Origin of the sequence: Acerihabitans sp., assembly GCF_036398755.1 — a bacterium.
GTDB lineage: Bacteria > Pseudomonadota > Gammaproteobacteria > Enterobacterales > Enterobacteriaceae > Acerihabitans.
Genome location: NZ_DASWOM010000045.1, coordinates 1 through 56,987, shown reverse-complemented (window position 1 = coordinate 56,987; position 56,987 = coordinate 1). Strand labels below are relative to the sequence as shown.

Annotated in this window: 54 protein-coding genes (1 of these 54 running past the window's edge); 33 read left to right on the top strand and 21 right to left on the bottom strand. The window is 61.8% G+C overall.

Features of this window, described 5'->3' with window-relative positions; translation table 11 throughout:
- From VGC33_RS07720 to VGC33_RS07695, 6 genes are all read right to left on the bottom strand, one after another.
- On the bottom strand, positions 1–664 hold the 5' portion of the coding sequence (locus VGC33_RS07720) for an ABC transporter ATP-binding protein (RefSeq protein WP_331120171.1). Its footprint begins 1,157 nt before the window's first position; the window shows 664 of its 1,821 coding nt (coding positions 1–664); the start codon lies at positions 662–664; its stop codon lies beyond the left edge, outside the window.
- Positions 665–671: 7 nt separating this feature from the next.
- A complete protein-coding gene (locus VGC33_RS07715; RefSeq protein WP_331120170.1) occupies positions 672–1,565 on the bottom strand; it encodes an ABC transporter permease in 894 nt (297 codons plus the stop codon).
- Between the two features lie 10 nt (positions 1,566–1,575).
- Positions 1,576–2,499, bottom strand: coding sequence for an ABC transporter permease (locus VGC33_RS07710; protein WP_331120169.1), 924 nt, complete (start codon positions 2,497–2,499; stop codon positions 1,576–1,578).
- A 77-nt stretch (positions 2,500–2,576) separates the two neighbouring features.
- Positions 2,577–4,145 (bottom strand): ABC transporter substrate-binding protein, encoded by a 1,569-nt coding sequence (locus VGC33_RS07705; protein ID WP_331120168.1) that lies wholly within the window; start codon positions 4,143–4,145, stop codon positions 2,577–2,579.
- A gap of 17 nt (positions 4,146–4,162) precedes the next feature.
- Positions 4,163–5,752, bottom strand: a complete 1,590-nt coding sequence (locus tag VGC33_RS07700; RefSeq protein ID WP_331120167.1) for a serine hydrolase domain-containing protein — start codon at positions 5,750–5,752, stop codon at positions 4,163–4,165.
- Entirely contained in the window at positions 5,749–7,215 is a 1,467-nt protein-coding gene (locus VGC33_RS07695; protein ID WP_331120166.1) for a M81 family metallopeptidase, read from the bottom strand. The genes VGC33_RS07700 and VGC33_RS07695 overlap by 4 nt, the downstream gene beginning before the upstream one ends.
- A 154-nt stretch (positions 7,216–7,369) precedes the next feature.
- On the opposite strand from VGC33_RS07695, the gene VGC33_RS07690 reads away from it, so the two are divergent.
- From VGC33_RS07690 to VGC33_RS07655, 8 genes are all read left to right on the top strand, one after another.
- Positions 7,370–8,041 (top strand): helix-turn-helix domain-containing protein, encoded by a 672-nt coding sequence (locus VGC33_RS07690; protein ID WP_331120165.1) that lies wholly within the window; start codon positions 7,370–7,372, stop codon positions 8,039–8,041.
- Between the two features lie 195 nt (positions 8,042–8,236).
- A complete protein-coding gene (locus VGC33_RS07685) occupies positions 8,237–8,986 on the top strand; it encodes a FadR/GntR family transcriptional regulator (protein ID WP_331120164.1) in 750 nt (249 codons plus the stop codon).
- 25 nt (positions 8,987–9,011) lie between these two features.
- Positions 9,012–9,485 (top strand): RpiB/LacA/LacB family sugar-phosphate isomerase, encoded by a 474-nt coding sequence (locus VGC33_RS07680; RefSeq protein WP_331120163.1) that lies wholly within the window; start codon positions 9,012–9,014, stop codon positions 9,483–9,485.
- A complete protein-coding gene (locus VGC33_RS07675; RefSeq protein WP_331120162.1) occupies positions 9,478–10,392 on the top strand; it encodes an NAD(P)-dependent oxidoreductase in 915 nt (304 codons plus the stop codon). The genes VGC33_RS07680 and VGC33_RS07675 overlap by 8 nt, the downstream gene beginning before the upstream one ends.
- 10 nt (positions 10,393–10,402) lie before the next feature.
- Positions 10,403–11,080, top strand: a complete 678-nt coding sequence (locus VGC33_RS07670; protein ID WP_331120161.1) for an amino acid ABC transporter permease — start codon at positions 10,403–10,405, stop codon at positions 11,078–11,080.
- Positions 11,081–11,090: 10 nt separating this feature from the next.
- Complete coding sequence (locus VGC33_RS07665) at positions 11,091–11,777, top strand: amino acid ABC transporter permease (protein ID WP_331120160.1); 687 nt, start codon at positions 11,091–11,093, stop codon at positions 11,775–11,777.
- An 18-nt stretch (positions 11,778–11,795) separates the two neighbouring features.
- A complete protein-coding gene (locus VGC33_RS07660; protein ID WP_331120159.1) occupies positions 11,796–12,521 on the top strand; it encodes an amino acid ABC transporter ATP-binding protein in 726 nt (241 codons plus the stop codon).
- Between the two features lie 40 nt (positions 12,522–12,561).
- The gene (locus VGC33_RS07655) at positions 12,562–13,362 is read left to right on the top strand and encodes a transporter substrate-binding domain-containing protein (RefSeq protein ID WP_331120158.1); all 801 of its coding nucleotides are present in this window, start codon (positions 12,562–12,564) and stop codon (positions 13,360–13,362) included.
- 87 nt (positions 13,363–13,449) lie between these two features.
- Here the strand turns inward: VGC33_RS07655 and lldD are convergent, their stop codons facing one another.
- The 10 genes from lldD to VGC33_RS07605 form a co-directional block, all read right to left on the bottom strand.
- Positions 13,450–14,598 carry an FMN-dependent L-lactate dehydrogenase LldD gene (gene lldD / locus VGC33_RS07650; RefSeq protein WP_331120157.1) on the bottom strand — a complete coding sequence of 383 codons (1,149 nt, stop codon included), beginning with the start codon at positions 14,596–14,598 and terminating at the stop codon, positions 13,450–13,452.
- 128 nt (positions 14,599–14,726) lie between these two features.
- The gene (locus VGC33_RS07645; RefSeq protein ID WP_331120156.1) at positions 14,727–15,677 is read right to left on the bottom strand and encodes an ABC transporter substrate-binding protein; all 951 of its coding nucleotides are present in this window, start codon (positions 15,675–15,677) and stop codon (positions 14,727–14,729) included.
- Positions 15,678–15,729: 52 nt separating this feature from the next.
- A complete protein-coding gene (locus VGC33_RS07640; protein WP_331120155.1) occupies positions 15,730–16,779 on the bottom strand; it encodes an ABC transporter permease in 1,050 nt (349 codons plus the stop codon).
- A complete protein-coding gene (locus tag VGC33_RS07635) occupies positions 16,776–17,546 on the bottom strand; it encodes an ATP-binding cassette domain-containing protein (protein ID WP_331120154.1) in 771 nt (256 codons plus the stop codon). The genes VGC33_RS07640 and VGC33_RS07635 overlap by 4 nt, the downstream gene beginning before the upstream one ends.
- Complete coding sequence (locus VGC33_RS07630) at positions 17,527–17,850, bottom strand: GYD domain-containing protein (RefSeq protein WP_331120153.1); 324 nt, start codon at positions 17,848–17,850, stop codon at positions 17,527–17,529. The genes VGC33_RS07635 and VGC33_RS07630 overlap by 20 nt, the downstream gene beginning before the upstream one ends.
- Positions 17,851–17,860: 10 nt before the next feature.
- Positions 17,861–18,598 carry a hypothetical protein gene (locus tag VGC33_RS07625; protein ID WP_331120152.1) on the bottom strand — a complete coding sequence of 246 codons (738 nt, stop codon included), beginning with the start codon at positions 18,596–18,598 and terminating at the stop codon, positions 17,861–17,863.
- Positions 18,595–19,446, bottom strand: coding sequence for a BtpA/SgcQ family protein (locus VGC33_RS07620; RefSeq protein ID WP_331120151.1), 852 nt, complete (start codon positions 19,444–19,446; stop codon positions 18,595–18,597). Before VGC33_RS07620 ends, VGC33_RS07625 begins: the two co-directional genes overlap by 4 nt.
- 22 nt (positions 19,447–19,468) lie before the next feature.
- Positions 19,469–20,380, bottom strand: coding sequence for a carbohydrate kinase family protein (locus tag VGC33_RS07615; RefSeq protein ID WP_331120150.1), 912 nt, complete (start codon positions 20,378–20,380; stop codon positions 19,469–19,471).
- Positions 20,377–21,132 carry a GntR family transcriptional regulator gene (locus VGC33_RS07610; protein ID WP_331120149.1) on the bottom strand — a complete coding sequence of 252 codons (756 nt, stop codon included), beginning with the start codon at positions 21,130–21,132 and terminating at the stop codon, positions 20,377–20,379. The genes VGC33_RS07615 and VGC33_RS07610 overlap by 4 nt, the downstream gene beginning before the upstream one ends.
- A gap of 246 nt (positions 21,133–21,378) precedes the next feature.
- Positions 21,379–22,341 (bottom strand): LysR family transcriptional regulator, encoded by a 963-nt coding sequence (locus VGC33_RS07605; protein ID WP_331120148.1) that lies wholly within the window; start codon positions 22,339–22,341, stop codon positions 21,379–21,381.
- A gap of 356 nt (positions 22,342–22,697) precedes the next feature.
- Between VGC33_RS07605 and VGC33_RS07600 the strand changes: the two genes are divergently transcribed.
- Genes VGC33_RS07600 through VGC33_RS07570 form a run of 7 tightly spaced genes read left to right on the top strand, consistent with a single transcriptional unit; the run spans position 22,698 to position 28,967 of the window.
- Entirely contained in the window at positions 22,698–23,663 is a 966-nt protein-coding gene (locus VGC33_RS07600) for an agmatinase (protein WP_331120147.1), read from the top strand.
- A gap of 31 nt (positions 23,664–23,694) precedes the next feature.
- Complete coding sequence (locus VGC33_RS07595; RefSeq protein WP_331120146.1) at positions 23,695–24,549, top strand: transporter substrate-binding domain-containing protein; 855 nt, start codon at positions 23,695–23,697, stop codon at positions 24,547–24,549.
- Between the two features lie 30 nt (positions 24,550–24,579).
- A complete protein-coding gene (locus VGC33_RS07590) occupies positions 24,580–25,239 on the top strand; it encodes an amino acid ABC transporter permease (RefSeq protein WP_331120145.1) in 660 nt (219 codons plus the stop codon).
- A gap of 3 nt (positions 25,240–25,242) precedes the next feature.
- On the top strand, positions 25,243–25,965 hold the full coding sequence (locus VGC33_RS07585) for an amino acid ABC transporter permease (protein WP_331120144.1): 723 nt from the start codon (positions 25,243–25,245) through the stop codon (positions 25,963–25,965).
- Entirely contained in the window at positions 25,962–26,762 is an 801-nt protein-coding gene (locus tag VGC33_RS07580) for an amino acid ABC transporter ATP-binding protein (protein ID WP_331120143.1), read from the top strand. Before VGC33_RS07585 ends, VGC33_RS07580 begins: the two co-directional genes overlap by 4 nt.
- 1 nt (position 26,763) lies before the next feature.
- Entirely contained in the window at positions 26,764–27,735 is a 972-nt protein-coding gene (locus tag VGC33_RS07575) for an arginase family protein (protein WP_331120142.1), read from the top strand.
- On the top strand, positions 27,723–28,967 hold the full coding sequence (locus VGC33_RS07570) for a pyridoxal phosphate-dependent aminotransferase (RefSeq protein WP_331120141.1): 1,245 nt from the start codon (positions 27,723–27,725) through the stop codon (positions 28,965–28,967). The genes VGC33_RS07575 and VGC33_RS07570 overlap by 13 nt, the downstream gene beginning before the upstream one ends.
- A gap of 6 nt (positions 28,968–28,973) precedes the next feature.
- Here the strand turns inward: VGC33_RS07570 and cadR are convergent, their stop codons facing one another.
- Entirely contained in the window at positions 28,974–29,405 is a 432-nt protein-coding gene (cadR, locus tag VGC33_RS07565; RefSeq protein WP_331120140.1) for a Cd(II)/Pb(II)-responsive transcriptional regulator, read from the bottom strand.
- An 80-nt stretch (positions 29,406–29,485) separates the two neighbouring features.
- On the opposite strand from cadR, the gene VGC33_RS07560 reads away from it, so the two are divergent.
- Complete coding sequence (locus tag VGC33_RS07560; protein WP_331120139.1) at positions 29,486–31,765, top strand: heavy metal translocating P-type ATPase; 2,280 nt, start codon at positions 29,486–29,488, stop codon at positions 31,763–31,765.
- Positions 31,766–31,777: 12 nt separating this feature from the next.
- Here the strand turns inward: VGC33_RS07560 and VGC33_RS07555 are convergent, their stop codons facing one another.
- Positions 31,778–33,010, bottom strand: a complete 1,233-nt coding sequence (locus tag VGC33_RS07555; protein ID WP_331120138.1) for an ROK family transcriptional regulator — start codon at positions 33,008–33,010, stop codon at positions 31,778–31,780.
- 112 nt (positions 33,011–33,122) lie between these two features.
- On the opposite strand from VGC33_RS07555, the gene VGC33_RS07550 reads away from it, so the two are divergent.
- The 3 genes from VGC33_RS07550 to VGC33_RS07540 are packed head-to-tail and all read left to right on the top strand — an operon-like array spanning position 33,123 to position 38,737.
- Positions 33,123–36,452, top strand: coding sequence for a DUF5107 domain-containing protein (locus VGC33_RS07550; protein ID WP_331120137.1), 3,330 nt, complete (start codon positions 33,123–33,125; stop codon positions 36,450–36,452).
- A 10-nt stretch (positions 36,453–36,462) separates the two neighbouring features.
- Positions 36,463–37,893, top strand: a complete 1,431-nt coding sequence (locus tag VGC33_RS07545; RefSeq protein WP_331120136.1) for a sugar porter family MFS transporter — start codon at positions 36,463–36,465, stop codon at positions 37,891–37,893.
- Positions 37,871–38,737, top strand: a complete 867-nt coding sequence (locus tag VGC33_RS07540) for an aldose 1-epimerase (protein WP_331120135.1) — start codon at positions 37,871–37,873, stop codon at positions 38,735–38,737. Before VGC33_RS07545 ends, VGC33_RS07540 begins: the two co-directional genes overlap by 23 nt.
- Before the next feature lie 14 nt (positions 38,738–38,751).
- Here the strand turns inward: VGC33_RS07540 and VGC33_RS07535 are convergent, their stop codons facing one another.
- Positions 38,752–39,000: a helix-turn-helix domain-containing protein gene (locus tag VGC33_RS07535; RefSeq protein WP_331120134.1), complete on the bottom strand. Its 249-nt coding sequence runs from the start codon at positions 38,998–39,000 to the stop codon at positions 38,752–38,754.
- On the opposite strand from VGC33_RS07535, the gene VGC33_RS07530 reads away from it, so the two are divergent.
- From VGC33_RS07530 to VGC33_RS07515, 4 genes are all read left to right on the top strand, one after another.
- The gene (locus VGC33_RS07530) at positions 38,896–39,612 is read left to right on the top strand and encodes a CaiB/BaiF CoA transferase family protein (RefSeq protein WP_331120244.1); all 717 of its coding nucleotides are present in this window, start codon (positions 38,896–38,898) and stop codon (positions 39,610–39,612) included. The genes VGC33_RS07535 and VGC33_RS07530 overlap by 105 nt on opposite strands.
- Positions 39,609–40,565, top strand: coding sequence for a hydroxymethylglutaryl-CoA lyase (locus tag VGC33_RS07525; RefSeq protein WP_331120133.1), 957 nt, complete (start codon positions 39,609–39,611; stop codon positions 40,563–40,565). The genes VGC33_RS07530 and VGC33_RS07525 overlap by 4 nt, the downstream gene beginning before the upstream one ends.
- A 24-nt stretch (positions 40,566–40,589) precedes the next feature.
- Entirely contained in the window at positions 40,590–41,948 is a 1,359-nt protein-coding gene (locus VGC33_RS07520; protein ID WP_331120132.1) for an MFS transporter, read from the top strand.
- Between the two features lie 113 nt (positions 41,949–42,061).
- Positions 42,062–43,474 carry an MFS transporter gene (locus VGC33_RS07515; protein ID WP_331120131.1) on the top strand — a complete coding sequence of 471 codons (1,413 nt, stop codon included), beginning with the start codon at positions 42,062–42,064 and terminating at the stop codon, positions 43,472–43,474.
- 17 nt (positions 43,475–43,491) lie between these two features.
- On the opposite strand, the gene VGC33_RS07510 is transcribed toward VGC33_RS07515, so the two are convergent.
- Positions 43,492–44,379, bottom strand: coding sequence for a YhfZ family protein (locus VGC33_RS07510; RefSeq protein WP_331120130.1), 888 nt, complete (start codon positions 44,377–44,379; stop codon positions 43,492–43,494).
- A 61-nt stretch (positions 44,380–44,440) separates the two neighbouring features.
- Positions 44,441–45,775 (bottom strand): MFS transporter, encoded by a 1,335-nt coding sequence (locus VGC33_RS07505; protein WP_331120129.1) that lies wholly within the window; start codon positions 45,773–45,775, stop codon positions 44,441–44,443.
- Between the two features lie 131 nt (positions 45,776–45,906).
- Here VGC33_RS07505 and VGC33_RS07500 point away from each other — a divergent pair, with 131 nt between their 5' ends.
- The 10 genes from VGC33_RS07500 to VGC33_RS07455 form a co-directional block, all read left to right on the top strand.
- Positions 45,907–47,358 carry an FAD-binding oxidoreductase gene (locus VGC33_RS07500; RefSeq protein WP_331120128.1) on the top strand — a complete coding sequence of 484 codons (1,452 nt, stop codon included), beginning with the start codon at positions 45,907–45,909 and terminating at the stop codon, positions 47,356–47,358.
- The gene (gene pdxA / locus VGC33_RS07495; protein WP_331120127.1) at positions 47,355–48,359 is read left to right on the top strand and encodes a 4-hydroxythreonine-4-phosphate dehydrogenase PdxA; all 1,005 of its coding nucleotides are present in this window, start codon (positions 47,355–47,357) and stop codon (positions 48,357–48,359) included. The genes VGC33_RS07500 and pdxA overlap by 4 nt, the downstream gene beginning before the upstream one ends.
- Positions 48,360–48,376: 17 nt before the next feature.
- A complete protein-coding gene (locus VGC33_RS07490) occupies positions 48,377–49,582 on the top strand; it encodes a four-carbon acid sugar kinase family protein (RefSeq protein ID WP_331120126.1) in 1,206 nt (401 codons plus the stop codon).
- A gap of 8 nt (positions 49,583–49,590) precedes the next feature.
- Positions 49,591–50,364: an SDR family NAD(P)-dependent oxidoreductase gene (locus VGC33_RS07485; RefSeq protein WP_331120125.1), complete on the top strand. Its 774-nt coding sequence runs from the start codon at positions 49,591–49,593 to the stop codon at positions 50,362–50,364.
- Between the two features lie 24 nt (positions 50,365–50,388).
- The gene (locus VGC33_RS07480; protein WP_331120124.1) at positions 50,389–51,282 is read left to right on the top strand and encodes an NAD(P)-dependent oxidoreductase; all 894 of its coding nucleotides are present in this window, start codon (positions 50,389–50,391) and stop codon (positions 51,280–51,282) included.
- Between the two features lie 222 nt (positions 51,283–51,504).
- Positions 51,505–51,933 (top strand): VOC family protein, encoded by a 429-nt coding sequence (locus VGC33_RS07475; RefSeq protein ID WP_331120123.1) that lies wholly within the window; start codon positions 51,505–51,507, stop codon positions 51,931–51,933.
- Positions 51,920–53,044: an ABC transporter substrate-binding protein gene (locus tag VGC33_RS07470; RefSeq protein ID WP_331120122.1), complete on the top strand. Its 1,125-nt coding sequence runs from the start codon at positions 51,920–51,922 to the stop codon at positions 53,042–53,044. Before VGC33_RS07475 ends, VGC33_RS07470 begins: the two co-directional genes overlap by 14 nt.
- A 2-nt stretch (positions 53,045–53,046) precedes the next feature.
- Positions 53,047–54,150 carry an ABC transporter ATP-binding protein gene (locus tag VGC33_RS07465; protein WP_331120121.1) on the top strand — a complete coding sequence of 368 codons (1,104 nt, stop codon included), beginning with the start codon at positions 53,047–53,049 and terminating at the stop codon, positions 54,148–54,150.
- Positions 54,147–55,907, top strand: coding sequence for an ABC transporter permease (locus VGC33_RS07460; protein ID WP_331120120.1), 1,761 nt, complete (start codon positions 54,147–54,149; stop codon positions 55,905–55,907). The genes VGC33_RS07465 and VGC33_RS07460 overlap by 4 nt, the downstream gene beginning before the upstream one ends.
- 21 nt (positions 55,908–55,928) lie before the next feature.
- A partial coding sequence (locus VGC33_RS07455) for an aconitase family protein (RefSeq protein ID WP_331120119.1) occupies positions 55,929–56,987 on the top strand: 1,059 nt, incomplete at its 3' end.

The window sequence follows — 56,987 nt, the reverse complement described above, 5'->3', positions numbered from 1 at the left end:
CCATATCATGGGTTATCAGCAGGATTGACGTCTGGAATTCGCGCTTGAGTTCGCGCAGCAGTTCCAGCACTTCGGCCTGGATCGTGACATCCAGCGCGGTGGTGGGTTCATCGGCGATCAGTATCTTGGGGCGGCAGGCCAGCGCAATGGCAATCATTACCCGCTGGCGCATGCCGCCGGAAAGCTCATGGGGATATTGCTGAAAACGCCGCGCGGGATCGTTGATGCGTACGCGCGCCAGCATGGCGATCGCCTGGTTCTTCGCCTCGGCTTGCGACATGTTTTGATGCACCACCAGCACTTCCGTCAGCTGCAGGCCAATGGTAAGCACCGGATTAAGCGACGTCATCGGCTCCTGGAAAATCATCGAGATCTGCGCGCCGCGCACCTTATTGATCTGCTCTTCATTCATGGTCAGCAGGTCATCACCGTTAAAGCGCGCCGCGCCCGCGCGGATAAAGGTGGACCGGCGGGGCAGCAACTGCATCAGCGACATCATCGAGACGCTTTTGCCCGACCCCGATTCGCCGACGATCGCCAGGGTTTCGCCGGCGCGGAGTTCAAAGCTCAGGCCATTAACCGCCGCGGCCTGGGCGGGATCGGCGCTAAACGCAATGGTCAGGTTTTCTACGCTGAGCAACGGTTGGGACAGGGTGGTCATCATGGTTTCCTTAGTAACGCCGCTGGCCGGGATCGAGCGCTTCGCGTATGCCGTCCCCCAGCAAATTGAATCCCAGCACGGTAATGACGATGGACAGGCCCGGGATAATACAGATCCAGGGCGCCCGGGTAATGAAATCGCGTCCCTGGGCCAGCATCAAACCCCATTCCGGCAGCGGCGGCTGCGCGCCGAGGCCGAGAAACGAAAGGCCCGCCGCCGCCAGCATCGCCGTCGACATGCCGAGCGTGGCCACCACGATAAGCGGCGGCAGCACGTTCGGCAGCAGATGGCGGAATATCAAGCGCCGATGGCCGGCGCCCGCGGACATCGCCGCCTCGAAATAGGGCCGGTTTTTTTCCACCAGCACCTGCGAATAGGTAATGCGGATATAGAAGGGAATGGCGGCGATGCCCACCGCGATCATGGCGTTTTGCAAGGTGGGACCGAGCACCGCGACCGCGGCCAGGGCGATAAGGATCTCGGTGAAGGAAAACAGCACATCGGTTCCGCGCATGATGATGCGCTCGATCCAGCCGCCGGCGTACCCCGCCGCCAGGCCGAGCAGCAGGCCGGATACCGCCGAGATGCCCACGGAGATTGCGCCTATCATCAGCGTCAGGCGCGAGCCGTAGATAATGCGGCTGAAAATATCCCGCCCGAATTCATCGGTGCCGAAGGGATAGGCGGCGGAAGGGGGCGTCAGGCGGCGGCCCGCGCCCATCCGGTCCGGCGCGTAAGGCGCCAGCACCGGCGCGAGCAGCGCCAGCGCCAGCAGCAGCACGATAATCACCAAACCCACCATCGCCGCACGGTTGTGTCGCACGCCGTGCGCAATGCGCCGCCAGGCGCCGCCCCGGTTGGCGAACGGCGCCCGGATGGGTACGCTGCTGATTTGAGCACTCATATCATCTCCCTTACTGCACTTTGATGCGCGGGTCGAGCCACGCGTAAAGAATATCGAGCAACAACGAGACCAGGGCCACGATGATCGCAAATACCAGGATAAAGCCCTGGATCAGCGGATAATCGCGCTGGAAGATGGCCTGCACCGCCAGGCGGCCGATGCCGTTCCAGCTAAAGACGTTTTCGATGATCACCGCGCCGCCCATCAGATAGGTAAACTGCATGCCCATCATGGTGACGACCGGGATAAGCCCGGCGCGCAGCGCATGCCGGTAGAGCACCAGCGTGCGCGGCAGCCCTTTCGCCCGGGCGGTGCGGATAAAATCCTGGTTGAATATCTCGATCATCGAGGAGCGCGTCAGGCGCGCGATAATGGCCGCGTTGGTGATGCCCAGCGTCAAGGCGGGCAGGATCAGTCCCTGGAAGCCGGTGCCGGCGACCGGCAATAGCCCCCATTTGACGGAAAACAGCAGGATAAGCATCAGGCCCAGCCAGAAATGCGGCAGGGAAACCCCCAGGATCGCGCTCACCATCAGCCCGGAATCCAGCCAGCTGCCGCGCTTATACGCGGCGATAAAACCGCAGCTCATGCCGAATACCAGCGCCACCAGCATGGCGGCGCTGGTCAGCGCCAGCGTTAAGGGCAGGCAAATCAGGATAAGCTTTAATACCGGCTGCTGCCCGCGAATGGTCAGGCCCATATCGCCGTGGAACAGTTTGACCAGATAATTGAAATATTGGTGGTAAATGGGCAGGTCGAGGCCGAAATTATGGCGGATCTCCTCGATTTGCGCGGGTGTCACCCCCTGGGACTGGGCAAACATGGTGCGTATGGGATCGCCCGGCACCAGATGGATCAGCAATACCGCGGCAATGGAGGCTATCCATACGGTCAACAGCGCGGCGAGACAACGACGGAGAATAAACGAAAGCATATCTTTTTCCTGCGGTGGCGCGAAAAGTGCGTCCCGGCCACGGCCCGCGCCCCGATACGGGCGCGGGCCCGGCTGAACTACTGCACGGTCACATCGTTGAAGATCGGGCGGTTAAACGCGCTGACCTTGAAGCCTTTCACTTCATTGCGCACCCCGTAGATCCAGTTCCAGCCCGGCGTATACAGCGGCACCTGCACGGCGTGGGTCAGCAGGTAGGTTTGCGCGTCGCGCACGTGTTTCATCCGTTCGACCGGATCGAGCGTGGTGCGGGTTTTATCGAGAATGGCGTCCAGCTCGGGGGTTTGATAACCGGCATAGGCGCCGGGAGAGTGCCACAGGTTGTAGAGGATATCCGGGTCATACCAGCCCCAGCCCATCATATTGAATGAGCCTTTGCCGGTTTTGGTCTCGTTCTCCTGCTTGACGCGCGCGTTCAGCGTGCCGATATCCATCAGTTCGATGGTGGCCTTGATGCCGACCTGCTGCAGCTGGTTTTGGAAAACCTGCAAAATTTTCTCGCGGTTGTCGTCCGGCCAGGTCATTACCGTCACGTCAAGCGGTTTGTCCGGACCAAAACCCGCTTCCTTCAGCAGCGCTTTGGCTTTTTCCGGATCGTACTGATAGCCCTGGGTGGCGCACCAGGATTCATCGTTGCCGAACACGCCCGGCCCCACGGCGCAGTGTTCACGTTTGGCCACGTCGCCGAAGACGATATCGATGGCGGCGTCCGGATCGACGGCGTAGGCCACCGCCTTTCGCACGCGTTCGTCATTGAACGGCGGCCGCGTGGTGGTGAACTCGAAAAAAATGGTGGAGCCGGTTTTATCCGCCGTCTGCAGGGTCATTTTCGATGAGTTGCGCACGGTCTCGACATCATCGAGCGGCGGCGTGGCGATCTGTACCTCGCCGGTTTCCAGCGCCGCCAGGCGCGCCTGCGCTTCCGGCATGCGGCGTATGATCAGTTCGTCAATCGCCGGCGGCCCGGGGTTGGCCACCGGGCGGCCGTAATTTTTAAACCGCGGGTTGGGCACCAGCACCATGCGATCGCCTTTCACCCAGGACTTCACCATAAACGGCCCGGAGCCGATGGCCTTGCTCGAGCCGTATTCCTTGCCCAGCGCCTGGTTGCTGTCGCAGATAATCGAGGCGAAAGGTTCGCCCATAAACGCCAGGAAGGCGCCAAACGGACTGGAAAGGGTAAATTTTACCGTCAGCGGATCCTCTACCGTCACCGCCGTCACCGGGCCGAAACCCGCTTTCATCACGCTCGGATTCTTGCTGTCGAACGCGCGATCGAGGGTATATTTAACGTCGTTGGCATCCAGCGGCGTGCCGTCGCTGCACTGCATGCCGGGGTTGAGATGAAATGTATAGGCTTTTCCGTCCGGGGCGACATCCCAGCTTTTGGCCAGGTTGGGCACCACTTTGCCCTCGGCGTCGAACTGCAGCAGCGAATCATACAGCAGATCAAAGGTTGCCCAGGATTCCCAGGTGGTGGTGCGATGGGGATCGAGGGAATCCGCATCCACGCCGACCGCCCAAACCAGTTTTCCCGCAGCAAAGGCCTGCGCGCCGGTTAGGGTGGACAGCAGCGCCGCCGCCAGCAGCGCACGCCGCAGTGATAGGGTAGAAGACCTCAAGCGCATAACGAACTCCCAAAAGGTTAACGGTCAGTAGAAGGAAGCATTTCACCGGCAACCAGCCGGGAAGTGCGGTCGGTGGTAATCATCAGCCGTCGCTGTCCGTGCGCGCCTGTTATCCGCAGCGTAGGACGGTAATGGCCGTCGGGCGCCTGCGCCGGCGTCGCGATTAACACCTCGTCGGTCAGCGGCGTCAGGTGAAAATGGCGGGTGCCGAAGCGCCCGGTCAGCGCCAGCGTTAATTGCCCGTCGTGCAGGCTGATGCGCCATAGGCTTTCCAGCCCGGGCAGGTAAAAGGTGCCGGTAAAGCGTTCCGGCGCGCCGGCGTACCCGGTCGGCAGCCGTCGGTATGCAACGGCGCGCGGACCGTCGTGGCCGACCAGCGCATCGTCTTGCGCCGCGAGCTGCAGGTGAAGCATCGGCCAATAGGGCCGGAACCGACCCGCCTGGTGCCATTCGACGGGAGCGCGGGTCATCGCGCTGTCGAGATAATTCTCGCCGTCGGGCTGCCGCAGTACTCGCAGCACGCGGTTTTCCCCGGGGTCGTAATAATGGCCCGGCGGCACCACCTCCGGGGGGAAACGCGGCGCCAGCGCCGCCGGGAACAGCGCGTCGGCCAGCCGGCGCCCCAGGTGAAACGGGTTGATTTCCGTGGTGTTGGCCAGCAGGACCAGGGCGGCGTCGATCTGCGGGAACCAGGCTATCTCGGCGAACACGCCGGGCAGCTGGCCGTGGTGGCCGAACGAATCCAGGCCGCGATAGGGCATCACGGTAAAACCCAGGCCGTAAGGCGAGTCGGTGCCGTCGGCATAGGGGCGCGCCCGCGCCATGCGGCGAAAGTGCGCGGCGTGCGGCGAGGCCGGGTCGGCAACGTAACGCGCCCATTTCAGCAGGTCGTCGATACTGGAGATCATGCCGCCCGCGCCGTCCAGCGGTATGGACCATTCTCCGCGCGCGGCGCAGCCGTTTTCCACCACATAGGGTACCGCGCGCTGCGCCAGCCAGGGGATGTCGCTACGCGCCAGGTGGGTTTGCGTCATGCCCAGCGGGCTAAGCAGACGGCTTTGCAGCACCGATTCCAGCGACCGGCCCTCAAGCCGCTCGACGATGAGCGTCAGCAGCATAAAACCGCTGTTGGAATAGGCAAACGCGGTGCCCGGCCGGAAATTGAGCCGGGAGGCGGACTTCACCAGCGCATAGCTTTCGTCCGCGGTGGCCGGATCGCTGAAGTTGCCGCCGCAGAGCAGGCGCAGTTCGAGAAAATCCCGCACCCCGCTTTGGTTGGACATCAGATCGCGCAGCGTCACCGGCGTGCCATAATCGGGCAGATCGGGCAGGTAGCGATGGACGTCGTCGTCAATTGACAGCGCGCCCTCGGCCTCCAGCATCAGGACCACCGTCACCAGGAACTGTTTGCTCAGCGAGGCGATGCGCATCGGGACATCCGGCGCGTTGGGACGGCGCCCGGCGATGTCCGCCAGACCGTAGCCTTTGCGCAGGCGCACTTCGCCCTGCGCCAATACGCCGACGCTCACGCCCGGCAAGCCCGGCCGGTGATAGGCCTGAAGCACCGAATCCACCGCCGCCTCGATGTCCGCCACCCAGGGGCTCATGGCGCCACCCCGGCGCTGAAAGGGTCGGACACCTGCGGCCACAGGGGACGTCCCGCCCTGGGCAGCGCCAGCGAGGTGAAATCAGGCGAAACGGTGCCCGGCGCCGCGACGTAAATCACCCGATCGGCCACCGGGGCGAAGCCGGCATAAAAATGCTGCGCCGACTTCACCACCACCGCGCGGTAGTCCGCCAGACGAATGCCAAACTGGGTATAGGCGTCGGGATGGAACACCTGCGTGCGGATACTGTTAATCACGATATGCAGACCGTCCACGTCCAGCAGCGCGGCGTCGCCCATCGGCTGCCGGCCGGCGCCGAATGTCACGGTGGCGTTTTCCACCACGCGCAGGACGGTGACCGCCAGATCCAGGGGCTGGCCGGATTGCGGACCGACCTTGCCGCCCAGGCGTAGCGGCAGGCGCGCGCCTTCGCCCGCTTCCATGCAGATGCGCACCGCCACCGGATCCCAGACCGCGCCGAACAGCGCGCCGGGCGTGCCGGCGGCCAGCATGCCGCGCAGCAGCCAGGTGGCATCGCTGGCGGCGCCGCCGCCGGCGTTATCGGCGATATCCGCCACCACGCTTAGGCCGGCAAGCGTCGGCAACAGGGCCATGGCCTCGTCAATGGTTAACAGCGCCGGCTGATAACGTTCCCGCAGCGCCAGGATGCGTCCGGCAAGCTCATCAACCAGCGCGTCGGCAAGCGACGGATCGCCATCGACCAGCACCAGCGCCTGCGCGCCGACGTTGGGCACATCAGCCCAGGGAAAGCCATGGCAAAACCCCAGCGACAGCACGTTATCCCGGCGCTCGGCGGCCGTCATCCAATCGACCAGCTCGCGCACCGGCGCATCGGAGGTGCGCCATACCCCGAGCATACGGCAGTCGCGCAGCGCCATCAGCGGCCTGATTTCGCCCATGGCCGCCAAACGGCCGTAGGTGAATAACTCCACCGCGCGTTCGTTGACATCGGTGTGGGGATATTCTTTATACAAAACGATCAGATTGGCCGCCGCCGCCAGTCGCGGCGAGAGATGGCAATGCAGATCCAGCTCGACCCCGATAGTCACCTCCGGGCCGACCAGGTCGCGCACCGCCAGCACCAGTTCCAGTTCGCAATCGTCGCATGCGTCGGCGGCCATGGCGCCGTGCAATTTCAACAATACGTATTGCACCTCGCCGGCATGGCGCAAATCCGCCAGCACGCTGTCACGCAATGTTTCCCATACCGACTGGCGCGTACGCCCGCCGGGCTGGGCAAAGGCGCACAGGCTTTCCACCACCTCGTCGCCATGCGCCAGCGCCATCTCCCGCCAGATGCGCAGCGGTTGGGCGAAATAGTGCTCGGATTGCGCGCCGCCGTCATGACGATGGTAGAGGGTTTCGTCGAAATTCTGCCGGCCGGTCGGCAGGGGCGAAAAGGTATTGGTCTCGGTGCCCAGCGCGGCGATAAATAATTTCATGGCGACTCCGTAATGGAATTTTATTTATCGTGCATTAAATTTTTCTTTTAGTAAAAAAAGATTTTCTTATAATAGAAAAGTGACATTTATCAGAAAAAAAGACACAATGGTGCGCAACACCACCTGACACAGACCGCGTAAGGCGAGGGGATACATGGCCAGGAGCAAGCAGGACGACACGACAGGGAAAGAGGCGCTGCCCAACGAGCTCGATTTTGGCGCGCGTATCAAGACCATGCGCCAGGATCGGGGATGGACGCTGGAACACCTGGCCGACAGCAGCGGGCTGTCCATTTCCGCCCTGTCAAAAATCGAGAACGGCCAGGTGTCGGCGTCGTTCGATACCATCGTTAAAATCGCCCATGCCTATGAGCTTTCCTTCGGCGAATTGTTCACCGAGCAGACGCCGGTTGCCCGGACCCCCGCGCCGCTGCCCCCGATCTCCGGACGGCGCACCTATACCCGCGCCGGCATGGGCCTGACCTTTACCACGCCGCAGTATAAATACAATGTGCATTCCTCGGAACTGACCCATAAGGGCATGATCCCGTTGGTGATGCAGATAAGCGCCCGCGAAGCGCCGCCGCGCGAGGAGTGGTCGAGCCATGAAGGGGAAGAGTTTATCTATGTGGCCCGGGGCGTCACGCTGCTGCACACCGCCTGGTACGCGCCGCTGCGTCTGGAAACGGGCGACAGCGCCTATATCGACAGCACCATGCCCCACGCCTTTATCTCGCTCGGCGCGGAAGACGCCATGATCCTGTCCATTTGCATGACGCAGCGGCTTTATTTTAAAGAAGGCACGGTGGGCGTCCCGCCCGAATAGCCTTTCTATCCGTCGGCCTGCGGTGCTTTTCCCCCTGCTTCGGGCCGTTCCCCGCGAACATCCGTCCACCACCCCGCGTCGATTTTGTGACCCATCTCCTGTTGCCTGAAAAACAAATGTGAATAACATCACATTAATATTTCATTAACATACCTACCATTGGTATTACCACTGGTTAGGACTGATTAACGACGAATGATGATTAAACGCGGGAACGGGAAACAGGAAAACGGCAACGGCTACGATCGGGTGGTGGGCTTCCTGCGCGAGCAACTGCTGTCGGGGGAACTTAAGGCGGGGGATTGCCTGCTGCCGGAGCGCGAGCTTTCCGCCCAGCTCGGCGTGAGCCGGCCGGTGCTGCGCGAGGCGCTGCGCGCGCTGGCGATGATTGGCGCGGTGGAGATCCGCCACGGCATCGGCACGGTGGTGAAAAAACCCAGCGTATCGATATTGGGGGAGTTTTTCACCTTTGTGCTGGCTCATCAGGCGGACGTTATCGACGACGTCATGCAGGCGCGTATCGCCATTGAACGGCAGGCGGTGCGTCTGGCCTGCCGCCGGGCGACGCAAGGCGATTATGACCGGCTGGCCGACTGCCTGCGCGCCATCATCGACACCATCCATACCCCCGAAGTGGGCGGCCTGGCGGATTTTCGCTTTCATGAATCCATAGTGCTGGCCTCCGGCTCGGCCACGCTTATCAGTATCTACCAGTCCATCAGCGCGCTGATGATGCGTTCGCATCTGGACCGGCGTGAACAGATCATCCAGGTCGACGGTATCGAGGAGTTCCTGATCGATCACCACCGGCTTATTTTTGCCGCCATCGTCGAGCGCGACGAAGCGCGCGCCGACGAGCTGCTGGCCCGTCATTTCGACATCGGCGCCGACTTTCGCCGCCGCGCCACCATTCGCATGGCGGGCGCGGCGCCTTTTACCGACTAAACCACGATCCCAGAGGGAAACCCGTATGAATATCGTTATTGGCAGCGATCACGCCGGCTTTCGGCTGAAGCAGGAACTTGCCGACTGGCTGCGCGCCGCCGGTCACCTGGTGGACGACATCGGCAGCCACACGCCCGACCAGGTCGATTTCCCCGATATCGCCCTCGCCCTGTGCGGCAAGGTGCGCGAGGACGCCGGCCGCCGGGGCATCCTGGTCTGCGGCACCGGCGTGGGCGCGGTGATTGCGGCCAATAAAATCAACGGCATCCGCGCCGCCGTTTGCCACGATATCCACTCGGCGCACCAGGGCGTGGAACATGACGATGTCAACGTGATGTGCATGGGCGCGCAAATTGTCGGGCCTTGGCTGGCGCGCGATCTGGTGGATACGTTTTTGCGCGCCCGGTTTGTCCAGGATGAGGATTTTGTCCGCCGGGTCGACAAACTTAACCGTCTTGAACAGCAAAACGCTACCGGGAGGACCCATGGCCATGAGTGATTTATCAGCAAAAGGTAACGTGGGTTTTCTTGGCCTGGGGGTGATGGGGCGCGAAATGGCCCGCAACCTCGCCCAGGCCGGCTTTCGCGTGCGCGCTTATGATGTGCTGCCGGCGGCGGTCGAGGCGCTGGCGGCTTACGGCGTGCAGCCGGCGCGGGATATCCCGGACGCCACCGCCGAGGCCGATATCGTGATCTCCATGCTGCCGGACACGCCGCAGGTGGAGGATGTGGTCCGGGGCGGCGGGGGACTGCTGGCCTGCCCGCCGCGCGGCGGGCTGTACGTGGACATGAGCACCATCGCGCCGGCGGCCACGCGCGCCATGAGCCAGGCGCTGGCGGCGGCGGGGGTGATCATGCTGGACGCGCCGGTGTCCGGCGGGCCGGTGGGGGCGAAAAACGCCGCCCTGAGCATTATGGTCGGCGGCGACGCCGCGGGATTCGCCCGCGCCGAGCCTTTCCTGCGGGCGATGGGCACCACCATCAATCATGTGGGGCACTCCGGCGCCGGCCAGACGGTGAAGCTGTGCAACCAGCTGATTTGCGGCATCAATATCCAGGCGATTTGCGAGGCGCTGGCGCTGGGACGGGCCTACGGCATCGACCTCGGCCAGATGCGCGAGGTGCTGCTGGGGGGATCGGCGGCGTCCTGGATGCTCGACAAGCTGGGCACGGCCATGATCGAGGGCGATACCTCCGCCGGCTTTCGCATTGATTTGATGATGAAGGATTTGCGCCTGGTGCTGGAAGCGGCGCAAAAGGGTCCGGTGCCGCTGCCGGCCACCGCGCTGGTGGCGACACAGTACCAGGATGCGCAGGCCCACGGCGAGGGATCTCATGGCAACCAGGCGCTGTTCAGGGTGTATGACCGGATCACCGGGCGGGATACGGCCGCGGCGACAAAATAGGTAGCGGGTTATGAAGCTTGATTTTACTGCGATATTGACGCAATGGCAGATGCTGAGGGACGGCGCGCTGCTCACCGCCGAACTGGCGGTCATCACCACCGTCTTCGGCTTTCTGATCGGCACCCTATGCGCCGTGGCGCGGCGTTCACAGTGCGCCTGGTGTGCACGTATCGCGGGGGTGTATATCGAAGCCATTCGCAATACACCCTTCCTGGTACAGATCTTCCTGGTGTATTTCGGGTTGTCCAGCCTGGGCTTCTCGTTTTCGGCGTTTACCGTCTCGGTGATTGCGCTGACGATAAACGTCGGCGCCTATACCGCGGAGATCATGCGCGCCGGGTTTGAATCCATCCACCCGGGCCAATGGGAAGCGGCGGAAACGCTGGGGTTGTCAACCTGGCAACAATATTGGCATGTGGCGCTGCGTCCGGCGATAGAACGGGTTTATCCGTCGCTGACCAGCCAGTTTATCCTGTTGATGCTGGCCTCGTCGGTGACCTCGCAAATTTCGACCGAAGAGCTGACGGCCACCGCTAACTTTATCCAGTCGGAAACCTACCGGCCGTTTGAAACCTTTTTTGTCGTTGCCGGTATTTACCTGGCCCTGTCGTTTCTGATGCGTTTTGCGTTTTGGCTGGTGGGGCTGGCGGCGTTTCCGCGCCGTCGCCGCCTTGGCACCCCTCTTTGAGGAGCGAGACATGAATTCCTCCCTTAATCCGGCCCATATCCAGTTCCTGCTGGAAGGCGCTTTCTGGACCCTGATCCTGTCGCTGATGGCGTTCGGCGGCGGCGGCCTGGTCGGTTTCCTGGTGGCCCTGGGACGTATCTCGCCGCTGCGCGGCGTGCGTTTTCTGGTGAGCGTCTATGTTCAGCTTATCCAGGGTACGCCGTTGCTTATCATCATGTTCATGATCTATTTCGGCCTGCCGTCGCTGGGTTTTAATATTTCACCGTTGTTCGCCGCCGGCGTCTCGCTGACCCTTTACGCCAGCGCGTACCTGGGCGAAATCTGGCGCGGCTGCCTGCAGGCGGTGCCGCGCGCGCAATGGGAAGCGGCGGAATGCCTGGCGCTGTCCCGCGCGCAGCGCCTGTTCAAGGTGATCCTGCCGCAGGCCGTGCGGCTGGCGACGCCGCCCACCGTGGGGTTTTCGGTGCAGATCATCAAAAACACCTCGCTGGCGTCGGTGGTCGGTTTCGTCGAGCTGGCGCGGGCCGGACAGCTTATCAATAACTCGATTTTCGAGCCGTTTATTACCTACCTGATCGTCTCTTTACTTTATTTTTGCCTGTGTTTTCCGGTGTCGGTTTTAAGCCGCAGGCTTGAACGGCGCGCCTTGGTTAAAAAAACGGCGCGGCCCGACGTCGCGCTGACCAGAACGGCTTAAGCGTTAAAGGAAATCATTATGTCGATTATCGTGCTGAATAACGTGCAAAAGAGCTTCGGGGCGGTGCCGGTGCTTAACGATGTGTCTTTTTCGGTCGACCGGGGCCAGGTGGTGGCGTTGATTGGCGCCAGCGGGTCGGGAAAAAGCACCGCCCTGCGCTGTATCGACCGGCTGGAGGAAATCAACGGCGGCAGCATCGAGGTGTGCGGGCATCGTGTCGAAGATCCGCATCTTGACCTGCGCCAACTGCGCCAGGATGTCGGCATTGTGTTCCAGAGCTATAACCTGTTTCCCCATCTGACCATTGAGCAGAACATCACGCTGGGGCCGGTGGCGGTAAAAAAGCAATCGAAAGGGGAGGCGCGGCGCCTGGCGCAGTCGGTGCTGGAGCAGGTCGGCCTGACCGATAAGTCGGACAGCTATCCGGAGCAGCTTTCCGGCGGCCAGCAGCAACGCGCGGCCATTGCCCGCTCGCTGGCCATGAAACCGAAGGTGATGTTGTTTGACGAGGTGACCTCCGCCCTCGATCCCAAGCTGACCGGCGAAGTGTTGCGCGTTATCGAGCGATTGGCCGGCAGCGGTATGACCATGATCATGGTGACGCACGAAATGAATTTTGCGCGGCGCATCGCCGACAAAGTCGTGTTTATGCACCAGGGCACCGTGCATGAAAGCGGCGGCGCCGCCATTTTAAAACAGCCCGCCACCTCGGAGCTGCAGGATTTTATCGCCAACGAGCTGTAGGCCGTCGGCGTTGAAACGTCAGTTAACCCTGGAGAGAACTATGCGTAATAGTAAACAATTAGCAGTCATGGGCATTTTGTTTTGTTGGCTGGCGTTCAACCCCGCGACGGCGGCCACCAACGCCTGGCAGGACATCAAGGACCGGGGCACGCTGCGGGTGGCCACCGATCTGTCCATTCCGCCTTCCGGTATGCTGGACGCCAGCCTGAAGCCGATTGGCTCGGATGTGGAAACCGCGCAGCTGCTGGCGCAGGATTGGGGGCTGAAACTGCAGTTTATCGAGACCACGGGTCCGACGCGTATTCCCAATCTGCAAACCGGTAAGGCGGATATCGTCATCTCGACCCTGTCGGTGACCCCGCAGCGCGCGCAGGTAATTGATTTTTCGCGCGCCTATGCCGGGTTGCGGTCGGTTATCGGCGCGCCGGCGGCGACCAAAATCGCCGGCTGGGACGACCTGAAAGGCAAGGCGATCACCGTGACGCGCGGCACCACCCAGGATACCCAGTTGAGCACGGAAGCGAGCAAGCGGGGTTTTACCGTGCAGCGTTATGACGACGACGCTACGCTTGTCACCGCCGCGGTCAGCGGGCAGGCGTTTGCGGTGGCGACATCGGCCACGCTGGTTAACCAGATAAAGAAACAGAATCCGAAGCTGGCGTTTGAACCGAAAATGACCCTGCAGGTGTTTGACCTGGCGATTGGGGTGCCGAAAGGGCAGCCGGAATTGAAGGCCAAGCTGGACGAGTGGATTGCCGCCAATTTGAAAAACGGCAAGCTGAACGATATTTATCAAAAATACCATGGCGAGCCGATCCCGCAGGAAATCATCAACCGGTAAAGGTGGGGACGTCTTTCCCCGCGCGGTCCGCCGGCTAAGCCGCGGCCGGTCCGGATTGATCGGCCGCAGCCCCTCAACGCGCCGGGTTTAGTCCGGCAAGACCCGCCGCGCCAGGGAAGCATGGGTGATCCCGGCAATATCGCGGGCGCCGGTGAGGGTCATCGCCACCCGCATTTCCTTATCGATAAGGTTGAGCAGGTTGGCCACGCCCTGTTCCCCCGCCGTCGCCAGGGCATAGATATACGCGCGCCCCAGCAGCACGGTATCGGCGCCCAGCGCAATCATCCGCACCACGTCCAGGCCATTGCGGATGCCGCTATCGGCCAGAATGGCTATCTCGCCTTTTACCGCGTCGACGATGGCGGGCAGCGCCCGGGTGGAGGAGAGCACGCCGTCGAGCTGGCGTCCGCCGTGATTGGAGACCACGATGCCGTCCGCGCCGAAGCGTACCGCGTCGCGGGCATCTTCCGGGTCGAGAATGCCTTTAATGATCATCGGGCCTTGCCAGAATTCGCGTATCCATTCCAGGTCGCTCCAGGAGATGGAGGGATCGAAGTTCTTCGCCAGCCAGCCGATGTAGTCTGCAAGCCCGGTGGGTTTGCCCACGTAGGCCGATATATTGCCCAGATCGTGCGGACGGCCGCGTATCCCGACATCCCAGGCCCAGGCGGGGTGGGTCATCGCCTGGAGGTAGCGGCGCAGCGCCGCGTTCGGCCCGCTCATGCCGGAATGGGCGTCGCGGTAGCGGGCGCCGGGAACCGGCATGTCCACGGTAAACACCAGCGTGGAGCAGCCCGCGGCCCTGGCGCGCTCCAGGGCGTTACGCATAAAGCCGCGGTCCTTGAGCACATAAAGCTGGAACCACATGGGCTGCCGGACGGCGCCGGAAACTTCCTCGATGGTGCCGACCGAGACGGTGGACAGCGTAAAGGGGATGCCCTTGCTTTCGGCGGCCCTGGCCGCCTGGACCTCGCCGCGCCGGGCATACATGCCGCAAAGCCCGACCGGCGCGAGGGCCACCGGCATGGCAAGCCGCTGGCCGAACAGCCGGGTCTCCAGGCTCAGCTGCGACATGTTTTTCAGCACCCGCTGCCGGAGCGCCACCTGCGCCAGATCGTCCACATTGCGCTTCAGGGTATATTCGGCGTAGGCGCCGCCGTCCAGGTAATGAAACAAAAAAGGCGGCAGTTTGCGTTTGGCCGCCGCGCGGTAGTCGGTTGCAGCTGATATGATCATCTATCCGGTTCCTGGTGTTGTCGCGCTCGGTGCGCCGAACCCGTTGTTACATAAAATTAATTAATTGATAACAAATAACAATGGGAACCGGATTTTTTTTTAGCGAATTGCGCGCAAGCCTCACACTTTTACCGACAGTCGGCCTTATATTCGTACTGGTCGGCTTTTTGATGTTCGCCTGACTCAATCGACACCAGGTCGGTCAGCGTCTGTTTCGGCACCGGTTTGCCGGCCAGCAGCGCCAGGGCGGTGGTGATCACCGCTTCGCCTTCCTGTTTGGGGTTCTGGGCAATCAACACGTCGATAGTCCCGTTTTTCAGCGCGCTCACCTCGGCGGTGGCGGCGTCATAGGCCACCACCTTGACCTTTTTCGCCGCCCCCGCCTGGCGCAGGCCGGTAACCGCGCCAATCGCGCCCTGATCGTTGGTGGAGAACACCCCCGCCAGACCGGGATGGGCGGAGAGCGTGGAGGTGATGATTTCCGCCGCCTTTTGCGGGTCGTCGCTTTGATACTGCGGGCCGATATAGGTGATGCCGGGATAGGTTTTGATCTGTTCGGCAAAGCCTTTTTCACGTGCGTCCTGCGCGCTTGAGCCCGGCGGCTGGGTGATGACCAGGACTTCCCCTTTGCCGCCGAGCAGCCTGTTCATGGCCTCGGCGGCCATTTTACCGCCGCGTTCATTGTCGGAAATGATCTCGGTCGCCAGGAAGCGGGTATCGTTCAGCGTTTGGTCCACGGTCATCACCTTGGCGCCGCGCGCCGCCAGCTGTTTCATCGGCGCCACCAGCGCCTGGGCGTCGGTCGGCACAATCGCCGCCACCGCCGGCGCGGTCGCCGTGACGGCGTTCACCACCGGGATCTGGCTATCGGCGGCAAACTGGTCGGGGGCGGAGACCCGCAGGGTAATCCCGCTTTGCCGGGCTTTTTCCTGGGCGCCGCACTGTAATGCCTGGTAAAAAGGACTGCCTTTCACGCCCAGCACCAGCGCGACGGTGTCATTTTTTCCGGCGGCCCAGGCGGGGTGCGCCAGCGCCAGGGTTAACGTCGATAAAACAGTGAATACCATTGTGTTGCGCATCTTGATTCCCCATCTAACAGTGATTAAAACCTCAATAAGCTGATTAACGGTATCAACTACGTTCCCTTGCCCGGCGTTTGAGCTGATCGATCCAGACCGCCAGGATAAGCACCATGCCCATCGCCACGGTTTGCCAAAACGGCGGAATGCCGAGAATGACAAAACCGTTGAGCAGGATAATGGGGATAAACACCCCGATAATGGTGCCGGCAACGCTGCCGATGCCGCCGAACAGGCTGGTTCCGCCCAGCACCACGGCGGAGATGGTCGCCAGATTGTCCATGGCGTGGCCGCCGATGGTGGTGGTGGAAAACCGCGCGTTGGACATCATCGCCGCCACGCCCGCCAGCGCGCCGGAGATCATATAGATGGCCACCAGGCGCGCTTTGACGTTGATGCCCGCGCGCCGCAGCGCTTCCAGGTTGGAGCCGACGGCGAAGATATGCAGGCCGAAGCGGGTGAGGTGCAAAACAAAGGCGGCGACCGCCAGCACCGCCGCGGCGACGATAACCAGCATCGGCACGCCGGCGATATCGCCGCTGCCGACCACCGCCACCAGCCGTTCCGGCATGGCGCGCACGTCGATGCCGCCGGAGAGCACCTGCGCCAGCCCAAGCGCCATGCCGAAGGTGCCGAGGGTCACTATCAGCGCCGGGATTTTCGCCACCGCCACCAGAAAGCCGTTCAACGCGCCCCACAGCGCCCCGACGGCGACGGCCACCAGGCCGCCGGCGGCAATCACGCCCCAGCCGGCGTCGGTGGTGCCGAAAGTATTGCCCGCCTGGCCCGCGAGATAAAGCATGGTCTGGGCGGAAACCACCGAGGAAAACACCAGCACCGCGCCGACGGATAAATCAATGCCGGCGGCGATGATGACGTAGGTTTGCCCCACCGACAGCACCAGCAGGATGGCGGCGTTTATCGCCATTTGCGCCAGGTTATAGGCGGAACCGAACTGCGCGGGGCGCAGCGCGCCGAACAGCACGATAAGCGCGACCAGCAGGATGAATATCCAGCCGCCGCCAATCAGCCGCGCCAGTCTGTCGCGCACGGTTGCCGGGTGTTCCTGATGGGACGGTTTATCCGTCGGGAAACCGTTCATGGCGTGACCTCCGCGCGGCCATAGGTTCCGCTGGTCATGGCGGAAACCAGATCTTCCACCCTCAGCCCCCGGGTCGGCATCTGCGCCACGCTTTTTCCCAGACGCAGCACCTCGACCCGATCGGCAATCGCCAGCACCTGCGGCATATTGTGGCTGATTAGCACCACCGCCAGCCCGGCGTCGCGCACCTGGCGAATCAGCGCCAGCACCCGCTCGGTCTGGATGACGCCGAGCGCGGCGGTCGGTTCATCCATAAAAATCACCCGTCCGGCCCACATGGCGGCGCGGGCAATGGCCACCGACTGGCGCTGGCCGCCGGACAGGGTGGAAATCGGCACCGACAGCGAACGCAGATTGACGCCCAGACGGGCAAATTGCTCAACGGCTTTGCGGCGCATGGCGGGGCGATCCAGTACCCCCAGCCGGCCTGGCAGGCCGCCGCGCAGTTGTTCACGGCCCAAAAACAGGTTTTCCACCGGCGTCAGTTCGGGTGCCAGCGCCAGGTCCTGGTAGACCGTGGAGATGCCGCAATCCTGGGCCGCGCCGGGCGAGGTAAACACCACTTCCCGGCCGTCGATTTTAATCACGCCCTCGTCGGGCCGGTCGGCGCCGGAAAGGATTTTGGTCAGCGTCGATTTTCCGGCGCCGTTATCGCCGATCAGGGCGCAGATTTCGCCGGGGAACACGCGGAAATCCACCTGCTCCAACGCCCTGACGCCGCCGAAATGACGGCTGATGTTCGTGGCTTCAAGTACCGGGATGGTCATCAAGGAGTTTCTCCACCGCAAGACCGATGTTGTTGGCAAAGGCGAACCACTGGTTATAGGCCGCGTCCGTCAGGCCGGACCAATACTGGAATGCGGCTTCCGCGTCGGGAAAATTCCACACTTCCACGGTTTCGAAATCATGCTGGCCGCGAATATGGTAGCGGCCCATGAAACGCGCGCCCGCAAGCGTCGCCTGGTGCGACAGCGCCTGCCAGCGGGCCTGTTTTTCCTGTTGTTCGGCGGGCGTCAGCAGATACCAGCGCGGACGCGGACGGGCATAATGGATCCAAATACTTTCTGACATCGGGCGCTCCTTAGGCGATAACGGGCAACAGCAGGTCGGCCAGCGGGCGTACCTTGCCGGTAACGTGTCTTGAGGTGGTGAATTTAAAATCCGCCGCGTGCTGATGGCCGGTAATGGCCCGCGAGACGGTATCCAGGCTGTCGGTTTCCCATATGCCCAGATGATGCCAGCTGTGCGCCCAGTCAAGACGATGGCGGCCGGCGATGTTAACGTTCAGCGCCAGGTCGCCTTTAAACGCCACGTCGCATTCGGCGTCATAGTCCGTGCGTTCGGCGGGCGTCGCCTCGCACCAGGCGTCGTTCCATTCCCATAGCGCCATAAATCCCCAGGGACGGCGGATATCCGGACCGCAGCCGTTCACGGTGGCGAATTCACGCGGGCCCAGCAGCCACTGGGTGGCGAACAGCCGCGACCAGCCCGCCTGTTCAAGACGCACGGTTCCCGCCAGCGCCGCGCCGAGCGACGGCGCCTCGAAGGCGCCGGCCATATCCCATTCGTGCAGGGCGCCGCTGTCGAGCGCCGTCGCCGGCAGGGTGACGTCCGCGGGCATGAACATGGCGCGAAAGGATAATAACCAGCCTTCGCCGCGCAGCTCGTCGAGCAGCGCCATCAACGCGTGATAATGTTGCCGCTGATACACCGCGCCGCCCGCGTCCGGCTGGCGTTTGGCCATAAACGCCACCACGCAGCGCGCCGAGGTCGACGGCTGGGAAGAGAATACGTCGGTTTCACCGGTCAGCAGCGTCATTTGCCCTCCCGCACGCGCATTACCGCCTGCATTAACTGCGCAACGCGGCGCGCATCCACCGGCTTCCACCAGGCGCCGTCGATTTTCAGCCATTGGCCGATAATCGCGCCGTCGGCCGCGCTGAACAGCGCCGGCACCTGTTCCGGCGACAGGCCGGATCCGATGATGACCGGCAGGTTGGTGCCGTTGCGCACCTGATTGACCTCGGCCGGCTCGGTGGGCGAACCGGTGCGCGCGCCGGTGGCGATCAGCACATCGGCGTCAAACCACTCCGCGTCGGTGGCCTGTTCGGCAATACTGCGATCGGCGGTAATGGCGTGGGCACCGAACTTGACGTGAACGTCGGCGAAAATGGCGACATCGCGGGCATCTATCATGGCGCGGTAACGCATGGCCTCCGGGGCGGGACCGTTGATGAAACCTTCGTTGGCCACGTAAGCGTTGACCCATTGATTGACCCGCACCCAGCGCGCGCCGACCGCTTTGGCGATCGCCAGCGCCGGAATGGCGCCGTTGGCCACGCAGGTGATGCCGATGGGGGTCGCCACCGCGGCGCGGACTTCCATGCAGGCGGCGGTCAGCGCGGCCACCGTTTCCGGACCGATATTTTCCGGACGGCAGAACGGCAGATCGCTGGCGTTTTCAATAATAATGCCGTCGATGCCGCCCTGCGCCAGGGTCTTGGCATCGGCCACGGCGGCGGCGAAAATGTCTTTCATCGCCTGCCCGTTATAGCGCGGCGCGCCGGGCAGGGCCTGTAAATGAATCACGCCTATCACCGGTTTTTTTACCGGAAACAGCGCGGCGAGCATGTTGGGTTTCTCGGGAAGTACTTGTGGTCCGGCCATTTGTTCTCTCATCTGTCGGGGCTCAGGCATCGCCTTCGGGCGAGCCGGCGCGTTGATAATGCATAAGCTGTTCGAGGCTGGGATAGGAAGGCTGCGCGCCCATGCCCCCGCAGCTGTAGGTGGCGGCGAAAACCGCCTGCGTCAGCGACCGCTGGACCGATTTTCCCGCCAGCCGGCCGGCGATAAACCAGCCGGCCAGGCAATCGCCCGCGCCGGTGGTATCCACGATTACCGGCTCGACGGGATAGCGGGCGCGGATATCTTCAGCGGCCGAGACGTAGCGCGCCCCCTGCGGGCCGAGGGTGCACACCACGGCGTTAACCTTAAGCGCCAGCAGCCGCGCCACGGCGTCGTCACCGAGCTGGCGCAGCGCGCGCTGGTTGCAAAACACCGCTTCAGCGCCGGCCAGCAGGGGATAGAGCGGTTCCAGACCCTGGGCGAAGGTGGCCGGCTCCAGGTCGAGCGACCATTTGCAGCCGGCCTTTCGGCATTGTTCAATCAGGTGCCATGCCCCTTCGCCGTACGCGGCGGTATGCACCCAGTCGATACCGTCTAAATCAAGGGTTTTCACCCATTCCAGGCTGGGATACAGCGAGACGCCCGGCTCCAGCAGCAGGCGTTTTTCGCCGTGCGGTTCCAGCAGGATAATGGCGCGGCAGGTGCGCCCGGGCATTTTGCGGCCGATAACGCGCAGGCCGGATTGCCGCAGGCCGTGCAGCAGGGGGTCCGCCACCAGGTCGTCGCCGGTTTCAAGGGCGAGCCGGACGTCCGCGCCCGCCATGCGGCAGGCCAGCGCGGCGTTGCTCACCACGCCGCCGGCGGATTCGCTGGTGATGCGCGCCAGGACTTTTTCATCGGGCTGCGGGATGGCCGCCATGCTAAGCGTGGTATCCAGGCTGATATCGCCGACAAACAACGCCTTGCCGGCGGTCATGGTTTGCGTACCAGATCGATGGTAAAGCTGTAGCGATCGGCGCGGTAATGCACCGTCACGTATTCAACCGGGCGCAGGTCCGCGTCATGGCTCAGGCGGCGCGCCACCAGGCCGGCGCTCCCCTTGGCCACCTGCAGGGCGCGGGACAGTTCGCCGCTGAGCAGGGCGGCGCTGATGGTTTCCCGGCCGCCGGCGATGCGGCAGCCGCACCGCTGTTCCAGCCAGACGTACAGCGACTGGCGGTCCAGTTCACCGGCCTCGGGCACCGGGTGATGGACAAACAGGGCGGGCGACAGCCAGCTTTGTGAATAGGCCATCGGCATGGCGTCGGCTTTCAGCAAGCGGGTGGACATAAAGGCTTTTTCGTTGGATTCCAGGCCCAGGGCGGCGGCAATCTCGGCCGGGGGAAGCGCCATGCGGGCGCTGAGGGTGTGATAGCCGGCGGTAAAACCGCGCCGCTGCATATCTTCCGCAAAACTCGACATTTGACTCAGCGGCTGGATCACCTGCGGCGGCAGCACGATAGAGCCTTTACCGGCGCGTCGGCTGATTAACCCTTCCTGCTCAAGTTTATCCAGGGCGGTGCGCGCGGTGGTCCGGCTGACGCCGAATACCTGGTTAAGCAGGGTCTCGGAGGGCAATGCCTCGCCGGGTTTAAAACCGCCGAATTCGATTTCACGGCGTAATCTGTCTGCAATTTGCCACCATAATGGCTGCGGGCCGGAGACAAGCCCATGCTGATCCCATTGCATATTTATTCATTAAGGTTGCCGATAGGTTGTCATGATAATTGATTGACATGACAATCCCTGTCAACCGGCAAATTGTCAGCAAGGTTATTGAATTACATAGCATTAGCGCCGTGCAGCGGTAAGGGCGTTTGCCGCATTATCGTCAGGAAACAGTGAATTGAAACCAGACATTTGACCGCCGTCGGCGCCGGTTTCTGCAGCGCAATCCCCTCATAGGAAATTTATATGACGGCGCCGTCGCGAGTCTCAGCTGGCCGCCTGGAGTGAAAACCCCCCGGCGGCATCCTGGTGCATTAACGTGAGCAATAAGCGCATAAAGCGCTGGCCGCTGGGGGGCAGGGGATGTCCCCGCAGCGACAGCAGCGAAAACGTCACTTCATAAGCGAACGCCTGCGCATCCGCGACTTCGACAAAACAATAGAACTGGGAAAGGGTCTGCACGTAATGGGTCGGCAACAATCCCACATAGCCGCCGGCGGCAATCAGGGTGGCGACCGCCTCCAGTCCCGAGGCAACGGCCTTGCGTTTCATATTGAGGCGCTGGCTTAGCCGGGAACTGTAGGGATCGCGATCGCGGGTGACCAGGACATAATTCTGCTCGATCAACTCCGCCATGGCGGGCGCCGGCTGGCCGAAAGGCAGCGCCACGTAGAGGCGGAACGCCTCGTTGAACAACGGCACGCTTTGCAACTGCCGGTTGGTCTCCGGCATGCCGCTGATGCCGATATGCAATTGCCGGTCAAGCATGTGCGCGAGCAGCGAATCATGCTGATGAATCGACAGATGCACGGTGACGTCCGGCGCGATGGAACGGAAGGCCGCCAGCGCTTCGGAAACCTTGGAACCGGAATTGGACAGGCAGTTATCGGCGATGCCGATAGTCAAATCGCCCGCCAGTATATTGCGCGCGTCGTTCAGATCGTCGCGTATTTTTTTCAGCGTATCGTCCGCCAGGCTGGATGCCCTGAGGACGCTTTCGCCGAACATCGTCAGTTGGAAACCGGCCGGCCCGCGAAAGCAGAGTTTTTCGCCCAGCCTGGCCTCCAGGTTCTGCAGATGGCGGCTGATGGTGGAGCGCTCGATGTTCAGCGCCTCCTCGGCCGCGGTCAGTCCCCCGGCCTCGGCGACCGCGCGGAAGATGCGCAGCAGTTTAAGATCGGCCTCCGTCAGGGGCGGCACGGGTTTAAGATTATTTGCGGATGGAGTCATATTTCGCTGCCTAACGTCGGGGCTACATCGGGAGGCGCGCTTATCACGCGCCCTGAGAGCGGTCAGAGTGGGTCAAACGGACCCCGCAACAAAAACGATGCGCAAAAAAAAACATGCAAGATGAATGCCATGCCGGACGGCGCCCCTGATGCGCCATCGTCCCCGCCCTGCGCCTCGGCTGCTCTGTTAATGAACAGGCATGCTCCACAACGGGGCGCCGGCGCCGGCGCCGATGCGATGCATGCTGCCGGCGGAAAGGGTGTACGCCATACACGCATAGGTTCACCGGCGGTCACCAAGCGCTACCGGCAACCGGTCTATACTCCCTAGCATCACCCATCCCTCAGGAGCATCCCATGCCGCAGTCCCTTACCGTTCCGCCGTCCCACGGCCCCCAAGGCTTCCTGCGATCGCCGGTGTCCACCGATCTGGAACACCTTGACGCGCATATCGCCATTATCGGCCTGCCCTACGGCAATGCCTATGCCCCCCATGCCATCAGCAACGATCAGATTCATGCCCCCGACGCCGTGCGCGCCGTAAGCGATACCATCAGCAAGGGCAAGGATCAGTATGATTTCGACGTCGGCGGCCCGATCCTGGATAACCGGCCGATCAAGCTGGTGGACGTGGGCAATGTGCTGGCCGATCCCGCCGATCTCGGCAGCCATACCCCGCGCGCCGAACAGGCGATCCGTAAAATCCTCGCCGCCGGCGCCATGCCCATCACCCTGGGCGGCGACCACGGCATTCCCATTCCCATCCTGGCGGCGTTCGAGGGCCGGGGGCCGATTACCCTGATTCAGATCGACGCGCACATCGACTGGCGCAATGAGGTGAACGGCGTGCGCAACGGTCTTTCCAGTCCCATCCGCCGCGCGTCCGAAATGGCCCATATCGGCGAAATCTTCCAGATCGGCATTCGTGCCCAGGGCAGCGCCCGCACCGAGGAAGTGGACGCGGCGCGGGCCTATGGCGCGCATATCATCCCCGCCTTCGAGGTCCACGACGCGGGTATCGACGCCATTATCGACCGTATCCCCGACGGCGGTCAGTTTTATATCACCATCGATGCGGACGGCCTGGATCCGACGGTGATGCCGGCGGTGGAAACCCCGGCGCCGGGCGGTCTCACCTTTCACCAGGTGCGCCGCCTGATCCATGCCCTGGTACGCAAGGGCAAAGTGGTGGGAATGGATATCGTTGAAATCACGCCCGCCAAAGATGTCAATCATATCAGCTGTATTACCGCCGCGCGCCTGATGGTGAATCTGATCGGCGCGGCGGTGCGGGCGGATTATTTTGTCACGGCGCGGTCTTGACGCCTTACCGGTTTCTTAATGGGAGTTCATCATGCATAAAATCCGTCACCTGTTCCTTGTCCGGCTGGTGCTGCTGTGCGCCTGCGCGGGGCTGCTCGCCGCCCAGGCCTCGGCCGAAACCACGCTGGAAAAAATCAAACGCACCGGCACCGTAACCGTAGGCACCGAGGCGGCGTTTCCTCCGTTTGAATTCGTGCAGGACGGCAAAATCGTCGGCTACGGGTCGGATATCCTGGCGGAAGTGGCCAAGGCGCTGGGGGTGAAGGTCAAACAGCTGGATCTGCCCTGGCAGGGCATTTTACCGGGCCTGCTGGCCGGGAAGTTTGATTTTGTCGCCACCACGGTCGGGATTAACGAAGAGCGCGCCAAGCGTTATGCCTACACCCTGCCCATAGCCAACGGCGCGCCGTATCTGCTCAAGCGTAAAGGCGATGGGTTGGCGAAGACGGCCGATCTTAACGGCAAGGTGGTGGCAACCCAGCTGGCGTCGTCCACCGAACCCGTGGCGCGCGCCCTGGACGCCAAACTGAAGGCCGACGGCGGCGCGGGCTATAAGCAGCTCAAGCTGTTCACCGATTTCCAGGGGGCGTATATGGCGCTGGCCAACGGCGAGGTGGACGCGGTGGTGCAATCTTTGCCGAGCCTTGCGGTTTTGGTAAAACAGCGGCCGGATACCTTTGAGCTGATGACCGCGATACCCAACCAGGGCGGCTATGATTACCTGGCCTGGGTCACCCGTGTGCAGGATAAGGATTTGCGCGACGCCATCTCGGGCGTTATCCGCAGCATGCGTGACGACGGGCGCCTGGCGGCGCTGCAGCAAAAATGGTTCGGTTTTACCATGGACATCCCGGACAGCGGCTATCTTCCTCCCGGCGCGCAGTAATTTTCGTTAAACCGTAGCGGAGTCCCGGTGATGAAATTCAGTTGGCAAACGTTATTTTCCAGTTTTCCGCCTTTGCTGGAGGCGGCATGGGTCAACCTCAGCCTGGCGGTGATTATTTTTTTGCTGGTGCTGGTTTTTTCAACCGGGTTTACCCTGCTGCGGGCGAGAAAAAACGTCTGGCTGGGGAGGGCGTTCGCGGTGCTGATAAGCTTTGTGCGCGGCACGCCGCTGCTTATCCAGATATTTATCTGTTATTACGTATTGCCGGCCCTGGGACTGGATCTCAGCCCCACGGCGGCGGGCATTATCGCCATTACCCTCAACAGCACCATCTTCCTCGCCGAAGCCATGCGCGGCGGGCTCGGCACCCTTGATCCGGGGCATATCGAGGCCGCCGCGGCGCTCGGCCTGCGCCCACGCGCCATATGGCAATGCGTGGTATTGCCCCAGCTGTTCCGGCGGATGATTCCGGTCATCGTCAACGAAGCGACGATCATCGTCAAAGGCACCGCGCTACTGTCGGTCATCACCGTGGTGGACGTGCTGCGCACCGCGCAGCAAATCGCCGGCGGCAACTACCGGCCGTTTGAAACACTGCTGGGCGCGGCGCTGATTTTCCTGGTCATCAACCTGGCGTTCAGCGCCATCGGCAGCTATCTGGAGGCCCGGGTGGCGGACGCCCGGGTATAACGTATGCACATTGATTTCACCGTGCTTTACCCCTACTGGCCGCTATTATTGCAAGGCGCCGGCCTGACCGTGAAAATTACCCTGATAGCCTTCGCCATCGGCTACCTGCTGGGTATGGCGGTGGCGCTGCTCAGCCTGGTGCCGTTGCGGGCGGTAGCCGCGTCGATCGCCGTCTATATCGCCTGCCTGCGCAGCGCGCCGTTTATTATTTTTTTGTTCGTGGTGTATTACGGCTTACCGTTTACCGGCCTGCGCCCGCCGGCCGAGGCGGTGGGCACCCTGGCGCTGGCGCTCTATGCCAGCGCCTATTACGGCGAGATCCTGCGCGCCGGCATCCAGGCGCTGCCGCGCGGCCAGTTCGAGTCCGCCCGGGCGATAGGCATGTCGCCGGCGCAGGCGATGCGCCATATTATCGCGCCGCAGGTACTGCGCGCGGTGGTGCCGCCCTCCACCAACATGACGCTGACGATGATGAAGGAGTCGGCGGTGCTCAGTTCCATCACCGTGCCGGAACTCACCTATCAAGGCCTGGTGGCGCAGGGCGCCACCTTCGCGCCGTTCGAGGTGTTTATCGCCATTACCGCCCTGTACTGGCTCATCGCCGCGTTTATCGCCGAGGCGGCCCGCCGCGTGGAGCTGGGCGGCGGGCAAAGCAGCCGCAACGCCATCCAGCGCAGCGCCATCGCCCGGCGCTACCTCTCGCTTGACTGGCGGAACACGCCATGAATAACCCGCCCGCTCTGCGCGTCACCGCAATCAGCAAACGCTTTCGCCAGGTCAGCGCGGTGAATCAGGTATACCTGGATATCGCTCCCGGGGAAATCGTGGCGCTGATTGGTCCCAGCGGCTGTGGCAAGAGCACGCTGCTGCGCTGCGTAACCTGGCTGGAAACGCCGGATGAAGGTTTTATCGAGATAAACGGCGCGCCTTTCGGCCGGCAGCGCGAGGGCGAAATGATCCGCCATCAGTCGCGGCGCCAGATTGACGCTCTGCGTCCCCGGCTTGGGATGGTCTTCCAGCAGTTCAATTTATGGCCGCACCTGACCGTGCGCGAAAATATCATTACGCCGCAACGGGTGGTGCTCGGCCGTGGCGGCGAACAGGCGCGCGCGCGCGCGGAACAGCAAATGGCGCAGTTTGCGCTGTCGCCGGTGGCCGACCGCTATCCCTGGCAGCTCTCGGGCGGGCAGAAGCAGCGCGTCGCGATTGCCCGGGCGCTGGTGATGGATCCCGCGGTAATGCTGTTCGACGAACCCACCTCGGCGCTGGATCCGGAGCTGGTGGGCGAGGTGCAGACGCTGCTGCGCTCGCTGGCGCAAGGCGGCATGGCCATGCTGATTGTCACCCACGATATCCATTTTGCGGTGAACGTTTCCACACGCCTCGCGTTTATGTGCGAGGGCGGCATCGTCGAGGAAGGGCCGGTGTCACAGCTGGTCGCATCCCCGCGCGATCCGCGCCTGCGGCAGTTTCTGGCCCTGACCTCCGGGTCGGGGCGCGTTAATCCTTCCACCCAGGAGTAATATGATGACCCGAGTCAACCGGCCGTTTGTCGGCATTCCCTCTTTTTTGCGCGCCAGGATTGCGCCGGATATCACGCAGCTGGACGCGGCCATCGCCATCTTGGGCATCCCGTTCGATGAGGGTTCGCCCTTTATGCCCGGCACCCGTATGGCGCCGCGCTCCCTGCGCGAGCATTCGCTGCGTTTTTGCAGTGAACATCGGGGTTATTATTCCCCCGAGGAAAAGCGCGAATTCCTCGGCGAGGAGATCCGCGGCGGGCTGATTGTGGACGCCGGCGATGTGGATATCCATCCCACCAATGTTGAAAAAACCTTTGCGCTGATAACCGAGGCGGTAAAACACATCCTGGACGGCGGCGCGATGCCGGTGATCCTGGGCGGCGACCATTCGATTACCTACCCGGTGTTCCGCGCGTTCGACGGCGATATCCACGTACTGCATTTTGATGCCCATACCGATTACGGCACGCTGGAGCAGGATATGCAGTATACCAACGGCCACGCTTTCCGCCATGTGGTGGAGCGGGCCGGGGCCAGCAGCCTGACGCAGATCGGCATCCGCAGCCTGCGCCACAGCGCGGAAATCGTCGAGCAGGTGATCGAGGGGGGGAACCGGGTGATCCCCATGGGTGAGTTCCGGCGCATCGGGCCGCAGGGTATCGGCGCGCTGCTGCCGGAAAACGCCAGGGTGTATGTCAGCATCGACGTGGATGTACTGGACATGTCGCTGGTGCCGGGCTGCGTCTCGGCGGAGCCGGACGGCATGACCTACGCCGAACTGCGCGACAGCCTGAAGGCGATTGCCGAACGCTATCAGGTGGTGGGTTTTGATTTTGTCGAGGTTAACCCGCTGCTGGATGTCGGCTCCGGCGTGACCTCTTACCTGGGCGCGCATGTGGTGATCGAGTTTCTCGGCAATATCTGCGACCAGCCGCGCTGGCGCGCGTCAAGGCGGACAACATGTCCCGGTTAAGCGATGGCGCGCCGGCGCCGGGGCCCGAAGATGCGCCGCTGATGCGGGACGGCGTGCGCGACCTGCGTTTTTCCGCCATTCGCGAGGTGGCGAACGCCGGTATAGGACGCGGCGATATCCTGCCGTTCTGGTTTGGCGAACCGGATCGCCGCACGCCGGCGTTTATCTGCGACGCCGCGCAGGCGTCGCTGGCGGCGGGGGAGACGTTTTATACCCCCAACCTGGGCGAACCGGCGCTGCGCGAGGCGCTGGCGCGTTATCTCTCGTCCTGGCACCGGCCGGTTGGCGAAAACCGCATTGCCGTGACCAATTCCGGCGTGTCGGCGCTGATGCTGGCGGCACAGGCGCTTTACAGTCCCGGCGATCGGGTGGTGGTGGTGACGCCGGTGTGGCCGAACCTGGTGGAGATTCCGAAGATCCTCGGCGCGCGCGTGGCGGAAGTGCCGCTGCAATTGGTGCGTGAATCCCGGCACGTCTCCCGCTGGCACCTGGATATGGCGGCGCTGCTCGCCGCCCTGACGCCGGGCACGCGGGCGCTGGTGATTAACTCGCCGAACAACCCCAGCGGCTGGGTAATGCCGGCGGCGCAGCAGGCGACGGTGCTGGCGCATTGCCGCCGGCACGGCATCTGGATTGTGTCCGACGAGGTTTATGGGCGCATCCTGTTTGATGCGCCCGACAAGCGCTGTGCGCCGTCGTTTCTCGACATTGCCGATGCGCGCGACCGCCTGATCGTCGTCAACAGCTTTTCCAAAAGCTGGATGATGACCGGCTGGCGGTTGGGATGGATGGTGGTGCCCGATACGCTTATCCAGGATTTGGCGAAATTAATCGAATACAACAGCAGCTGCGCGCCGGCGTTCGTGCAGCGGGCGGGCGTGGCGGCGGTCAGCCTGGGGGAGGAGGCGCTGGGCGTTACCCTGACCCGTTTCCAGGCCTCGCGGGATTTTCTGTACCGCGAACTGAGCACCTTTGCGCAGATAGAAACGCCGCTGCCCGAGGGCGCGATGTATCTTTTTTTCCGCGTGGCGGGGCTGCGGGACAGCATGGCGCTGTGCAAGGCGCTGGTGGCCGAGGCCGGGCTGGGATTGGCGCCGGGCAGCGCGTTCGGCCCGGCCGGCGAGGGATGTATCCGCTGGTGTTTCGCCAGCTCGACGGACAAGCTCGCACAGGGCGTGGAGCGGCTGCGCGCGTTCCTGGCCGGCGGCTACCTGGCGAACCCGCCAGGCTAAGGGGATTCAGCCCAGATGCGTATGCCGCTCCGGCGCCGGCCCGGTGTCCATCGCCGCGATGCCCTGCACGATGCCGCAGGCGTCCACCCGCTGTTCCCGCCGGCAGCGCCGACGCAGTTCCGTAAGCTGCCCCTTAAGCTGGATAAGCTCCGCGATGCGCGTCTCCACGTGGGTAATATGATCCTCAAGCAGGTGGTTAACCGCGCCGCAATCGGCGGCGGGCTGTTCAACCAGGTCCAGCAGCTGGCGAATCTCGCCATGGGTCATGTTCAGCACGCGGCAGTGGCGGATAAACCGCAGGCGCTCGACGTGCAGCGGCGTATAGCTGCGGTAATTGGCCGCGGTGCGCAGCGGCGCGGGCAGTAAGCCTTGTTTTTCATAAAAACGCACGGTTTCCACCGAGCAATGCGCCGATGAGGCGACTTCACCGATTTTCATCACGGACTCCTCTATGTCTTGACTCTATAGTAGCTTCAGGGTGTGCAATGCGCCATAAGGAATGTTATCAGGAGCACGGCATGGCTTTTCAGCGTATGACACCCATTACCCCCCCCAAGGACTGCTGCCACGCCCGGGCCGGCGCGCCGGAAAGCCGGGATCGGCCGAATCCGCCGCCAGCCTGCTGCCCGGCGGCTGCGGCGCCGTTTTCCTCGTCCGGACCCGCCCAGGCCGTCGGCGTTCCACCGGCCCGGGCTGCGGGCTTTGCCGCCGGCGTTCCGGTAAGCCGGCTGTATATCGCCCAGATGGATTGCCCGACCGAAGAGGGCATGATCCGCAAGGCGCTGGGCGCTATGCCGGACGTGCGGGGCATGGAATTCAACCTGATGCGCCAGGTGCTGACCGTCGCCCATAACGAAGGCGCGCTGCCGGCCATCGAGGCGGCGATCCGCTCCCTGGGCATGGACAGCACGCCGGTGTTGGACGCGCAGGCGCCGGCGGCGCCGACGGCCAAGCCATGGTGGCCGCTGGCGCTGGCCGGCGTGGCGGCGCTGGGCGCCGAGGCCTGCCAATGGGCGGGCTGGCCGCAATGGGCCGGCGCGCTATTGGCGTTGGCGGCCATTGCCCTTTGCGGCCTGGGAACCTACCGCAAGGGCTGGATTGCGCTGCGCCACGGCAATTTGAATATCAATACCCTGATGAGCATCGCCGTCACCGGGGCGATGCTTATCGGCCAATGGCCGGAGGCGGCCATGGTGATGGTGCTGTTTACCCTGGCCGAGCTTATCGAGGCCAGATCGCTCGACCGGGCGCGCAACGCCATCCGCGGGCTGGTGCAGCTTGCCCCCGAGCTGGCGACGGTGCGGCGGCCGGACGGCGGCTGGGCCGACCTGGCCGTGGGCGACATCGCGCCGGGCCGTATCGTGCGGGTAAAACCCGGCGAACGCATTGCCCTTGACGGCGTGATAACGGACGGCGCATCAAGCGTGAACCAGGCGCCCATCACCGGCGAGAGCCTGCCGGTGGAAAAAACCGGCGGCGATACGGTGTTCGCCGGCACCATTAACGGGTCGGGGGCGTTTGAGTTTCGCGTAACGGCCGCCGCCACCCATTCCACGCTGGCGCGCATCATCCACGCGGTGGAGGAGGCGCAGGGGGCGCGCGCGCCCACCGCGCGGTTTATCGACCGGTTCGCCAGGATCTATACCCCGGCGGTATTTGTCCTCGCCCTGGCCATCGCCGCGCTGGGTCCGCTGCTGACCGGCGGCGGCTGGTATGAATGGGCCTACCGCGCGCTGGTTATGCTGGTGATCGCCTGTCCCTGCGCCCTGGTGATTTCAACGCCGGTGACCATTGTCAGCGGCCTGGGCGCCGCCGCCCGGCACGGCATCCTGATCAAGGGCGGTGTCTATCTTGAGGAGGGCCACAAGCTCGCCTGGCTGGCGCTGGACAAGACCGGCACCATTACCCACGGCAAACCGGCGTTGACCGATACCCTGCTGCTGGCGCAGGAGGCGGGACGTGACCCGGTGCTTATCGCCGTCGCCATCGCCGCCCGCTCCGACCATCCGGTTTCCCGCGCCGTGGCCACGGCCGAGCGGCGCAATAACGCGCCGCTGCCGGACGTCGACGATTTTGGCGCGCTGCCGGGACGCGGCGTGCGCGGCGCCGTGGACGGCGTGCACTACCAGTTGGGCAACCATCGGCTGATTCATGAACTGGGCGTGTGTAGCCCCGAACTGGAAGCGCGGCTCGGCGCGCTTGAGGCGCAGGGCAAGACCGTTATCATGCTCAGCGACGGCGAGCGCGTGCTGGCGCTGTTCGCGGTGGCGGATACGGTGAAGGAGAGCAGCCGCGCCGCCATCAAGGCGCTGCAGGCATTGGGCGTCAAGACCGTGATGCTGACCGGCGATAACGTCCATACCGCCCGCGCCATCGCCGGCCAGGTCGGTATCGACGTCGCCCTGGGCGATCAGCTGCCGGAAGACAAGCTGCGCGCGGTGGAAGAGTACGCGCGCCAGGGCAAGGTCGGCATGGTGGGCGACGGCATCAACGATGCCCCCGCCCTGGCCAGGGCCGATATCGGTTTCGCCATGGGCGCGGCGGGTACCGATACCGCCATTGAAACCGCCGACGTGGCGCTGATGGACGACGACCTGAACAAAATCGTGCGCTTCATCCGCCTGTCGCGCACCACGCGCCGGGTGCTGGTACAGAATATCGCCCTGGCCCTGGGCATCAAGGCCGCCTTCCTGATCCTGGCCATGCTGGGCATGGCCACCATGTGGATGGCGGTGTTCGCCGATATGGGGGCCAGCCTGCTGGTGGTGGCCAACGGACTGCGGCTGACGCGTCAGTAGTCCGGGCGGCTTTTACTCGCGCCGCGCCGGGACCGCCGGCGCGGCGCTGCCGAACAGACCGTTCTTCAGGATGTCCTCGGCATACAGGAAACCGATGCCCATCACCTGCTGTTGCCGGGTTAACCCGCCCACTTCGATAAGCGTCGCGTTGTCTCTGGTGGTATCGGCGCGATCAAAGGGATTGTAGTGGGTTTGCTCATGGATGATCCCAAGCCATTCGGCGCCGAACTGACAACTGCGGCCATAAAGATAGATACGGTTGATATTCAGTATATTCAGAAAATTATACAGGCTCAGCCCAATCGCCCGCGCCGCGTTGTGTACCAGCAGGCGCACCGATGGATTGCCGGCGTGAAATTGACTCAGCAGCCAGGCGGTATTGATCTGCTGGTTTTCCAAATCGTTGTCCGGGGTCATTTTTAATTGCATGCGCACTTTTTTCTTCAGGGAAGACAGCGAGGCGATGGTCTCCAGGCAACCATAGCGACCGCACGAACAGGCGGCGCCATCGGGATCGATGATGGTATGGCCTATCTGGCCGCTGCCGAACAGCGTGCCGCGATAGATTTCCCGGTCGATGACAAAGGAGGAGCCGATACCGTAATCGACATTAATCACGCAAAAATCCTTGGCATTGGCCATATTTTGCCATTTTTCCGCCAATGCCAGCATCACGCAATCATTGTCCATCAGCAGCCTGGTGGACAGCTTTTCCTCCAGCAAATACCTCAGCTCAACGGGTTCATGCCATAGCGCCTGGGGCATTCTTTCCGAGACGCCGGTGCGCGGGTTGACCTGGCCGTGTATGGACAGCGCGATGCGCAGCGGCGTTTGCGGGTCATGCTGGCGATACGCGTGATACTGGCGCTCGATTTCCCGCGCCAATTGCCCCGGGGTGTCAATCCGCGCCGGCTGCTGGCGCAGGGGCAGCAGGGGACGGACCAGCCCGTCCACCAATACGCCTTCAATCAAAAAGGGCGAGATGTTCAGGCACAGGATATTGCCCCGGGTGGCGATTTGAAAGCTGCCGCTGTTGTTGCCGCGGGTATGCAAATTACGCGATAAACGGCATAAATAGCCTTCCTCCAGCAGTTCGTCAAGGATATTGCTCACCGCCTGGATGCTCAACTGGCTTAATCGCGCCAGCGTGGATTTACTGGCGATTTTTTCGCGATATAAATGGCTGATTATCACCGCTTTATTATGGCCGCGCATCACATGGCTGTTCATGCCGCAAAGATTCATTCACTCAACTCACTTAACTGTATTGCGTGACCGTTTGGCGAATATCGGCCATAAATTGTCCTCTATACTGCCTCCTCTGGATGGTTTAATCAAAATTTTGATTGAGGTGGCTATGTCGGGTGTAGATAAAGGGACAGTAAAGATGTGGCGGGAAAGCGTAACCATTCCCACCTACCTGACCGGTGAACAGGATCAGCATCCAATGTTTTTGGAACATCGGGTCTATCAGGGATCGTCCGGCGCGGTCTATCCCTACGGCGTAATAGATACCCTGACCGGGGAACCGGCGCCGCGGGAATACCAGGCGCTGTGGCTGGAAAATGATTACCTGCGGATTATGCTGCTGCCCGAACTGGGCGGGCGTATCCAGCGCGCCTATGACAAGATCAAACAGCGCGATTTTGTTTATCACAATGAAGTGATTAAGCCCGCCCTGGTGGGCCTGCTCGGGCCATGGATATCCGGCGGCATCGAATTCAACTGGCCGCAGCATCACCGGCCGACCACCTACATGCCGGTGGACTACCGGTTGCAGCGGCATGAGGACGGCGCCTGCACGGTCTGGCTCGGCGAGCTGGAACCGATGCGCGGTCTGCAGGTCATGACCGGTTTTACCCTCTATCCGGACCGGGCGTTGCTTGAAATTTCGGCCAGGATATTCAACGGCAACGATACGCCGCGCCATTTTTTATGGTGGGCGAATCCGGCGGTGAAAGGCGGCGACGATCATCAAAGCATATTTCCGCCCGATGTCACGGCGGTGTTTGACCATGGCAAACGCGATGTATCGACCTTTCCCATAGCCACCGGCACGTATTATAAAGTCGATTATTCCGCCGGGGTGGATATCTCCCGTTATAAAAATATCCCGGTGCCCACCTCGTATATGGCTTATCGGTCGGATTACGATTTTGTCGGCGCCTACAGTCATGACGAGCAGGGCGGCCTATTGCATATTGCCGATCATCACGTGTCGCCGGGGAAAAAACAGTGGACCTGGGGCAATGGCGAGTTCGGCCGCGCCTGGGACGACAACCTGACCGACGCCAACGGCCCCTATATTGAATTGATGACCGGGGTATTCACGGATAACCAGCCTGATTTCAGCTGGCTGGACGCCGGGGAAGAGAAGCGATTTGTGCAGAACTTCCTGCCTTACAATACCCTGGGCATGGTGCAAAACGCCAATACCTCCGCCGCCCTGAAGCTGGAAAGGACCGCGTCGGGACTGGTTTGGGGGCTGTATGCGGTGGCGATACTGCATGATTACCGTTTGGTGATCCGCGACGATGGCCTGTCGGCGCCGATACTCGAAATCGCGGTTGACCTCACCCCCGCCCAGGCTTTGCAGGAAGCGGTGCCGGGCGACTTTGGCGGCCGGTTGTCCATCGAACTCAGGGATAATCAGGATAACCTGGTCCTCAGCTACCTTGAGCACCAGCCCGAGGACGCGCCGTTACCGTCCCCGGCCCAGGCTCCCCGCCCGGCCGCCGCTATCGACAGCGCCGACGAGGCCTGGTTTATCGGCCAGCACCTGGAACAATACAACCATGTCGGCCAGGGCGCGGAGGATTATTACCGGCGTGGGCTGGCCCTGGACGCCGGCGACTACCGCTGCAACCTGTCGCTGGCGATAGCGGAATATAACCGGGCCGGCTATGAGCAGGCCATCGCCTACGCTGATGCCGCATTGGCCCGTTCCCATCGCCTGAACAAAAATCCACAGGACGGCGGCGCCAGCCTGATCCGCGCCTGCGCCTGGGAACGCCTGCGGCAATGGGACCGCGCCTATGAGGATTTTTATCGCGCGACCTGGAGCGGCAATGGCAAGGAAGGGGGCTTTTTCGGTTTGGCGCGCATCGCCGCCCGCCGCCGGCGGTGGCCGGACGCGTTGGCCTTTGCCGACCAAAGCCTGCTGAGCAATGGCGCCAACTATCCGCTGATGGCGCTGAGGGCCGTCCTGCTGCAACGCGTCGGCCGGACGGCGGAAAGCCTGGCCTATATAGCGCGGCAGCTGCGGATGTATCCCTTGCATTATACGCTGTTCGCCCTGCGTTATCTGTTTGATGACCAGGAAACGTCTCTTGCCGAACTGCGCCGGGTGACCGGCGATCGGGGCGTTAACGCCCTCGGCATCGCCACCACCCTGCTGTCGTTCGGCCTGCGCGACGAGGCAATCACCCTCCTGACGCTGCTCGACAGCCGGGAAACGCTGCCGCTGTATTTACGCGCCTCGTTGTTGAAAGGGACGCTCCCGCAGCAACAGTACCTGGCGTTATTACAACAGGCGCGGGATAACTTCGGCCGGTCGGTGCGGTTCCCGAACCAACTGGCGGAAGTGGCGATGCTCGAACAACTGCCCGAATGCTATTTCGCCCAATACCTCCTGGGCTGTTTTCACTACAGCAAACGCAGCTACCGGCGGGCGGCGGACTACTGGCGGCGCAGTCTCGAGCTGCAACCCGACTTTGCCGGCGCCTGGCGCGACCTGGGGGTCTTTTATTTCAATAAACAACAGGACCGCGCGCTGGCCGCGCGCCATCTCGAGCAGGCGTTCACCCTGGCCCCCGCCGACGCGCGCCTGCTGTTTGAGGGGGACTGCCTGCGCAGGTTATGCGGCGCCGAACCGGCGGCGCGCCTGGCCATACTGGAAGCGCATATGCCGGTCGCGCTCAGGCGCGACGATCTGATCGCCGAGTTGCTGAGTTTATATAACCAGCTCGGACAGCCGGAAAAAGCGCTGGCGCTGCTGTCGACCCATGCCTTCCATCCGTGGGAAGGCGGCGAGGGCAAGGTGACCGCCCAATACCTGATAGCACATCTGCGCCAGGCCCATAACGCGCTTGAGGCGGGCAAGCCGCATACCGCGTCGGAAAGCCTGCGGGCGGCGCTGCGCTATCCGCCCAACCTGGGGGAAGGGCGTCTGGTGGGGCAAACCGACAACGATATCTATTTCTGGCTGGGCGTCTGCGCACAGCGGCTGGGGGATGGCGCACAGGCGCGGCGCCATTATCTCCAGGCGGCCCGGGGCAACGGCGAGATCAATGAAAGCCGCTATTACAACGATCAACCGGTGGATTATCTGTTCTACCAAGGCGCGGCGCTGGCGCGCCTTGGCCGTGGCCGCGAGGCGCGCCAGCGCTTTACCGCCCTGCTTGACTGGTCGGCGGCCGCCCTCGACCAGCCGGTGGCGACGGACTTCTTCGCGGTATCCCTGCCGGATGTGGTGGTACTGGATAACGACCCCGGGCAAAACCACCGGCAGCATTGCCTGTTTGTCAGCGCCCTGGCATCGCTCGGGCTAGGCGATACCCTGCGCTGGCGACAGCAAATCGACGCCTTGCTCACCTGTAATCCCAACCATGATAAGGCGCAGTTATTCGCGGCGTTGGCGAGCACGCTGACCGGTGAATTGCAGGACTGCTCACAACAAAACCAATAGGGGTGGTCTCATGAAAAGCACAAGTCCGTTAAATTTACCCTACGTCTGGGCCATTTGCCTGGTGGCCGCCTGCGGCGGCCTGCTGTTCGGTTATGACTGGGTGGTGATAGGCGGCGCCAAGCCGTTCTATGAAGCCTATTTCGGCATTACCAATCCGGCGCAATCCGGCTGGGCGATGAGTTCCGCCCTGGCGGGCTGCGTGGCGGGCGCTATCGCCTCCGGCGCCCTGTCCGAGCGGTTTGGCCGCAAGTTGCCCCTGCTGCTGGCGGCGGTCATGTTCACCGTATCGGCGTTTGGGGCGGCGATGGCGCATAACTTCTCGCTGTTCGTGGCCTTCAGGATTATCGGCGGCATCGGTATCGGCCTGGCGTCGGCGTTATCGCCGATGTATATCGCCGAAGTCAGCCCGGCGGAAAAACGCGGTATATTCGTCGCGGTCAATCAGCTGACCATTGTTATCGGGGTGCTGGCCGCCCAGTTGGTGAATCTGATGATTGCCGAGCCGGTGGCGGCGCATGCCGGGATGGCGGAAATCGCGCAGTCCTGGAATGGCCAGATGGGCTGGCGCTGGATGTTCGGCTCCGGCGCGGTGCCGGCGGTGGCGTTTTTGCTGTTGCTGTTCATGGTGCCGGAGTCGCCGCGCTGGCTGGTGAAAGTCGGGCGATTTGACAAGGCGGAGCGGGTGCTGGCCAAAATCGGCAACGCCGACTACGCCCGCACCATGCTGGCGGAGATCCGCCGGTCCATGGCCGGGGACGACACCCGCCGGGTTCGCTTGCCGCAGTTGTTCACCCGTCGGGTGCGGCCGGTGATGATCATCGGCATCGTATTAGCGGTATTCCAGCAATGGTGCGGCATTAACGTGATATTCAATTATGCGCAGGAAATTTTCGCCTCCGCCGGGTTCGATATCAACGATACGCTGAAATCCATCGTGGCGACCGGCCTTATCAACCTGATCTTCACCATCATCGCCCTGCCGCTGGTGGATAAGCTGGGCCGCCGCAGGCTGATGCTGCTGGGGGCGCTCGGGCTGACCATCATCTACGGCCTGATCGCCGCCGCCTACGCCTTGGGTATTCTGGGCCTGCCGGTACTGTTGCTGGTATTGGTGGCCATTGCCATTTACGCCTTGACGCTGGCCCCGGTCACCTGGGTGCTGCTGTCGGAAATCTTCCCCAACCGGGTACGCGGCATGGCGATGGCGGTCGGCACCTTTTCCCTCTGGGTGGCCTGTTTCCTGCTGACCTACACCTTCCCGTTATTAAACGCCGCGCTGGGCGCGTCGGGCAGTTTCCTGCTGTACGGTATCATCTGCCTGGCGGGTTTCACTTTTATCTGGCGCAATGTGCCGGAAACCAAAGGCGTGACGCTGGAGGCGCTGGAACAGCGCTTCGGCGACCAGGCGGAGCGGGATTATGAACAGCATCACGCTAAGTAACGACGCGCTGGTCCTGCGGTGCAGGCCGCGGGGTGGGGCGCTGTTAAGCCTGGCCACCCGCGGCGGCATCGATATCCTGCGCCCGGCCGCGCATGCCCTGGCGCCGCCGGGGGAATGTTCCTTATTCCCGATGCTGCCGCTGGCGAACCGGGTGGAAGGCAATGCGTTCACCTGGCGGGGACGGCTGGTGACGTTTCCCCCTTCGCCCTCTGACCCACGGTTTTTTTTACATGGCGACGGGTGGCAGGCGGACTGGACGCTGGAGCAATGTTCACCCGACGCCGTGGTATTTTCCCTGGCCGGCGCGCTGCCGGGCGTTTATCGTTATCAGGCGCGACTGGGCTACGCTTTGCGCGGCAATGCCCTGCTGGCGACGCTAAGCATTACCAACACCGACGCCGGCCCGTTTCCCTTCGGGCTGGGGTTTCATCCCTTTTTTTGCAAAAATCCCGCCACCACGCTGTCGTTCCAGGCCCGGGGTTATTGGCCGGAGCGCGCGCATCACCTGCCGGCGGCCTGGCGGGAGGCGGTGCCCGTCGGCTGGGATTTTTCCACTCCCCGTTTACCGGGGGAGGGGTGGATCAATAATGCGTTTTCCGGCTGGACGGGAAGGGCGGTGTTGCATGATGCCGGCAGCGGCGCCGCCGTTACAATGGAAAGCGCGACGGATATCCTGCTGGTCTATCAGCCGGAAAATAGCGATTTCATCTGTCTGGAACCCCAAACCCACCCGGTCAACGCCCATAACCAGCCCGGCCTGCCGGGCTTGACGGTGCTGGCGCCGGGCGGCACCCTGCGGTTTGCCATGCGAATCGGCCGGGAGGAGACGACGGCGCCGGGGTAACCGGGCCGGCGGCGCTACTCCGCCGCCTCGCCTCGTTTGCGCCACAGGCTCATGCGGCTGATGCCCAACGCGTTCGCCACCTTGTCCTGATTGCCCTGATACAGCGCCATATAATAGGCGATCACTTTTATTTCCGCGTCCTGGACCACCGCCTTGAGCTGGCCGCGCGTCAGGTCGATGCGCAGGCGCCCGGCATCCACGGCATTGCCGGCGTCGGCACCCTGGCCGCCCTGAATCACCGCAACCAGACCGGGGAAGGGCAAAAGGTCGATATCGCCCTGGTCGATTCCGTCGTCGCCAGCCTGGAAATCATTACGCAGATTTACCTGACCGAAGGCCGCATACCCGAACGCATCGGCAACCGCTATGAATCATGCTACCCCTACGACACCTTCGAGGCCAAGAATGGCGATGTCGTTATTGCCGCCGCCAACGACAAGCTCTGGCGCCTGGTGGCGCGGGTTATGGCGCAGCCGGAGCTGGCGGAGCGCGATGAATTCAAAACCAATCCCCTGCGGGTGCAAAACCACGCCCGGCTGAAGGCCATCATGGAAGCCTGGACCCGCCGGCTGGACGTCGACGATATCGTGAATCAAATGCTGGCCGCGGGGGTGCCCGCCGCGCCGATCAATAATATCGATCAGTTAATCGCCGATCCGCATATCGCCGACGCGCGTGAAATGTTTGTCGATATAGTCCACCCCATTGCCGGCAAGCTCAAACTCACCGGTTCGCATATCAAACTGAGTAAAACCAAAACCGGCCTGCGTACCCCGTCTCCGCTCCTGGGGCAACATAATGCCCAAGTGTACGGCGAGATCCTGGGTTTAAGCGGCGCCGATATCGAGCAGCTTACCCGGGAAGGTGTGTTATGAATCACCACCAGGCCATAACCGATGGGCCGGGGTTGCGTTTGGCCCGGCCCACGCCCGTGCGGATTACTGAAATCTGCCCGCGCGACGGCTTTCAGAATATCAAGGCGTTTATCCCCACCGCGGTCAAAATCGCCATAATCGATCGGCTGATCGCCGCCGGCGCCCGGACGCTGGAGATTACCTCCATGGTGAGTCCCAAGGCCATACCGCAGATGGCGGACGCCGCGGACATTATTGACCATGTGTCCAGCCACCATCCCCAGGTGACGCCGGTGGTGCTGGTGCCTAACCTGAAGGGGGCGCAGCGGGCCCACCGGCAAGGCATCCGCCATGTCAGCTATGTCGTCTCGGTGAGCCCGGCGCATAACCGGGCCAACATTAACCGCACTCACGACGAATCGCTGGCGGATCTGGCGGCGATTGTGGCCGAATTCCCCGATATCCAGGTGGTGTTGACGCTGGCGACGGCGTTTGGCTGCCCGTTTATCGGCGCGACCAGTACCGCGGTGATGCTGTCGCTGATTGACGCGGCGGTGAAGATGGGTATCCGGGGCATTACGCTGTGCGACGCCATCGGCGTGGCCAACCCGCTTCAGACCGAGCGGGTGCTGCAGGCGATCCGGGCCGCGTTCCCGGCGCTTGATATCGGGATGCATATGCACAATACCCATGGCATGGCGTTGGCCAATATGCTGGTCGGGTTGGCGCTGGGCATCACGCGCTTTGAGACCGCCAACGGCGGTTTGGGGGGATGCCCGTTCGCTCCCGGCGCGGCGGGCAATATCGCCACCGAGGATGCGGTCAATATGTTTCAGCGCATGGGGTATCAAACCGGATATGACTTAGGCCGGCTTATCGAGTCGGCCAAAACCATCCAACGGCACATTGAACCGAACCTGACCGGAAGTCTCGTCAGGTCGCGGGATTATCGTGAGTTCGACTTCATCGGTTAGCCTGATGGAAAAAGGAACATGCTAATGAATAAAACAATAAAAACGTCTCACTACCGTTGGTGGGTAATGAGCTTTATTTTTGTAACCTACACTGTTGCCAATGCCGATCGCGCCAATATAGGGTTTGCGATCCCCTATATTCAGGATGAGTTTCACTTAAGTAATACCATGGCCGGTATCTTGATAAGCCTGTTTTTCGCCGGCTATGCCATAAACCAGATCCCGGTCGGGTTTTTAATCAGCAAAATCGGGGTGCGTAAATCTTTTACCATTGGCATGTTATTGACCTCCCTTTTTACCGGCATGATGGGACTGGTCAATTCCATCTGGTTCTTAAAAGCCCTGCGCTTTCTGGTCGGGATTTGCGAAGCCCCGGTGGTTATTGGTTCCACGGTGACCATTAATAACTGGTTTCCCGCCAGGGAAAAAGGCACCGCAACCGGTATTTTCCTGGCGGGTTCCAAGGTCGGGCCTCTGATTGTGCCGCCGATTTGCGCCTGGATTATTATCAACTTCGGCTGGCGGGAAATATTTGTCTTCTTCGCGATTCCGGGGATGCTTCTCTCCCTATTCTGGTACTTCATGGTCAATAACCGCCCCGAGGAAAGCCGCTTTGTGTCCGGCGCCGAGCTGCGGTATATCCAGACGGAAACCGCGCCGGTGGAAAAGAAACCGGCGGCCGTCAGGCCGTTCAGGCTCTGCTGGATTGATAAGGTTATCCGCACCCGGCAGGTGACGTTATTGAAAAATTCCAAAGAAGTCTTCGGCTGTTGGGATATCTATGGCGCCGCGTTGGGTTATTTTTTTATGGTGGGCATCGTCAGCGTGCTGATGTCATGGTTGCCCAAATACCTTATCCAGGAAAAGGGGTTCGCCATTATGAACTCGGCCCTGCTGGCGGCCGCGCCCTTCGCCGGCACGGTGCTGGGCAACTTCCTCGGCGGCTGGTTTTCCGACCGGGTGTTGGGCAAACGGCGTAAGCCGCTGATGCTGGTGAGCGCGCTGGTCACCATTTTCAGTATGTACTCGCTGGTCTATGCCCCGGAAAATATGGCGCTGCTCGCCATTTTGCTTTTTGTCACCGGGCTGTTCCTGTCGCTGGGATATTCGGCTTTTTCCGTTTATGCCATGGGACGCACCGATAAAGCAACTTATCCGATTGCCTACGGCGTGATAAATATGGGCGGCCAGTTAGGCGGCATGGTAACACCGTTAATCGTCGGTATTATTCTGGATTACCTGAATTGGAATGCGGTCTTTATTATGCTGGCCAGCAGCTGCGTATTATGTCTTATCTTCGTAATGTCGATAGTTGAACCTCTGCCCGAAGGGGTTGATATCCCGCAAGCCGGCTGGCGGGCGAATAAAGAGGTCAAACTGTAACGCATAACAAGGCGGCCGGCGTGCCGGTCGCCTTTTCCCGCCTACCGGTTGTAATACCCCCGCGCGGCCATTAAGATGCAAACTTGTATTTTTATGTTGCGGCAGGGTTAACAATGAGTGACGCTTACGTTTCAAATGCCGGGATAGCGGCCCCATTAACCATTTATGAAGAAGATTTATCAGTGCGTATTGACGCCTTGCCGGCGTCGGCCGGCCTGTGGCGGTTTATTATTCTGCTGGCCCTGGGCGGTTTTTTCGAGCTGTACGATTTGTTCCAGACCGGGTATATCAGCGGCGGCCTGGTGGCGGAAGGCATTTTCCACACCGGCGCGCAGGGGGTATTCGGCGTTTCCGATCAGGCGGCGTTCGCCTCGGCCACCTTCCTCGGCCTGTTTATCGGCGCCAGCCTGCTCAGTCCCTATGCCGATAGGTATGGCCGCCGGCTGACCTTTATGTTCGCCCTGGCCTGGTACGGCCTGTTTTCCTTGTGTCTGGCCTTCCAGCATCAGGCCGAGTGGATTATTTTCCTGCGTTTTATGGTGGGCGTGGGGCTGGGCATCGAACTGGTCACCATCGACACCTACCTGGCGGAATGGACCCCGGCCGGTCTGCGCACCAGGGCGTTCGCCTTTTCGTTTTTTATCCAGTTTCTTTCGGTGCCGGCGGTGGCGCTGATGTCCTGGTGGCTGGTGCCGCAGACCATTCTCGGCTTGACCGGCTGGCGTTATGTGGTCATCGCCGGGGCGGTGGCCTCAATGGTGATTTGGCTGGTGCGCAAAAAATTACCGGAATCGCCGCGTTGGCTGGTGCAACAGCGGCGCTACCGGGAAGCGCGCGAGGTGATGCTGGCGATGGAACGGCGCTGCGGCATCACCGTCGCCGTGGATTTTCCCCGCCGCGAGCAGGCGCCGGTTACGGCGAAGGTCGGCACCTTCAGGGATATCTGGTCCGCGCCCTATCGCAGCCGGACCCTGATGCTGTCGGTAATGAATTTTTTCCAGGCCATTGGTTTTTTTGGTTTCGGCAATTGGCTGCCGGCGCTGCTGGCGGGCCAGGGAACCACCATGACCCACAGCCTGCTGTATGCCTTTTTCATTACCCTGGCGTATCCGCTGGGTTCCCTGTTATGCAGCCTGTATGCCGATAAAATGGAAAACAAATGGCAAATCGTTTTATCCTGCCTGGTGACCGTTATTTTCGGTTCGCTGTTCGAGCTGCAGAATAATCCGCTGTTGCTGATCGTGTGCGGTTTTATGGTGACCTGGTCCAATGCCTGGCTGACCTACAGCTACCACTCCTACCAATCGGAGGTGTTTCCGACCTTTATCCGCGCCCGCGCCGTGGGATTTTGTTATTCGTTCAGCCGGCTGTCGACGGTATTCAGCAGCATCATTATCGGCCTGCTGCTACAGCATACCGGGGTGGGGGGCGTTATCGCGTTTATCGTGGCCAGCATGCTGATTGTCATGGGCGTGATTGCGCTGTTCGGTCCGAAAACCCGCGGTCTGGATTTGGAAGACATCTGACGCCGCCGGGCGTTGGGCTAATAGGTCGGCAGCCGCTTGCCTTCGACCACCTCGCGCTGGATTTTTTCCACCTGGGCGATATCGATGTCGTCCAGCACCGCGCGGGTTATCGTATTGCTTTTATCAATCACCAGCGAGGCGGAGAACATTTCATTGGTCAATAACGCCATCGCCGACGCGGAGAGCGGCCAGGTCACCAGTTCCTGATGATTAAGGGAGAGGCCGAACGCCGAGGAATGCCACACGGCGACATCGCACGCGCCGCTGATCAAGGCCGCGGGGATATGGGCGTAGCTGACATCCACGTAGGTGTTATCGGGGAACTCCAACTGCGTCAGCATGGCATGGTCAATGGACAGGCGATCGATGCCGACGCGCAAATTCCTGGGCAAGTGTTCGCGCGGCGCGCGGGCCACGACGATGACCGAGTCGTCGGCATAATAACTGCCGGCGGCATAGGTGGTATGAATAAAAAACGCCGGCTTGGCGGCGATGATTTTTTTTGCCGCGTGGGTCGACATCACGGCAATATGGCATAACGCGTCGCTCAGGGCTTTGGAACGCTGCGTGGAGCCGTGGCCGAAGATAAACGAAGAGGGGATGGCGTACTGGTCCAGGGCCGCGCGCAGGCCGGTGGCCAATCCCTGGAACTCCCAGCTCAGCGGCAACGGCATGATGACCGACAGCGGATGGAATCCCGCCATGGTCCACAGGCCCCCCGGGTTTTTTTCAACGATAAACGTGCCCTGCCGCTGTTTGGAGGCCAGGACCACCAGGTTGTCGTTTTGCAATTCCTGCAGCGCTTTCTGGATGGTGCCGGCCCCCACGCCGATGGTCACCCGCAGTTCACCCACGTTGGGCAGGCGTTCGCCGATTTTCCTTGCCAAAATGATTTGGGCGACCATCTCGGTCGCCCGTTGCTGCGGGGATTCCACATCGCCTCTAACGCGAGGCGATGCCAGAGGTTCAGCTTTTAGGTTCATATCTTTTAAGGTACACCTCTATTTTCCGTTCACGTGCGAAGATGGACACCAGGATACAGCCCAACAGGCAGATCCCGGCGGCGGTAAAGAATACCAGCGTCCAATTCCCCGTGCGATCGATGATTTCACCCGCGACAATCGGCGAGATAATTCCCGACAGGTTGGCGATGGCATGGACAAAGCCCATGACGCCGCCCAGACGCCGGCTGGGAACTATATCGCCAATGATAGCAAAATATTGCGCCCCGGTAATATAAAGGGAGAAGACCACCCCCGACATTAACAATACCGCGCTCAGCGTACTGCCGACATAGGTAATAAACGCGAACTGGATGGCGGTCGCCACCAGGCCAATCACGATAACCATGGAACGTGCCGCAATCGGCTTGCCGCTGCGGCGCGCCAGCGCGTCGGAGATAAGTCCGCCGCCGGCAAAACCGATGACGCCGAACACCCAGGGCAGCGAGCCGGCGAAAGCCAGGCCTTTCAGATCGACGCCGCGCACGTCGAACAAATAAATGGGAAACCAGGTCAAGAAGGTGAACAACACCCAGCCATAACCGAAAAACGCCACCGCGGTGGACAGCAGCACCGGCATCCGGCAATAGAAGCCGAGGGACGGCTGTCCTTTTTCATCCGGCGAGACGATGGGCTGGGTCAGCTTTTCCCGCTGTAAATCGATATCCCCCTGCGTTGCCCAGGGATGCAGCTCGGGGCGATCCCGCACCACCACAAACCAGGCGACGGAAATAAAGATGCCGAGGATGCCGAGGATAATAAACGCCCAGCGCCAGTCGGCGACATTAATCAGCGCCACCACCAGGGGGGTGCCGATGGCGCCGCCCAGCGGCGTCGCTCCCTGGGCCAGTCCCATGGCGGTGGACATCTGCCGCTGGGGAAACCAGTTATGCATGGTTTTGGTGGACACCGAGCCTTGGGGGCCTTCACCGAAACCGAACAGGAAGCGGATGATGAACATCAGCACAAAGGTGCTGCCCAGGGCGGTCAGCCCGGTGAACAGCGACCACCAGGCGATGGCGATGCCCATGACATTGCGCGGGCCGTATTTATCCGACAGCCACCCGCCGATAAATGAAAACGGCGAGTAGCTGAAAAAGAAGGCGCTGGCGATTAAGCCGAACTGGGTACCGGTAAGGCCGAGCTCCTTGATGATATGGGGGCCGGCGACGCCGAGGGCGGCGCGGTCGGCGTAGTTGAGCACCAGCACCAGCGCGGTCATGCCTAAAATGATCCAGCGAAGCGTGGCCTTTTTTTGCGATGGCGGCTTGACTTTATTATCTGCGGTCTCGATTGACATAGCGTTGCACCTTGGTTGATTTCACGTTTGACGATGTGATATAAACAATATACAGTAATATGTAAATATAAAACCTGTTATGTCGTCCCTTATGTCAATACTTTGAAGCCACCCACAAATTAAGGATGCTTATGAACAGTCAACACGCCGGCAGTATCGATACGGATTCGGTCATTAACGAGTTGCGTCAGCTTGCGCCTGAATGCGTCATTGACGGCGATCTGGCGGCACGCAAGGCCAGGGCTTACGACCGCTGGCCGATAGCGGCAAAATGGTCGGAGGAAGAACTGAATACCCACACCCCGCTGGCGGTGGTGCGTGTCAGCTCAGCACAAGACGTCGCCCAGGTACTGAAATTCGCCGGCGCGCATCATATCCCGGTGGTGCCGTTCGGCGCCGGCTCAGGGGTGGTGGGCGGGGTGGTGAACCGGCGCGGTTATCTCTGCGTCGATCTTTCCGGCCTGAACGGCAAGCCCGAGCTGGATGCGGAAAACGGCGAAGTGACCGTGCCCGCGGGCGTCCTGGGGGGCGAGCTGGAAAAAATACTTAACGAGGCGGGCCGGCGTTTGCCCCATTACCCGCAGTCCCTGGCGCTGGCAAGCATCGGCGGTCTGGTGGCGACCCGGTCATCAGGCACCTTCAGCAGTAAATACGGCAATATCGAGAATTTTATCACCGCGCTGGAAGTGGTGCTTCCCGACGGCAGCATTATCCATACCCCCAGGTCGCCGCGTTCCTCCACCGGCCCCTCCGTCGCCCAGATGTTTGTCGGCAGCGAAGGTACCCTGGGCATCATTACCTCCGTGACCCTGCGCACCCTGCCGCTGGCCCGGAGCCAACTGTTGCGGGGCGTGGCGTTCAACGGGATCGACAGCGGGCTCAAGGCGGTGCGCCAGCTGCTGGACAGCGGCCTGATGCCGGCGGTGATCCGGTTGTATGACGAAAAAGAAGCGGTGCATATTTATGAAAAAAGCGGCCTCGAACCGGCCGGCCGGGCGTTGCTGGTGCTGGCTTTTGACGGTAACCCGACGGTGGCCGCCGCCGAACAGGCCGAATCCTTGAGCATTACCGCCGCCCACGGGGGCGAAGACCTGGGATCGACGCCCGGCGAAATATGGGAAAAAACCCGCTATGACGCCGGCTGGCTGGATCGCGGCAACGCCGGGGAATTCGATTTTGCCGACGCCATTGAAATCGCCGCCGGCTGGACCACGCTTGCCACCCTGCACGGCAAGGTACTGGGGGCCATCGCGCCTTACGCCGACAATGCCTATGCCCATTTTTCCCATTTTTACAGTAACGGCGGGGCCATCTATTTTATCTTTTTTATTACCGGTAAGAATAAAGAAGACGCGGTGAGCCGCTTTAATCAAGTCTGGGATATCACCATGCGCACGGTGCTGGCCCACGGGGGGTCGATAAGCCACCACCACGGCGTGGGCGAAGCGCGTAAACAGTGGATGGCGCGCGAACATGGCGATAGCCTCAAGGTGCTGGCCAGGTTGAAACAGGCGATGGATCCGCAGGGGGTGCTGTCCCCGAACAAAATGGGATTCGATCAACAACCGGGGGTGACCAAATGAACACCATCAAGCCCATTGCGGTAACCGTCGGCGATCCGGCGGGCACCGGCCCTGAATTAAGCCTCAAGGTCGCCTCCACCGACGCGCTGATGCCGCAAACGCCGTTGGTGCTGGTAGGCTCCGCCGGGCTGCTGCGGCGGGTGGCGGACCATATCGGCCTGGAGGTGGAGATCCGTGTCATCACCCAGGCGCAGGAGGCGAAACGCCAGCCCGGCGTGGTCTGGGTGATGGATGTCCCGCTCGACCATCAGGCGGTGGTGCCGTGCCGCATCAGCCGGATCTGCGGCCAGGCGTCGGTGGACGCCATCGAACTCAGCACCCGGCTGGCGCTGGCGGGGGAAGTGAGCGCCATCTGCTCGGCCCCGGCCAATAAAGAAGCCTTTCATCTGGCGGGGCACAAATTCGAGGGACAGACCGAAATCTTCGCCCACCTCACCAACACCACCGCGTTCCATACCATCATGATTGGCGGTCCGCTGCGCGTCAGCCTGGTGAGCGCCCATTGCTCGCTGCTCGAAGCGGTGGCGCGGGTCAAACAGCCGCGTATCGAACGCATCATGGGGGAGCTGCATCAATCCCTGCGCGAAGAATTCGGTTTTCCCCATCCGCGCATCGGCGTGGCCGGCCTTAACCCCCATGCCGGTGAAAACGGCGTGCTGGGCATGGAAGAAATCGATCATATCAAGCCGGCCCTGGAAGCCTGCCGCCGCAAGGGCATGAACGTCAGCGATCCGCTGGCCGCCGACAGCCTGTTTTACGCGGCGGAACAAGGGGGATACGACGCCATTCTGGCCATGTATCACGACCAGGGCACCATTCCCCTGAAGCGCTTCGGTTATGTCACTTATGCCGTCGGATTGCCTATTATCCGCACCACCGCCGGCCATGGCACCGCCTTTGACATCGCCTGGCAAGGCATCGCCAAGCCGGAACTGCTGTCCCGGGCGATAAAACAGGCTGAAACGCTGGCGGTGAATAAAGCCAGGCACCAGCGCCGGTAAAGGGTAATGGAGAGACTATGTCGGGATCTTTAGTGGGTATCGTGGCCGACGATTTGACCGGCGGGGCCGCCATCGCGGGTGAAATCGCCCGCCCCGGGCAACCGGTTCCCGTCCTGCGGCTGCAGGCCGGTGGTGGTCTGGCGCGGCGCACGCAGGTAGTGGAAACCGGCAGCCGCTACATGCCGGTGGCCGAGGCGGAGCAACGCGTGACGCTGGCGGTGCAACAGATGCAGCGGGCGGGTTTCAGCCTGCTGATGAAAAAAATCGACAGTACCCTGAAAGGCAATGTCGCGGCCGAACTGGCGATATTCGCCCGGGCCGTCGGCCAACGGCTGGTGATTGTGCCGGCCTGCCCGGCCATACGTATTCATGTCCGGGACGGCTTTCAATGGAAATCCGGCCTGCGGGGCATCGATGTTATCGCCCTGGTGGCGCGGGCGCTGGGCTGGTCGCCTTTATCCCTGCCGCTGGCGGTGGTGCGCGCCGGCGAACCGGCGATCGGCGCCTGGCTGGGCGTTACCGATTGTCCGGTAATTATCGCCGATGCGGAAACGCAAGACGATATCCGCCGGATAGTCGGCGGCGCCAGGAATACCGGCGTCAACGCCTTTGCCGGCGTCTACGGCCTGGGCGAGGCGCTGGCCGGATTACCGGGCCGGCCCGACCGGCAACCGCCCGGCCAAGCGTCCCGGCTGGTGGTACTGGTGGGCTCCACGGCCCACGCCACGGTGGAGCAGGTGGACCATCTGATAACGCGGGGCGCGGCGAATATTCCGGTGCGGGTGGCGTCGATTTTTACCGACGGCGCCGAAGCGGAATTACAGCGGATACGGCATGAAATCGCCCAAGCCACCGCCCCGGTGGTGCTGGTGCATACCGACGCCAAGAGCACCGCCGACGATGTCAGTCGCTTTTGCCGCGAACGGGGCTGGAGCGATCGGGATCTGGCCAAAGCCCTGGCGGCGCCTTTTGCCGAGGCGGTGCGCAGCGTGCCGGGCGCCGGCATCATGACGGTCGGCGGCGAAACCACCGGCGCGTTATTCGATATGCTGGGCTGGGACGGTTTGCTGGTCACCGGCGAATTTGCCGCAACCGTGCCTATCGCCGCGCTGCCCGACAGCGGTTACCCCTTTATTTTAACCAAGCCCGGCGCTTTCGGCACCGTCTCGATATTACAGGACGTGGCGGAAAAGATGCTGGACGCCCGACCCAACCACACATAGGAGGTCAGATGCGGTATTTTCCGGGGTTTCGTCTGGATAATAAAATAGCCGTTGTTACCGGCGCCAGCAAAGGGCTGGGGGAAACCATCGCCCATGCGCTGGCGGAATCCGGCGCGACGGTGGCTATTGTCGCCCGCGATAAAGCATTGCTGGAAAAGGTGGCCCGCGCCGCCAAAGACGAATATGGCGGCAATATGTTCCCCTTCCAGGCCGACCTGATCGATGTTCACGGTTTCAACCGGCTGGTATCGCAAATTGAAACCGAGGTCGGCCCCATTGATATCCTGGTGAATAACGCCGGGACCAATATTCAGCAATCGGCCACCGATGTGGATGAGGAGACCTGGGACTATCTTCTCGACCTGAATTTAAAATCGGTGTTTTTTTTGAGCCAGGAAGTGGGCCGGCGCATGCTGGCCGCCAAACGGCCCGGACGCATGATCAATATCGCCTCGCAGATCGGCGAAGTGGGTTTTTACAAACGCTCCGCCTATGCCGCCAGTAAAGGCGGCCTGGTGCATATGTCCAAAGTCATGGCCATCGAATGGGCGGAGCAGGGGATCAGGGTCAACTGCGTCGGTCCGACCTTCGTGGATACGCCCTTGCTGAAAATTGCCTTCCAGGACCGGGAAATCGCCGAAGAAGTGATGCGGCGCATTCCCATCAAGCGCCTGGGCCGGGCCTCGGAGGTCGCCGCGGCGGTGGTGTATCTGGCTTCGGAAGGCGCCGATCTGGTGACCGGCCACCATTTACTGGTGGACGGCGGCTGGACGGCGCAATAGCAAAACCTGACGGAGAATAACATAATGAATATCGGCATGATTGGTTTAGGACAAATGGGCTGGCATCTGGCAAAAAACCTGTCCGCCGCCGGCTATCCGGTGGTGGGGTTCGACCCCAGGCCCGACAGCGGGGAGCGCATGGCGCAGATCAATGTCACGGCGGCGGCATCCCCGGCCAAGCTTGCCGCCGCCACCGACGCGGCGGTGCTGATGGTGCTCAATACCGAACAGGCCGACGCGGCGGTCTGGGGCGAAAACGGCTATGCCGCCGGGGCGGATAAGGGCGACACCCTGATTATCATGAGCAGCCTGTCGCCGGTGTATGTCCGGCAACTGGCCGCGCGGGCCGAGGGTAAATTCCAGGTGCTGGACGCGCCGGTGAGCGGCGGGGTGGAGGGCGCGCGGGCCGCGTCGCTGACCATCATGGCGTCCGGTCCGGCGGCGCTGCAAAGCGCCCTCGGACCGGTATTGCGGGCGATGGGCAAAAACGTGATTAACGTCGGCGTGGACGTGGGGCTGGGGGCGACGATGAAGACCATCAACCAGGCCATGCTGTTCGCCGCCCTGGCCTCCGCCTCGGAAATGGTGGTGGCCGGCGTCAAGGCGGGGCTGGATCCGGATACCATCATCAAGGTGATAAGCATCAGCAGCGGCGGCAGCTGGGCACTGGAGCACCGGGTGCCGCTGGCGTGGCAAACCGACTACGTCAGCGGGGCCACGCTTGCCATCGCGGCAAAAGATATGCGTTCGGCCATTGAACTGGTGGATGATCTGGGCACCTCGGCCACCCTCGCCCGCGAGGTGCTGCGCCTGGTGGATATCGGCATGGCGCGCCATCAGGGGAAAGGGGATGACCCGATGATGGTGGAAATCATCGAACAGTTAAGCGATTTCTATATTAAACCCCGCTCCGTATAACAGGTATTGACGCGGCCGGCCCGGCGGCGCCCGGTCGGCCCGTTCTCCCTAAGCGCGTTAATTGACTATAGATATCATAAATAGTGCGTTAACAGCGGCAAAGCCAGCTGTTAGTCTATTTTGGCTGGGCGTCATATAGTGAGCGTTAACGGCTGATAATACCCCCGCGATATCGTTTAACCTTTAAGCTTTTTTACCTTGAAGATTCTTTGGCACAACGTCGTGAATAATGACGCTGTCCACCGTACGTACCAGGAGAATAATATGGCCGCCGCGCGCATCGTGCATCTCGCCCTTAAGGTCGATGATCTTGATTATGCCACTAAATTTTATGAACAGGTGTTCGGTTTCAAACATATCAAGACGGAGCATAAACGTCAGCATACCTCCCGGCATCTGAGCGACGGACATATTGATTTTACGCTGGTGCATTACGATAACGAAGATCACGCCGAGGCCTTGCTCTCCGGCCCCGGTCCGTGCATCCATCACTATGGCGTGGCGGTGGGCGACCAGGAGGAAATAGCGGAAAAAATCAAGGCATTGGGTGGTGAAATCCTCTCGCCGCCGGGGTCCGGCGCGTTGAAGTTCCGTGCGCCGGACGGCACGCTTGCCGAAATTGTCCAGGAAGGCCGTTATGCCACCGAATAAGTTCTTTATGCTGAGCAAAGGCGTTTTTGTTATGATTTTTACCAACGTGAAAAATATTCTGCTGGCGACCCTGTTCTCGGTTTCATTATCATCCATGGCCCTGTCGGCGGAAAACCTGAAATTAACCGGTGGGGTTTATCAGCAGCTTTACAGCGCGGCTCTCGCCAATAATGAAAAAGAAGTGATTTTTTATTCCCCGGCGAGTCCCGAAGATTCAAAGCTGCTGAGTGAATTATGGAAAACCAATTTCCCGAAAATTCACCTTACCATTGTCGGTAAAAAAGCGCCGGACCTGATTACCCAAATAGAAGCGGAGCGCGCGGCGAAACAATACCGGGCCGATGTGACCACCATGAGCCAGCCTTATGTGGCCGTCATATGGAAACAAAAAGGGTATTATCTGCCTTATAAAGTCTCCACCTTCGACAAACTGGCGCCGGATTATGCTGATGCCGATGGTGCTTATTATTCAATCGGCGTGTATCTGCTGCCGGCCGCCTATAACACCCGCGCCATTGCGGATAAAAGCGGCCTGCCCCATACGCTGGCGGATTTTCTCGACCCGAAATGGAAAGGTAAAATCGTCCTGGCGGATCCCACCACCGCCGGCAATAGCCTGACCTTCTTTCTGGCCCTGTTGCAGACCGGCAAGATCGACTGGTCCTATCTGGAGAAACTGGCCAAGCAAGACGTGATGTTTGTGCGCGGCAATCCTGAAGCCGCGCGGATCCTGGCGTCCGGCGAGCGCAGCGTGTCCCCGATGGTCTCGTCTTTTAATATCCTGACCTCCAGGGATCAGGGCCAGGCCATTGACCTCTACAGCCTGGATGACGGAACGCTGGTGACCCAGCAGCCGAGCGGCATTATGTCCAATCCGCCGCATCCGACGGCGGCCAAACTGCTGCTGGAAGTGCTTACCGACGCCCAGGCCCAGGAACTGCGGGCCGACGCCGGTAAATACTGGCCCACCAATGCCGATGCCGGCTCGGTGGACGGCCTGCCCAAGCTGGCGGCGTTCAAGCCTTATAACGTCGATCTGTCCAGCCTGTCCAACGAGAAGGCCACGCAGGATTTCCTCAGCCGTTTTAATAAAACGTTCGGTCGCGAGTAGCCATGATGAATGATAATCCCGTTTCCCGTCCGGCCCGTCTGGAACTTATCGGGCTGCGCAAGCAACTGGGGGACGTCGCGGTGGTGGACGGGGTCGATCTCAGGGTAAACGAAGGGGAGAGCCTGGTGCTGCTGGGACCGAGCGGCTGCGGTAAAACCACCACCCTGCGCATGGTGGCCGGTTTTATCGAGCCCGATGGGGGTGAAATCCATCTCTCCGGCCGGCTGGCCTCGGGGCGCGGCGCCTTTGTGCCGGTGGAGCGCCGCCAACTGGGCATGGTGTTCCAGAACTATGCCGTCTGGCCCCATAAAACCGTCTATGACAACGTGGCGTTCAGCCTCGCCATCGCCGGGGATAACCGGGCCACCATCCGGCGCAAGGTGGACGAGGTGCTGAAGCTGGTTCACCTCGACGGCCTGGCGCAACGTTATCCCGGCGATTTGAGCGGTGGGCAGCAGCAACGGGTGGCGCTGGCGCGGGCTATTATCGCCGGGCCGAGCCTGCTGCTGTTCGATGAGCCGCTCTCCAATCTGGATGCCGGTTTACGCGAGGAAATGCGCTTTGAACTCAAACGGCTGCATAGCCAAAACGGCATCACCATGTTTTATGTCACCCACGATCAGGAAGAAGCGCTGGTGATAGCGGATCGGATCGCGGTCATGAACAAGGGCCGCATCGAACAGTGCGACGTGCCGGAGGCCATTTACCGCCGGCCCCGTTCGCGCTTTGTCGCCTCCTTCGTCGGCACCACCAATCTTATCGAGGGCACGGTGGCAGGCGTGGATGCCAACGCCCGCCGCCTGCTGGTGCAGTCCGCGCTGGGGGAACCTTTCTGGGCCGCCGGCCCCGACCAGGTCATCACCACCTGCCGCCGCGGCGACGCGGTGGCGGTCTCGGTGCGCCCGGAGTCGGTTTCCCTCGAGCCGAATGCCGCTGGCGGAATGCAAGGCCGGATTGTCGATTCCTCGTTTCTGGGCAGCCGCTACGATGTGATGATTGATGTGGCGGGCCATACGTTACGGGTACAAACGTCGCGGCAGTGGGGCGGCGGCGGCAACGGCGTGACCGTTTCCTTTAATCCCGATGAGGCGTGGGTCATACCATGATGAAATCGAGCATCGCGCCGGCGCCGGAACAGGTTCGCCATTATGCCGTACCCGCCACCCTGGCGCAGAAGGCAACCGGCCGCTGGCGCCGGGTGGCGGCGGAACCGGGAAAAATACTGATCCTTACCGCCGCGTTACTGGTGCTGGGGGCGCTGATCATTTATCCCATGGCAAAGCTGGTGCTGCTGGGAGTCGCCGGCGATAGCGGCATGGCCACCCTGCAGCCGCTGATCAAGGCGTTTTCCGACACCGGCATGACCAAGGCGGCGGTCAATTCCGCACTGCTGGCGGTCAGCGTCACCGGCGGGGCGCTGGCCCTGGGGTTACCCATGGCCTGGCTGGTGTCGCGCACCGACATGCCGGGGAAAACCCTGATCCGCGTCAGCGCCGCCGTGGCCTTCGTGGTGCCCTCGTTTATCACCGTGATCGCCTGGATTTTCCTGGCGGCGCCGAATTCCGGTTACCTGAACAAGCTGCTGTCCGGGCTGTTCGGCACCACCACGCCGCTGTTTAATATCATCAGCTTCAGCGGGCTGGTATTTATTGAAATCGCCCATCTCTATCCTCTGGTGTTTTTCACCGTCTGCGCCGCGCTGGTGAACATCGATCCCGGTTATGAACAGGCCGCCCGCGTGCTGGGCGCCGGCCGGACACGCACCGCCCTCCAGGTCACCCTGCCGCTGGTGAGGCCGGCGGTAGTATCCAGCGCCATCCTGGTGATGCTTGACGCGCTGTCGTCGTTCGGCGCGCCGGCGGCCATCGGCACCATGGCGAATTTTTCGGTGATCACCACCAAAATCTACAAGCTGCTCGCCTTCCCGCCGCATTTCGCCCAGGCGGCGGCGCTGGCGTTGCCCATCGTGGTGTTTACCCTGGCGAGCCTGCTGCTGCAACGGCTGCTGATCCGCGATATCCGCTACCGCACCCTCTCCGGCAAGGCCGGCGCCAAAGCGCTGCCGGTGCGCCTGGGCCGGGGACGCTGGGCGGCGGCGGCCTTTTGCGGCACGGTGTTTTTCATTAGCGCGTTTTTACCGCTGGCGGCCCTGGCGCTGCTGTCGTTATTAACGGCGTTTGGCGACGACGTCACCTTGGCCAATCTGACGCTGGATCATTATGCGATGATCGTGGATTCCACCTTCTCGGTGTTCGACACGGTCAAACACAGCCTGTTCCTGGCCGCGGCGGCGGCGTTTATCTGCATTATCCTCGGCGTGCTGTTTGCCTGGTTTGTGGAGCGGACCACCATCATCGGCCGGGGACTGGTCAGCGCGACGATTTTTGTCGCCTACGGTTTCCCGGCCATTACCTTCGCCGTGGCCGTGATGCTCGGCTACCTGGATTGGTTCTACGGCACCTTCACCATTCTGTTGATAGCCTATGTCGCCAAGCAACTGCCGATTTCATTCGTGCTGTCCCGGTCGGTGCTGAAACAAATCGCCCCGGAACTGGAAGAAGCCGCGCGGGTCGGCGGCGCCGGCTGGCTGCGCACCCTTATCGCCATTACCCTGCCGCTGCTCAAGCCGAGCATGTGGGCCGGGGCGCTGCTGATCTTCGCGTTCGGCTTACGTGAATTGACCATGTCGGCTATTTTGGCGCAGCCTTCCACTCAGGTGATGTCCACCAAGGTGATGGAATATCTGGAAACCGGCGCGGTGGAACAGGCGGCGGCCATGGCGCTGATTATCGTGGTGCTGAGCCTCGGCTCGTTTGTCCTTTACCGGCTGATGTCCGGCCGGAATTTTATCAATGTGAAATAAGCAACGTCCTGGAGCAAAAGCATGGGCACGGTTGACACCACGCGGGGCAAGACCCTGGCGGAAAAAATCTGGGATCGCCACCGGATAGTGGATATCGACGGCGAACAGCTGCTTTATCTGGATAATCTGCTGGTACATGAAGGCTCCAGCCACGCGTTTGAAGCGCTGAACGCCCTCGGCAAGCATGTGTACCGGCCGGATCAGATCATCGCCTGTTCCGATCATTATCTGCCCACCACCGGTCGGGAGCGGGGCGTGGAGGGGATTGCCGATCCGGCGATCCGTAACATGATACTCAGGCTCGGCGAGAATGTTCGCCGGCACGGCATCCGCTATTTCGGTCCCGAGGATCCCAACCAGGGGATTTTGCACGTGGTGGCGCCGGAGCAGGGCATCACCCAGCCCGGCCTGCTGATTGGCGGCGCGGATTCACATACCACCACCCATGGCGCTTTCGGCTGCCTGGCTTTCGGCATCGGCGCCTCCGACGCCCGCCATGTACTGGCCACCCAAACGCTCTGGCTGCGCCGGCCGAAAACCCTGCGGGTGCGGCTGGTGGGCGAAGCGGCCGACTATGTGTCCGCCAAGGATATCAACCTGGCGCTGATTGCGCTGATCGGCGCCGGCGGCGCCCTTGGACATATTATCGAGTATGCCGGACCGGCGGTGACCCGCATGTCCATGGAACAACGCATGACGCTGTGCAACATGGCGGTGGAGGCGGGGGGCCGGGCCGGCATCGTCGCGCCGGATGAAACCACCTATGCCTATCTGCGGGGAAGGCCCTTCGCCCCGGCCGGGGAAAACTGGGAGCAGGCGCTGGCCTACTGGCGTACCTTGCCCTCCGACGAAAACGCGGTATTCGATCGGGAAGTGGTCCTTGATTTGCACAATGTCTCGCCCACGGTCACCTGGGGAACCAGTCCCGAACATGCCCTGGGCATCGACGGCCGTCTGCCCGATCCGGCCACCATCGAGGATGGCGATAAGCGGCAGGAAGTGGCCGCGGCGCTGGACTATATGGGGCTATCCGCCGGCGCCGCGCTGACCGCGATAAAAATCGACCGGGTGTTTATCGGT

What these genes read in the sequence shown, in the direction of transcription:
- VGC33_RS07605 (WP_331120148.1), bottom strand. Translation starts at nt 22,341, where the DNA reads ATGACTCCATCCGCAAATAATCTTAAACCCGTGCCGCCCCTGACGGAG.
- VGC33_RS07625 (WP_331120152.1), bottom strand. Translation starts at nt 18,598, where the DNA reads ATGACGCTGCTGACCGGTGAAACCGACGTATTCTCTTCCCAGCCGTCG.
- VGC33_RS07545 (WP_331120136.1), top strand. Translation starts at nt 36,463, where the DNA reads ATGAAAAGCACAAGTCCGTTAAATTTACCCTACGTCTGGGCCATTTGC.
- VGC33_RS07675 (WP_331120162.1), top strand. Translation starts at nt 9,478, where the DNA reads ATGAGTGATTTATCAGCAAAAGGTAACGTGGGTTTTCTTGGCCTGGGG.
- VGC33_RS07630 (WP_331120153.1), bottom strand. Translation starts at nt 17,850, where the DNA reads ATGTCAGAAAGTATTTGGATCCATTATGCCCGTCCGCGTCCGCGCTGG.
- VGC33_RS07465 (WP_331120121.1), top strand. Translation starts at nt 53,047, where the DNA reads ATGATGAATGATAATCCCGTTTCCCGTCCGGCCCGTCTGGAACTTATC.
- VGC33_RS07575 (WP_331120142.1), top strand. Translation starts at nt 26,764, where the DNA reads ATGATGACCCGAGTCAACCGGCCGTTTGTCGGCATTCCCTCTTTTTTG.
- VGC33_RS07635 (WP_331120154.1), bottom strand. Translation starts at nt 17,546, where the DNA reads ATGACCATCCCGGTACTTGAAGCCACGAACATCAGCCGTCATTTCGGC.
- VGC33_RS07695 (WP_331120166.1), bottom strand. Translation starts at nt 7,215, where the DNA reads ATGAAATTATTTATCGCCGCGCTGGGCACCGAGACCAATACCTTTTCG.
- cadR (WP_331120140.1), bottom strand. Translation starts at nt 29,405, where the DNA reads ATGAAAATCGGTGAAGTCGCCTCATCGGCGCATTGCTCGGTGGAAACC.
- VGC33_RS07585 (WP_331120144.1), top strand. Translation starts at nt 25,243, where the DNA reads ATGCACATTGATTTCACCGTGCTTTACCCCTACTGGCCGCTATTATTG.
- VGC33_RS07460 (WP_331120120.1), top strand. Translation starts at nt 54,147, where the DNA reads ATGATGAAATCGAGCATCGCGCCGGCGCCGGAACAGGTTCGCCATTAT.
- VGC33_RS07570 (WP_331120141.1), top strand. Translation starts at nt 27,723, where the DNA reads ATGTCCCGGTTAAGCGATGGCGCGCCGGCGCCGGGGCCCGAAGATGCG.
- VGC33_RS07705 (WP_331120168.1), bottom strand. Translation starts at nt 4,145, where the DNA reads ATGCGCTTGAGGTCTTCTACCCTATCACTGCGGCGTGCGCTGCTGGCG.
- VGC33_RS07655 (WP_331120158.1), top strand. Translation starts at nt 12,562, where the DNA reads ATGCGTAATAGTAAACAATTAGCAGTCATGGGCATTTTGTTTTGTTGG.
- pdxA (WP_331120127.1), top strand. Translation starts at nt 47,355, where the DNA reads ATGAACACCATCAAGCCCATTGCGGTAACCGTCGGCGATCCGGCGGGC.
- VGC33_RS07620 (WP_331120151.1), bottom strand. Translation starts at nt 19,446, where the DNA reads ATGGCCGGACCACAAGTACTTCCCGAGAAACCCAACATGCTCGCCGCG.
- VGC33_RS07505 (WP_331120129.1), bottom strand. Translation starts at nt 45,775, where the DNA reads ATGTCAATCGAGACCGCAGATAATAAAGTCAAGCCGCCATCGCAAAAA.
- VGC33_RS07615 (WP_331120150.1), bottom strand. Translation starts at nt 20,380, where the DNA reads ATGACCGCCGGCAAGGCGTTGTTTGTCGGCGATATCAGCCTGGATACC.
- VGC33_RS07470 (WP_331120122.1), top strand. Translation starts at nt 51,920, where the DNA reads ATGCCACCGAATAAGTTCTTTATGCTGAGCAAAGGCGTTTTTGTTATG.
- VGC33_RS07510 (WP_331120130.1), bottom strand. Translation starts at nt 44,379, where the DNA reads ATGGTCGCCCAAATCATTTTGGCAAGGAAAATCGGCGAACGCCTGCCC.
- VGC33_RS07690 (WP_331120165.1), top strand. Translation starts at nt 7,370, where the DNA reads ATGGCCAGGAGCAAGCAGGACGACACGACAGGGAAAGAGGCGCTGCCC.
- VGC33_RS07590 (WP_331120145.1), top strand. Translation starts at nt 24,580, where the DNA reads ATGAAATTCAGTTGGCAAACGTTATTTTCCAGTTTTCCGCCTTTGCTG.
- VGC33_RS07550 (WP_331120137.1), top strand. Translation starts at nt 33,123, where the DNA reads ATGTCGGGTGTAGATAAAGGGACAGTAAAGATGTGGCGGGAAAGCGTA.
- VGC33_RS07520 (WP_331120132.1), top strand. Translation starts at nt 40,590, where the DNA reads ATGAATAAAACAATAAAAACGTCTCACTACCGTTGGTGGGTAATGAGC.
- VGC33_RS07595 (WP_331120146.1), top strand. Translation starts at nt 23,695, where the DNA reads ATGCATAAAATCCGTCACCTGTTCCTTGTCCGGCTGGTGCTGCTGTGC.
- VGC33_RS07660 (WP_331120159.1), top strand. Translation starts at nt 11,796, where the DNA reads ATGTCGATTATCGTGCTGAATAACGTGCAAAAGAGCTTCGGGGCGGTG.
- VGC33_RS07715 (WP_331120170.1), bottom strand. Translation starts at nt 1,565, where the DNA reads ATGAGTGCTCAAATCAGCAGCGTACCCATCCGGGCGCCGTTCGCCAAC.
- VGC33_RS07480 (WP_331120124.1), top strand. Translation starts at nt 50,389, where the DNA reads ATGAATATCGGCATGATTGGTTTAGGACAAATGGGCTGGCATCTGGCA.
- VGC33_RS07610 (WP_331120149.1), bottom strand. Translation starts at nt 21,132, where the DNA reads ATGCAATGGGATCAGCATGGGCTTGTCTCCGGCCCGCAGCCATTATGG.
- VGC33_RS07540 (WP_331120135.1), top strand. Translation starts at nt 37,871, where the DNA reads ATGAACAGCATCACGCTAAGTAACGACGCGCTGGTCCTGCGGTGCAGG.
- VGC33_RS07500 (WP_331120128.1), top strand. Translation starts at nt 45,907, where the DNA reads ATGAACAGTCAACACGCCGGCAGTATCGATACGGATTCGGTCATTAAC.
- VGC33_RS07515 (WP_331120131.1), top strand. Translation starts at nt 42,062, where the DNA reads ATGAGTGACGCTTACGTTTCAAATGCCGGGATAGCGGCCCCATTAACC.
- VGC33_RS07640 (WP_331120155.1), bottom strand. Translation starts at nt 16,779, where the DNA reads ATGAACGGTTTCCCGACGGATAAACCGTCCCATCAGGAACACCCGGCA.
- lldD (WP_331120157.1), bottom strand. Translation starts at nt 14,598, where the DNA reads ATGATCATATCAGCTGCAACCGACTACCGCGCGGCGGCCAAACGCAAA.
- VGC33_RS07490 (WP_331120126.1), top strand. Translation starts at nt 48,377, where the DNA reads ATGTCGGGATCTTTAGTGGGTATCGTGGCCGACGATTTGACCGGCGGG.
- VGC33_RS07600 (WP_331120147.1), top strand. Translation starts at nt 22,698, where the DNA reads ATGCCGCAGTCCCTTACCGTTCCGCCGTCCCACGGCCCCCAAGGCTTC.
- VGC33_RS07645 (WP_331120156.1), bottom strand. Translation starts at nt 15,677, where the DNA reads ATGCGCAACACAATGGTATTCACTGTTTTATCGACGTTAACCCTGGCG.
- VGC33_RS07680 (WP_331120163.1), top strand. Translation starts at nt 9,012, where the DNA reads ATGAATATCGTTATTGGCAGCGATCACGCCGGCTTTCGGCTGAAGCAG.
- VGC33_RS07665 (WP_331120160.1), top strand. Translation starts at nt 11,091, where the DNA reads ATGAATTCCTCCCTTAATCCGGCCCATATCCAGTTCCTGCTGGAAGGC.
- VGC33_RS07580 (WP_331120143.1), top strand. Translation starts at nt 25,962, where the DNA reads ATGAATAACCCGCCCGCTCTGCGCGTCACCGCAATCAGCAAACGCTTT.
- VGC33_RS07525 (WP_331120133.1), top strand. Translation starts at nt 39,609, where the DNA reads ATGAATCACCACCAGGCCATAACCGATGGGCCGGGGTTGCGTTTGGCC.
- VGC33_RS07560 (WP_331120139.1), top strand. Translation starts at nt 29,486, where the DNA reads ATGGCTTTTCAGCGTATGACACCCATTACCCCCCCCAAGGACTGCTGC.
- VGC33_RS07685 (WP_331120164.1), top strand. Translation starts at nt 8,237, where the DNA reads ATGATGATTAAACGCGGGAACGGGAAACAGGAAAACGGCAACGGCTAC.
- VGC33_RS07555 (WP_331120138.1), bottom strand. Translation starts at nt 33,010, where the DNA reads ATGAATCTTTGCGGCATGAACAGCCATGTGATGCGCGGCCATAATAAA.
- VGC33_RS07670 (WP_331120161.1), top strand. Translation starts at nt 10,403, where the DNA reads ATGAAGCTTGATTTTACTGCGATATTGACGCAATGGCAGATGCTGAGG.
- VGC33_RS07700 (WP_331120167.1), bottom strand. Translation starts at nt 5,752, where the DNA reads ATGAGCCCCTGGGTGGCGGACATCGAGGCGGCGGTGGATTCGGTGCTT.
- VGC33_RS07485 (WP_331120125.1), top strand. Translation starts at nt 49,591, where the DNA reads ATGCGGTATTTTCCGGGGTTTCGTCTGGATAATAAAATAGCCGTTGTT.
- VGC33_RS07710 (WP_331120169.1), bottom strand. Translation starts at nt 2,499, where the DNA reads ATGCTTTCGTTTATTCTCCGTCGTTGTCTCGCCGCGCTGTTGACCGTA.